Source organism: Embleya sp. NPDC025285 (assembly GCF_055558835.1).
In genome coordinates, this window is record NZ_JBVHLU010000059.1 from 10818 (window position 1) to 68488 (window position 57671).

The following is a 57671-nucleotide window of genomic DNA, read 5'->3' on the forward strand; positions in this document are numbered from 1 at the left end:
CGCCCCGGCGCGGAGCACGCCGATGACCCGAAGGCCGCATGGGCGCCGGGTCGGGGGGTGGATGTGGTGGTGGGTCAGGGGGAGGAGGGGTGGTCGAACAAGACCCGTGCAATCCACGCCCCTGACCGAACCCGGCGACAAGAAGCCACCCACCCCTGCGCCCCGGCGCGGAGCACGCCGATGACCCGAAGGCCGCATGGGCGCCGGGTCGGGGGGTGGATGTGGTGGTGGGTCAGGGGGAGGAGGGGTGGTCGAAGGTGGGGGTGGGGGCGGCGGGGGTGTGGTTGAGGACCAGGACGCCGATGACGGTGGCCAGGGTGAAGACGACGAGGATCAGGGTGGCCAGGATCAGGCGGCGGCGGCGTTCGCGGCGTTGCCAGTCCTGGTGGGCGGTGTGGTAGGCGTCGGGGGCCGGGTGTACGCCGGCGGCGAGGGTTTCCAGGGCCTCGCGCAGGTGTCGCTCGGTGTCGGGCGAGGTGGGAGGGGTGGGAGGGTTGTTCATCGCCGTACCTCCAGCGCGTGCGTGAGAGCGGCGATCCCACGAGCGGTGTGCGTTTTGACGGAGCCGACCGAGATGCCCATGGTCGACGCGATCTCCTTCTCCTTGAGCCCGAGCCAGTGGCGCAGTACGAGTGCCTCGCGCTGGCGCGCGGGCAACTCGCGCAGCGCGCGGATCAGCGCCTGCTGGTCGTCGCGCAGCAGGGCCGAGGTCTCGGCGGAGGCCACCGTGTCGACGGAATCCTCGACGTGTCGGCGGGCGACCTGGAGATGGCGTATTCGCATCCGGGTCTGGTTGCACACGACCGAACGCAGATAGGCGGCGGCGGCGTCGGGCGTGCGCAGTTTGCGGAATTTGCGGTAGATCTCGTAGTACGCCTCGGCCACGATGTTCTCCGGGTCGTCGGCGCCCAGGAGGGTGGCGAGTCGGAGCATCGAGGGGTAGTGCAGGTCGAACAGGCGCGCGATCTGCACCTCGCGATCCGATTCGTCCGCGGCCGGCGGCGGTTGCATCCCGCCCGGGAGCGAGGCATCCGGAACGCGGGCGGCCTGGGGGAGCAGTGGCTCAGGGACCAGTGCCCCGGGAACCAGCGCCTCGGGGACCGACGCCTCGGGAACCCGCGACTCCACGATCGGCGCCTCCGGGACCGGCGCGCCGCGCGACGGCGCGGGCGCGGGTGCCGGTGCGGGCTCGATGTCCCGGCGCAGGCGTTTCACGAGCCGCTCGCCTCCTTCCCCGGGCCACGCCGGCCGAGCAGGCGGGCCGGCAGCGCCGTGGTGTCCGCACCCCGCGCGGCGCCCATCCGGTCGAACACCTCGGTGAGGACCAGGGTGACCGCGAGGTTGAGCAGCAGTGCGGCGAGCCCCGCGTACATCTGCACTCCCCGACCTCCCAGCTCGATCCGGATCAGCGAGACGAAGCCCTCCCGCACGACCGCGACGGTACCGGTCAGCATGCCCACCGCCCAGCCCGCCAGCAGTGCCCGGTGGTGCAGACGCCGGGTGAACAGCCCGATCACCACGGCCGGGAAGATCTGCAGGATCCACACCCCGCCGAGCAGTTGCAGATTGATCGCGGCCTGGTCGCGCAGCCCGAAGACGAACGCCACCGCGCCCACCTTCGCGGTCAGCGACACCCACTGCGCGACGCGCATCTGCCGCTTGGGCGTGGCCGTCGGCTGAAAGTAGGCGACGTAGACGTTGCGCACGAAGGAGGTAGCGGCGGCGATCGACATCACCGCCGCCGGCACCAACGCGCCGACGATGATCGCGCCGAACACCAGACCGGCCGGAAAGGCAGGCAGCAGCCGGTCGACCAGCATCGGTACCGCCGCCTCGGCCGTACCCGAGGGCGCGTCGACGTCCATCGCCACCGCCGCGATGCCCAGCACGCCGAACATCGCCAGCACCGAGGTCCAGGCGGGCAGCGCGACGCAGACCCGACGCAGCGTGTCGGGACCGGACGCGGCGAACCCGGCGGTCAGCACATGCGGGTACATCAACAGCGCCAGCGCCGAACCGAACGCCAGCGTGGCGAACCCGGCCTGCTGATGCGGCCCCAGGACCAGCGAGGCGTCCACCGGACCGTGCGCGGCCAGCCGCCGATCCGCGGCCTCGAACATCGGCCCCGGCCCGCCGAACCGGCGGAGTACGAACGCCACCGCCACCGCGGCCGAGCCGAAGATCGCCACACCCTTGAGCGCCGAGATCACCGTGGGCGCGCGCAGCCCGTGCCGATACGTGGCGATCGCCAACCCGGCGAACAGGGCGACCATGGTCAGGTCGCCGGTCAGGCCGCGCGGATGCAGCCCCGCGGCGGCGAGCACGGCGCGGATGCCCAGCACCTGGAGCGCCAGGTACGGCATCGTGGCCAGGATCCCGGTCAACGCGACCACCAGCGCCAGCGCCGGCGAGCCGTAGCGACCCCGGACGAAGTCGCCCACGGTCAGGTAGCCGTGCAGGCGGGCCACCGCCCACAGCCGGGGCAGCAGGACGAAGGCCATCGGGCACACAATCACCGTGTACGGCAGCGCGAAGAACGCCGACGCGCCCCGGCCGTACACCTGGCCCGGCACGGCGGTGAAGGTGTACGCGGTGAAGATCGTGCCGCCGAGCAGGAACCAGGTCCACACCGGGCCGAGACCGCGGTCGGCCAGCGACCAGTTCTCCAGCGACGGCAGATCCGCGGTGCGGCGCAGGCGCGGTGCGGTCACCGCCAGTAGCGAGGCACCGCCGACGACGATCAGGAGGGCCGCGATCATGGCCCCGTCGGTCATCCGTCACCGTCCGGATCGACGTGTGAGCGCGCTCGCCCACGGGTTGCGCGAGCGTACCCGAGCGGGCCCGGGCCACCTCACGGAAATCCGCCGGACATCGGCTGTCAACCAAAAAGCGCGCACGCGCAACTCTTCCACAGGGCCGGCGCACGGTCGGCCCCGTGGCCACCGACAGCAGGAGGCGCGATGACCGGGAATCGACCCCCGACCGCCGCCGGACACGCCCGCGCGCGCCGCCGGATCGCGGCCGGGATCTGCCTTGCCGCGCCGGTCGCGGCGCTGCTGTGGGTGCCCTCGTACGCCCGTCGAGGGCCGGAAATGGCCGGTGTCCCGTTCTTCTACTGGTACCAGCTCGCCTGGGTGCCGGGGTGCGCCGCCGCCATGCTCGTCGCCTACCTGCTGCTGCGCCGCCCCGACCGGCGCGAGCCCTGACCGACCCGGATCGGCCGCCGCTCCCGGCCGCTCCCGCCGTACCCGTCCGTCGCTCTTCCGTCCCCCTGCCCGATGAGGAGTACGCGTGCCCCCCACCAACACCGGTACCAGCACCGGCACCCGCAGCCCCCGTTCGTACAATCCGAGGTCGATCCTGATCTGGACCGTCGTCGCCCTGATCGGCGCGGCCGGCTGGGGCGTGGTCGCCCTGGCCCGCGGCGAGGAGATCTCGGCCGTCTGGCTGATCTTCGCGGCGGTCGCCTCGTACGCGATCGCCTACCGCTTCTACTCGCGCTTCATCGCGGTACGAGTCCTGGAGCCGGACGACACCCGGGCCACCCCGGCCGAACGCCTGGACGACGGCGTCGACTACCAACCGACGGACCGCCGGGTGCTGTTCGGGCACCACTTCGCCGCGATCGCCGGCGCCGGACCGCTGGTGGGCCCGGTGCTGGCCGCGCAGATGGGCTACCTGCCGGGCACGATCTGGATCGTGGTGGGGGTGATCTTCGCCGGGGCCGTGCAGGACATGGTGATCCTCTTCCTCTCCATGCGCCGGGACGGCAAGAGCCTGGGGCAGATGGCCCGCGACGAGATCGGCCGGGTCGGCGGCGTCGCGGCGCTGATCGCGGTGTTCGTGATCATGATCATCCTGCTCGCGGTGCTCGCCCTGGTCGTGGTCAACGCGCTGGCGAACTCGCCGTGGGGGACCTTCTCGGTCACGCTGACCATCCCGATCGCCCTGTTCATGGGCGTCTACCTGCGCTTCCTGCGCCCGGGTCGGGTGCTGGAGACCAGCGTGATCGGCGTCGTACTGCTGCTGGCCGCGATCATCGGCGGCGGGCAGATCGAGGACACCGCGCTGGGCGACGCGTTCACGTGGAGCCCGACCACGCTGGTGTTCTGTCTGGTCGGGTACGGCTTCGTCGCCTCGGTGTTGCCGGTGTGGCTGCTGCTGGCCCCGCGCGACTACCTGTCCACCTTCATGAAGGTCGGCACGATCGTGCTCCTGGCCATCGGGGTGCTGGTGGCCGCGCCGAACCTGAAGACCGACGCGGTCAGCTCGTTCGCGAGCTCGGGTTCCGGGCCGGTGTTCGCCGGGTCGATGTTCCCGTTCCTGTTCATCACCATCGCGTGCGGGGCGTTGTCCGGTTTCCACGCCCTGGTCGCCTCCGGTACCACGCCGAAGCTGATCAGGAAGGAGTCGCAGGTCCGGATGATCGGCTACGGCGCCATGCTGATGGAGTCGTTCGTGGCGGTGATGGCGCTGATCGCGGCGTGTGTGATCGATCCCGGTCTGTACTACGCGATGAACGCCCCGGCCGGAGTGCTCGGTGCCACGGCCGAGAGCGCCTCACACGCGGTGGCCGGTCTCGGGTTCACGATCAGCCCCGAGGACCTGCGCTCGGCGGCGACCGCGGTCGAGGAGAAGACCCTGATCGCCCGGTCCGGCGGAGCGCCCACGCTGGCCGTGGGCATGTCGGAGATATTCGCCGAAGTCTTCGGCGGCGCGGGGATGAAGGCGTTCTGGTATCACTTCGCGATCATGTTCGAGGCGCTGTTCATCCTGACCACGGTGGATGCCGGCACCCGGGTGGGCCGCTTCATGCTCCAGGACATGCTGGGCAACGTCTGGAAGCCGATCGGCCGGGTCAACTGGAAGCCCGGCATCTGGATCACCAGCGCCGTGGTGGTGGGCCTGTGGGGCTACTTCCTGTACGCCGGGGCCACCGATCCGCTGGGCGGGATCAACCAGCTCTTCCCGCTGTTCGGCATCGCGAACCAACTGCTCGCCGCCGTCGCGCTGACCGTGGCCACCACCGTGCTGATCAAGTCGGGCAAGCTGCGCTGGGCCTGGGTCACCGGCATCCCGCTGGCCTGGGACGTGGCGGTGACCTACACCGCCGGGGTGCAGAAGATCTTCTCCGACGACCCCCGGGTCGGCTTCTTCGCGCAACGGGACCGCTACGCCGACGCGATCGACGCGGGCAAGGTGCTGGGCCCGGCGAAGAACATGGACGACATGCACACCGTGGTGCTCAACTCCACCGTGGACGGCGTGCTGATCTCGCTGTTCCTGGTACTGATCGCGCTGGTGATGGGCAACGCGGCGATCGTGTGCGTGCGGGCGATCCGGGCCGGGGGGACGCTGCCCACCACGGAGACCCCATACGTCGAGTCGAAGCTGACGGACGAACCCGTCGACGCACCGCGCGTGCGCGAACTCGCCGGAGCGGGAGCGGGAGCGAATACGGGCACGGGCGCGGCTTCGGGCTCCGGCGACGAGGCGGCTCGGTTGTGACGCGAACCGACACCGAAGCGAACCCGGACCCCGACGTGGGGGGCGGGCCGGGCCCGAAGCGGCTGTTGCAATGGATCCGGTGGTACCTGCGGGAGATCTCCGGCGACGCGGAGTACGACCGGCACTGTCGGCGGCACCTGCGCGAGCATCCGGATCGGCCGGTGCCGTCCCGACGGGCCTACGAGTCCTGGCGGGCCAGGCGGCGCGAGGAGAACCCGCAGACCCGCTGCTGCTGAGCCGCGCCACCGGCGGGGATCCGACATCAGACGACCGGCACGCGCCGCGCCGGCCGGGTCCGCCCGACCCGGTCGCGCGGCCCGTGCGCGGCACGCGGGTACCGCGCACCACCACGTGGTGAGGGCGGGCGGTCGCACATGCTCATGCCGGGCCGGTGCCGCCGCTCGGGTCCGCGCCGGCCAGGCCCGCCAGGACGACGTCGGCCCGGTGGCGCCACGTGTAGCGGTCGAGGACCTGGCGGCGGGCCTCGTCGCCGAGCGAGCGGCGCAGGCCCGGGTCGTCGATCAGTTCCAGAACGGCGTGCGCCCACGCTTTCGGGTCGGCGGGCGGCCGGATCAGGCAGTTCACCCGGTCCGTCAGAACCTCGTGCAGGACCGGCAGGTCGGAGGCGATGAGGGCGCGCCCGTAGGACATGTACTCGAAGAGCTTCATCGGCGAGGTCCAGCGGCCGGTCTCGCCGAGTCTGCCGGTGAGGTACACCTTCTCCTCGTACGGAGCCAGCACGACGTCGAACAACGGGTAATACCCGGGCAGCTCGGCGGGCGGTCGGTGGCCGTGGAAGTACACGTTGGCGAGTCGGCAGGGCCCCTCCCAGCGATCCCGGTCCTCGGGCGTACCGCCGACCAGGTGGAAGTCCGCGCCCGGGATGCGCTCGGCGACGTCGAGGATCAGGTCGATGCCGCGACCGTCGTACAGGTGTCCGACGTAGCCGATCCGAGGCAGCCCCTCGCGACCGGGCAACCGCACGCTCTCGACGTCGAGTCGGGGCGGGTCGGCGCAGTCGGGCACGATCAGGACGCGGGCCGGATCCAGGTCCGGGTAGGTCGCGCGCAGGTCGCGGGCGAGCGCGTGGGTGATCACCACGAGACGGGCGAGGCGCGGATCGGCGAGCAGGCGGTGATCGGTCTCGGGTGGGGTCAGGTCCTCGCGGATCTGGTGGACCTCGTACACGAACGGCGCGACGTCCGCCGCGGCGACGAGGCTGTACGGATCGCGGCCGTAGATCAGGTCCGGTGCGCCCGCTTCGAGCAGCAACTCGCGCACCCGCTGGGCGCGTTGCCGGTAGCCGGCGGGGGAGTAGCCGTCGGGGACCGGGACGGTGCGGATGGGGAAACGATGGCGGACGCCGTAGTAGGCGTACGGGTCGTCGGCCTCGTGGGTGCCGGGCGCCGCGTAGAGGGTGATGTCGTGTCCGGCGGAGGCGAACGCGTCGCACATGCGCATGACATGGACGCTGTTGGCCCACACGGATGGGATGCTGCCGCCGTGCAGGTAGGCGATGCGCATACCGGCCCCGTCTCAGCCCTGGATCGAGAACGCCGCGAGCGGGCATGGGCGGGCGTCGGCGGTCGATTGCCGCGGTGCGATGCGTACGGGGTCCATCGGCGTCTCCTCGTCCTGGGCGGCGGGTGTCGCGAGCCGGGGCTCGGGTGCGCTCGGGGCCGGCGGCGCCGGGTCATCATCACCGGTGATCGGCCCGTTGCCAAGGGTGACGCGCGGGCGGGAGCGAGAACCGGTCGGCCCGCGCGCGGGACGCGATGTGTCGTTGTTTCACTGTTTTCGGCCATTGTTCGGCCGACCTACCGAAATCCGCCGGTCCGGATGCATCGTTGACAGCCCGCGAGCGCAGTGGCCGCCCTCCGGCGCCGCCGCCATAACGGCTGATCACTCGACCCGGTCGACCCCGAGGCGAGTGTCCCGCACCGAATACAAGGCGGTTTCCGGCTGTACGGACTTGACCCGCCACGGAGCGCCACCGCCGCGTACTCCTTGTATTCATCGTCGTCGCCCGCACACCATGGCGCTTCCGGTCGTCCCCGTCGACGGCGGGGGAGCCGGCGAGCGGAAGGGAGTCCGATATGCAGGACGACATCGAACTTGTCCCGGAAGAAGAACTGCCCGAGTTGGCCTTGATGATCGACTTGCCCAGCTGAGGCAACGTCACCGGGTGCGGCGGGTCGCACGATCCGGTCCGCCGCACCCACCCCACCGGGAGCCCGGAGGCACTCGCGATGCGCGTGGAACCAGACGCAGGTCAGGGCGCCGAGGAACGCGCGGTCCTGGCGCGGATGACGCAAACGATCCTGGCCCGAGCCGAACTGACGGCCACACCACGGGAATCGACCCACCCGGCGGTCATCGAAACGGCACACATCGCGCAACGAGTCCTGCGCGCCGACGTCCCCGACCCACAACGGCTCGAAGCGCTCGGGCGCATGTTCGCGCGAGCCAGGGCCGACATCGCCGCCCCGCCCTGCGAACTGCCCTGGCCCGTCGACCTCGTCGCGCCCCGCGCACACCTGGAACGCAGTGTGGCCCGGGCACTCAAGACCATCCCCAGGCGGGACGACGACAACGCGCCCGCGCCGGTGTCGGCCGTGGTCGCGTGGCGGGACACCGATACCGAGATCATCCACGAGAGCACCGCGCTGCTTGCCCGGGTGTGGCCCGAGGCGAGCGCGGAACTGCAAGAAATCCTGGTGCAGATCGCGCTGTTGCACGGTGCGGCCATCGACGGCTTCACCGATTTCGGGGTGCACGGCGCGGTGTTCATCCGGCGCGACCGGTTGCGGCGAGGCGTGGACGGCCTGCCCGGCGCGATCCGACTGGCCGAGGCCCTCGTGCACGAGGGAACGCACACGCGCTGCAACGCGGCGGCGGTCGCCGCCGAGCCCTTCCTGTGCCCGGTCGAGGGCGACGGCCCCCTCGTGGCGACCCCGCTGCGGGCCGATCCGAGGCCGCTCACCGGGCTGTTCCAGCAGGCCGTCGTGTTGGCCCGAAGCCTGCTGCTCTACCGTCGCCTGCTCGACGCCGACGTGGCGCCACCCACGCCCGAGGCCGCGGCCGCCGTGCGCTCGCGACACGACCGGCTGGCCCGCTCGGCGATCGACGCCGTGAACACCCTGCTCGAACATCGCGACGCGCTCACCGACCACGGGACGTCCGTCCTGGACGAGGCCGCCGACATCGCCCGGGCCCGCGGGTGACGCCCGCTCCGGCATGGGAGCCACAGGTGTTCACGCCCTACGGCCACACGCCCGACGTCGTGATCGCGCGGATCGCGGCCCGCTCGCCGCAGTTCGACGCGGTCTGCGCGTCCGGCGATCGGCCCGTCCTGGTCGGCAGCGCCGCGGGCCATCGCCGCGAACAGGTGGTGCTCAGCGCACGCGGGGAACTCCTGGAGCGGGTCGGCAACATCCTGGCCGGCCGGGCGGCCGAGGCGGATGCCGCCACGGTGGCGTCCTACGCCGAATTGCGGCGCAAGGGTGTTCCCGCGCTGGATCCCGCCGAGTCGACCCCGGACGGCTCCGCACCGCCGGACACGGCCCGAACCACCCGACGGTTGTGGGTCCTCGGGCACCTGGCCGACTCCGGCGAGGAGATCCACGTCCCCGCCGGCGCCGCCTTCCTTCAGCACCGCCCGCCGGCCGGCTGCGACCCGGGTCCGGGCGTCGGCTCCACCGGCGTCGCCGCACACCCCGACCCGGACGCCGCCGCCGACCACGCGGCCTGGGAGGTCCTCGAACGCGACCTGATCCGGCGAAGCTGGTACGGCCTCGCCGCTGCCCCCACGCCGCTCCCGACCGGCGAACTCCCGGGCCCACTGGGCGAACTCCTGCGCGTACTCGACCTGACCGCTACCGGCTTGGACCTCCCCGCCCCGAGCGGAACGCGCTGCGTCGTGGTGTGCCTGCACGCCGCCGACGGCGCCGGCCAGACGTTCGGCGCCCGCTGCGGCCCGGACTCCGCCGTGCCGACCCTGATCGAGAAGGCGGCCTACGAGGCGCTCATGGTGCGCTGGAGCATGGGCAGCGCGGTGGCCGTGGACACGTGGGACCGGTGGCGGGGGAGCGGGCCTCCGGAGACGGCGGTGCAGCATGCCCTGTGGGCCTATCACCGCCAGGACAGCCTGCGGCTGTGGACGGATGGGGCGGCAACCCGGACGTCGGGAGGAGCCGCCTCGATGTCGGGGCGGCTCGCGTCGGGCTCGGAGTGGCCGGCCTCGGTGCCGGATCCGGGCTCGCCCTCGGACTCGGGCTCACGCTCGGGCTGTGGCGCGGCGGCTGCGAGTACCCCGGCGGAGCAGCCGGCTCGTACTCCGGTCGGTGCGTTCGCCTCCCGACCCGGTCTCGCCGCGTTGTCCGCCCACACCGCGCGGGACGTCGTGATCGTGGAAACCACGGCGGGGCCGGCGCGCACCCGGGGTACGACCGTGATCCGGGTCGTGGCCCCGGGCGCCCGAGCACTGCCCAACGGCCCGAGCGCCGAACGTCACTTCCAGACCGTTCGCGGGCCGCATCCTTTCGGATGACCGCAGCCCGGATCACTCGGGGTGCCCGAATCACCCGGACCGCCGGACCACCCGGACCACCGTGACGCGAGGAGCCACATGCCGAAGACGGACAGCCCGACCACCACGAGCCCCCGCCCGCCGGTCGCGTCGCCCGACGTCGACACCGCGCATTCTCGACCGCCGGCCGCCCAACCGGCGCAGACCGGCGCGCACTACGCCGACACCCACGCGGCCGACTACGACCGCTGGTTCGGCAAACCGGGCATCACCGGCGCGACCGTGGACCGCCTTGCCGATCTCGCCGCCGTCGCCGGCCCCGGCCCCGTGCTCGAACTGGGCATCGGCACCGGCCGAGTCGCCCTCCCCCTGGCCGAACGCGGCCTGCGCGTGCACGGCATCGACGCCTCCGAGGCGATGATCCGGCACCTTCGCGGCAAACCCGGCGGCGCGAAAATCCCGGTCACCATAGGTGACTTCGCCGACGTGCCGACCTCCGGCTCGTTCTCGCTGATCTACCTCGCGGGCGGCACCTTCTTCGAACTCCCGGACAGCCGGAGCATGCAGCGTTGCCTCACCGCCGCCCGGGCACGACTGCGCCCCGGCGGCCTCCTCGCCTTCGACGCCCACCTGCCCGAGGCACTCGCGGTCGCCGCCGCGTCCGGCATTCCCGAGGTCGTCGTCGAGACCGACGAACTCCTCATCCTGTGCCACCGCCGCATCGACCCGTCCACGCAGACGTACCACTCCCACTACCTCGTGCACGAGGCCGACCGCACGCGTCATCTCCGCGTCTCCTTCCACTACGCGTCACCGGGCGAACTCGATCTGCTGGCACAGCGGTCGGGCCTGCGCCTCAAGCAACGCCTGGGCTCCTGGGCGGGTGCGCCCTTCACCCGGGACAGCGCCTACCACGTCTGTGTCTACGCACCCGACACCTCGGAGGCGTCGTGACCGGGCCGACCCCCGATCCCGCATCCGAGACCCGAACGTCCGTTCCCACCGCCGTTTTTCCGCTCCCGCACCGCGACGGACTGGACCCCCTACCGGAGTTCGCCACCCTGCGCCGCGACGCCCCATGCGCCCGCATTCGGCTGCCCAGCGGCGACCCGGCCTGGCTGGTCACCCGCTACGCGGACGTACGTCTCGTCCTGGGTGACCCCCGCTTCAGCCGCACCCGCGCGACCCGGGGAACCGGCCCACGGATGGCCGCCGTACCCACCCTGGCCGACTCGATCCTGGCCGCCGACCCGCCGGTGCACACCCGCCTGCGCAAACTCGTCGCCGCCGCCTTCACCGCCCGCCGCGCCGAGGCCATGCGTGCCGACATCGCCCGCCTGGTCGCCGACCTCCTGGACACCGTCACCGCCCACGACCGCCCCGCGGACCTGGTCACCCTGTTCACCCGCCCCCTCCCGCTGGCCGTCATCTGCGACCTCCTGGGCACCCCGCGCGACGACGGCGACCGCCTCGACGCGTGGTGCGACGCGCTGCGCAGCCTCACCGCGATCCCGGACGCCGCCGTCACCCACGCGGTCGGCGAGATGACCGGCTACATGGGCACCCTGATCGCCGACAAACGCCGCCACCCGGCGAACGACATGCTCAGCGTCCTGATCGCCGCCCGTGACGACGAGGACCGCCTCACCGAGGAGGAACTGCTCTCCTTCTGCGTCGTGCTCCTGGCCGGCGGCTACGGCACCACCGCCGACCGGCTGTCCGGCATGATCCACCTCCTCCTGGACGTGCCCGACCGCTACCGGCACCTCGTCGACCACCCGGACCGGATTCCGACGGCCACCGAGGAACTGCTGCGCTATGCCCAGACCAACGTGCAGGCCAATCTCCGGGTGGCCACCGAGGCGATGACCCTCGCGGGCGTCGACATCGCCGAGGGCGACGCGGTGATGGCCGTCAACTCCGCGGCCAACCACGACGAATCCGTCTTCGACACCCCCGACCACCTCGACCTGGCCCGGACCCCCAACCCGCATCTGAGCTTCGGGCACGGCGTACACCACTGCGTGGGCGCCCAACTGGCCCGAGTGCAACTCCAGGAAGCCCTGACCGCCTTGACCCGGCGCTTCCCGACACTGCGCCCCGCGGCCCCGCCGACCTGGAAAACCGGCCTGAAGACCCGAGCCCCCGGCACTCTCCCCGTGACGTGGTGACCACCGATGTCCGAAGACCCACCCCGCCCGCTCGTCGACCGCGCCCTGTGCATTTCCTCCGGCATCTGCGCGGCCACCGCACCCGCCCACTTCACCCGAAGCGCGGACGGCCGAGCCGCGATCCGCCCGGACGCCCCACCCGTCGACGCGCACGCAGAGGACGCCGCGTACCTGTGCCCGGTCGAGGCCATCACGTTCACCCGAGACCGGGGCTGAGCACGCCGACCACCGGGCCGGCAGACTCACCACCTCTCGTCGGTCTCGACCGGCTCGGGCACACCCTCGGCGCGGGCCGGCGGGTGTGCGGTGCGCGGTAGGTCGGTCGGGGTGTCCGGATCAGCCGATTCGCGTGGTCGGCGTCGCGCAATCCGGCCTATCGATCGAGTCGGGCGGTTTCTACACTTCCCATGGGTTCCGTTGCCCGATCCGCTGCGGTCACCGGCGATGGATCGCGCCCGGTCGCCACCGACCCGCCCCGGCGGCGGTGGGGCCTTCCTGTGGAACCGACAAGAGCCCGGGACGAGGGTGATGGACACCGGTCGCGAAGCTCCGGGTGAGCTCGCCCGATCCGGGGCCCGGGGTATGGAGCGAGGAAAGCGGCGTGACCTACACCCGACCCGGGTTGACCCCGCCGGCCTGGTGGCCGGCGGAGATCGATCTCGATGCGCCCGGGTCGCCCGTTCGCGCCGCCGCCCCCGTGTCCGTGCCGAGTCCGGCGACCCGGACTGTCCCGGTGCCGGCCACGACGCCGATCGCCGCGGTGAACCCCGCGACCCCGGTACGGAACACCGTCGAGGAACGATCGGTGGCCGGACCGCCGACGCCCGCCCGGGGGACGCCCCGACGGGTGGCCGGACCTCCTCCGATCCCGCTCGCGCCCGGTATGGCGCCCGGGGACGACGAACATTTCGGCGGGGGATTCGAGGCGCCGGCGGCGCCCGCGTGGTCGGGTTCGCCGGCCGGTTACGGATGGGACTTCGAATCGGACGAACGGGGCCATCGGGGACGGGGCTTCGAGGGGCAGGAAGGCCGCTCCCGGACCCGCCTGGTGCTCGCGGGGCTGCTCCTGGTCACGGGGATCACCGTCGCGGCGGTCCTGTTGACCGGAGGCGACGAGCCCGCCGCCTCGACCGCCGCGCCGCCGCCGCCGACGGAGCCGACGGAGCCGCCGCCCCCGGTCGCGTCGTCCTCCGCAGCGCCGGGCACCGCGACTCAGGTCGCTCCCGAGCTGCTCGCCGAATACCAGCCGCGACAGGTGAGCCGACGTGTCGTGGACGGACGGGTCGAGGTGTCCTGGCTGCCGCCGACGCACACCGACGGAGTCGCCGGATACATGGCCGTCGCGCAGAGTCCGGCCGGCGTGTTCCAGAAGACCGAACTCCCGCGCCCGGGCGAGATGGGTGTCGTCTTCGCCGGAGCACCGGTGAGCGCCGATTCGTGCGTGGTCGTGGTGACCTTGATCCGCGGAGCGCCCACGATGAAGATTGCTCCCGGCGGGCCGGTGTGCGCACCGCCGGCGACCGGGACACCCCCCTCCGGGGCGTCCGGCTCGCGCCCGCCGCCCGCCAAGCCGGCATCGACGCCGCGTGGGTAGTGCCGCGGCGGGACCACCCCGCCGCCTCGTCCGACCGCATTCCGCTCGACCGAAGGAGCCCTCGTGCCCGACAACTCCGCAGTGCCGGCGTGGCCCGTCGTCACGATCGAGCTGTTGATCGACGACACGGTCCGGGTGGACGGCGTGTCGATTCCGGTGCCGTCCGGGGTACATCCGCGTGCCGCCGCGCTGGAGGCGGCGGCGGTGACCGCGCGCGTCCTGGGCCGCCCGGTGCGCGCGGAGGCGGTGGAGCCGGACGGTACGGTCTTCCCCCTGATCGTCGCGCAGGACGGCGGGGTGACCGCGGCGGACGATCCGATCACCCCGAACACGAAGCGACGCTCGCTGCTGGGTCGGCGCAAGAGCACGCCGCGTCCGGTGTTCGAACCGGGTCGCGATGCCGGGGATCCATCGGATACGCGGTCCGGCGACGGAGCCAAGCGCGGTCGGCGGACGCTCCCGACCGGTGCCGCGACGCCGACCCCACCGGTCGCGCCGCAGCCCGAGGCGCGCCCGGAGGCGCCGTTCGAGGCGTCGCCCGCAGGACCGGAGGGGATGTACGCACCACCGGCCCCGGAGGCGCCCCGGGAGCCGGACCGGGACCTACCCCGTGCCTCCGGGCGGCCGTCCCAGGCCGAGGACGACTACGTGGAAGCGCCGTTCGCCCCCCGCAACGAGCCCGGGCGGACACCGACGTACGAGCCGCCCGCCGCGTCCGCGCCCGAACCCTCCGTCGAGTCCGCGCACTCCTCGACGCCGATGACGCAGGCGCCGACGCCTGCTCCGACTCCGACTCCGACTCCGACTCCGACGCCTGCTCCGACTCCGACTCCGACGAGCGTGACCGGGTCGGCCGTGCCGGCGGCATCCGTCGCGCCGGTGGAGGCCGCCCCCGCCACGCCGGCGGTCGAGCGCTCGACACCCGCGCCCGAGCCGGCCGCCGAACCGGCTCCCGCTCAGACCCTCTTCGCGCCGCGCGTGACGGTAATCCCGCCCGTCGCACCCGTCGATCCGGTCGAGCCCACACCCTCGTGGCACGCTCCGCAGCGCCAGGTCGCGCAGGTACCGATCGACGAGGAGCCCGCCGCCTTCCCCGCCGCCCCGGTGCCGGCCGATCCGCCCATACCGGCCCCGAGTTCGGCTCGGGCCGAGGCTCCGGCCCCGAAGCCGGCGTCGGCCCGGACCCCGGCGGCCGTTCGGGTCGAGCCCACCGAGGAACAGGCCCTCAAGGTGGCCGAGATCGCGCGGTTCGTCCGTGCCGGCGACGACGAGCGCGCGTTGGCCCTTGCCGCGTCCCTGGACGCGGCCACCAGCGCGGGCGGCGACGAGGGGGCGATGCCCGCGGCGCGTGAGGTGCACGCGTACGTCGCGGTGCTGACCGGTCGCCCGGAACTGGCCCTGGAGTTGTACGCGGACGCCGCCCTGGCCCAAGGGACGCACCCGAAGGAGGCGGCCCGGATGACCTCGAACGCGCACTACTGCTGGTTGCGGATCGACGACATGGAGTCCGCGTACGATCTCGGCCGGGTCCTGTTGCGGGCCTACTCGGCGGTCCCGACCGACCCGGGGCAGGCGGCCGTTCGCGATCGCATGCGCTCCCTGCGGGCCGGCCTGTCCGGGTGACCCGACCGGTCGGCGTCGCGGCGGGTCGCCGGGGTCGGGGATCCGAGGAAGCGGTGCGCGGGCCGAACCCGGCTCAGCCGGGGCGGGTACCGGAGGTGCGTCGGCGGATCAGCCAGGTCGCCAGTCCGGCGCCCAGGAGCAGCGCGAGCGGCAGGCCCAGCCACACGGCGGGGCCGCCGAACGCCGCATTCGCGCCCGTGGACTTCTCGGCGCCGGTCGGTTGCCCGCCGGCCTGGGCCGGGGCCCCGCCCGCAGTGGCCGCGCCGTTCGTGGGCGTCCACCCGGGGGGTGTGGCGGATGCCCCCGAGTCCGGCGCGTATCCGGGACCGGGCTCCTTGGTACCGCCGACGGACACGTCGACGGCGAGCGAGCGTTGCTCGCCCTCGCCCTGTACCGCGACCGCGAGGTAGTACCACCCGGGCAGCATGTCGGCGAGCTCCTGCTGCCGTTCGCTGCGGTTGAGGTAGCGCACGGGCCGGGTCGCGAACGGGTCCGAACGGCCGGCGAAGATGTGCTCCGTGTCGAACACGGCCGCCGACTCCTGGGCGAGTTCCTCGCGTACGGGGTTGTACAGGCGCACCTCGGTCGGGGCGTACCCCCGCCCGCCACCGACCCGGACCTGGAGGGCCAGGCTCCGGCCCCAGTCCAGGCGGACGCGGTAGAAGGCCCATTCGCCGAACGCGATGTCGTCGGTGAAGTGGCCGGAGCCGGGGAGCGGGGCGGCATCGGCGAACGAGCCGCCGCCGACCACCGGTACGGGCGCGCCGCCCGGTTCGGTGTAGCGCGCGATCACGGATTCGGCCGGGCCCTTGTCGAGCACGGCCGGCTCCAGGAAGATCCGCAGTTCCAGCGGGACCGGCGGACCGGTGCCCCGGCGGGTCACCGAGAACACCTGCCGGCCGGGCCGAACACAACTGTTGTTGCGGCCGGTGGAGGTCGCTCCCCAGTTCAACGACGCCGTGACGACCTTCGACAACGACTGGGAGAGTCCGGTGTCCGTCCGGCACGAGCCGCTGCGGTCGTCGATCTGCTTGAGGTCGAGCGCCTCCAGGCCCTTCACCGTGCTGACGGTCGTCCCCGACACGTATACGGTGTGGCCCAAGGGCACGTCCACGGCGTAGTACTTGACCTCTTTGTCCGCCATCCGGTCCAGATAGTCGCCGGGGGCCAGCGACACCGCGCGGGCGCCGTCGGGCGCGCCGGAGACGGGTGTTCCGGTGGGCGAGTAGGTACGGGGCGCATGATGGTTCAGCGAGGCGGACGCGGGTTCCGGCGAGGACCGGTGAGGGGCGAGTGTGTGCGCCTCGGCGGCGAAGGCGTGCGGAGCCGCGCCGGGTACCGACACCATACCCAAGGTGAGCGCCGCCGCACCGGCCAGGAACGCTGGCAGTCTCATGCCCGGGAATGTAGATCAGGATTGCACTTGCAAACAATAGATTACCGGAGAGTAATGGGCCCGCTGGGTGCCCGAACCCCTGCGCTAGGGTGACGGCGTGCCCACACCGCTCGCCGGCCGCTTCACCCTCGTCGATCCCGTCGGAACCGGAATGTCCGGCACCGTATGGCGGGCGTTCGACCACCGGTTGGGCGGCTACTGCGCCGCCAAGCTGGTGCGCCCGGCCGACGCGGGGTTGCTGCTGCGGGTGGTGCGCGAGCAGGGGTTCCGACTGGAACACCCGCACGTCTCGTCGCCCTACACGTGGGTCGCCGACGGCGACGTGCTGATCGCGATGGAGTTGTACGCGGGCGGGTCGCTGGCCTCGCTGATCCGGGATCACGGCGCCCTGCCCGAGCCGTACGTCGCGGCGATTCTCGGCCAACTCCTGGACGCCTTGGAGCATGTGCACGACGTCGGCCTCGTGCACCGCGACGTCAAGCCCGCGAACGTCCTGCTCGAGGTGACGGGACAGGGCCGGCCGCACTGCCTGCTCGGCGACTTCGGCCTGGCGCTGCCCCGCGAGGGTCCGCGGCTGACCGAGGCCGGTCACGTGGTGGGCACTTGGGGCTATCTGCCGCCGGAGGCCGCCACCGGCGCGCCGCCGGACGTACGCCGTGACCTGTACGCGCTGGGCGTCCTGGCGTGGCAACTGCTGTCGGGCAGCGAGGATCCGCCCGACGGGCCGCCGAGCATCCCCCTCGCCGCCGGTGCGTTGTGGGACCTGGTGGGCGCGCTGACCGAGGCCGAACCGCAAGCGCGACCGCAGGACGCCGCGTGGGCGTCGGCCCGGCTTCGCGAGATCGCGCCCGGATTGGGGCCGGTGACCCCCGCGTCGACCGTGGACGGCGAGCCGATCGAGGTCTTCGACGTGGTGGGCCCGCTGCCCGGCGAGGCGCCGGAAGGCCCGGTGCTGCGCGGGGTGTCGCGGACCACGGTGACCTGGCCGGACGGTCGGGTCCCGGCGGCGCGCGGTGCCTCGTCGGGGAGCCGGGTGGTCACGGTGTCGTCGTCGGCGCCCGTGTCGCCGCCGGGGCCGACCGCGCCGCCCGTGCCGGCGGGCGTCCCGGCGCCGCCCGTCGTCGCCACACCGCCCGCCCGCCCCGTCGCGCCGCCGCCCGCGCCGCCGTCGGCACCGGCCGCGTTGTCGGGGCTCGCGGTTCCGGCCGAGGCGCCGTCGGTCTCGCTGTGGCTGCGGGCGGCGGAACGGAACGCGGCCGACCCGGCTCCCCGGGCACCCGCGCCGGTCGGGGCGCCGGCCGGAAATCGCCGTGGTCGGCGCCGAGTCGGATCCCCCGGGACGTGGGCGTTCGTGGGCGGCGTGGTCGCCGTCGCGGCGGTGACGACCGCGTTGATCACGAGCGGCGACGAGGAGGAACCGGCCGACCCCGGTCCGACGCAACCGAGCGCGCCCGCGCTCACCCGCCCCTCGGACCGGCCGTCCGGCACCGCGGGGGCGCAGCCGTCGGCCTCGCCCCCGGCGCCGGCGCCGCTCCCGAGGGACGTGGCGGCCGGCACCCCGTGTGACTGGTACGACGTGTCGGCGGAAGTTCGCACACCCGACGGAAAACGCATGCGCTGCACCTATCGGGACGACGGGACGTATCGGTGGATGGCGCTCCCGACGCCCTGAGGCGGCCTCGAACCGGCGGGCCCGACCTCGCGCGCCGGGTCGGGAACGATCCGGCGCATTGCAATTGCAAACACGCCGTTCGCAGTGCATGATGCGACGGTGACCAAGTCGCAGGAGGATCAGGAGGCCGTCGCGCGCAACCGGGCGCGCCAGACGGAGTGGTACGGCGAGCCGTTGAACGACCGCTTCCGTCGGCTCCTGAAACGGCTGGGCACCTCGCAGATGGAACTGGCCAACATGCTGGGCCTGTCCGCGCCGATGCTCTCGCAACTGATGTCCGGTCAGCGGGCCAAGATCGGCAACCCCGCCGTGCTGGCCCGACTCCAAGAGGTCGAGGCACTCGTCGCCTCCACCGACTTCGACCGCCTGGCGGTCGCCGATCGGGAGGCCGCGCTGGAGCGGGTGCGTTCGCACCAGCCCAGCACGCGCACGGCCCTGCGGCTGAACGGTCCCGAGGTGCTGACCGGTCCGCGAGCGGACCCGGCCGCGGCGGTGCACGCGGTGTTGCGTGCGGTGGCGTCGGCCGCCGAGATCGAGTCCGCGGCCGAACTGCTCGCCCAGCGCTATCCGGGCCTGGCGGAGGTCCTGCGGGTGTACGGCAACGGACGCACATCGGACGCCCGCGAACACTTCCGCGCCACCGTGGGACTCTCGGCGCTGTAGGCGGTCGCGGATCATCGTGCGCCCGACGGCGTGTCCGCCCACCGCGCCCGCCGCGCCCACCGCATGCGGCGGGCACAACAGGCGCGGTGGGCACAGCGGATGCGACGGACACGGTGCCCCGGCCGATGCGGCCGGGCCACCGATTCCATCGATCATCGACCCGACGCGGTGCCCCCGATCAGCCCGCGGCGCGCGAGATCTCCGGGTCCGCCGCTCCGCTGCGCAAGGTCCGCGAGGGCAACTGCCCGTATGTCTCGCGGTACATGGAACCGAAACGACCCAGGTGACCGAAGCCCCAACGCAGCGCGATGTCGGTCACCGTCTCCCGGGACCTTCCCTCGGCCACGTTGAGCAGATCCGCGTGCGCGCCGGCCAGGCGCACTCGGCGGAGGTGGCCCACGGGAGTCACGCCCAGGTGGATGCGGAACTTCTCCTGAAGTGTGCGCACACTCATGCCGGCTGCGGCGGCAACGGCCTTGACCGAGATCGGTTCACCGGCGTGTTCGGCGCAATAGGCCAGGGCCCGGCGCAGGCCGTTCGGCTCGGTCGAGCCCGCGTCGGGCCGCGAACCGGCGCCGTAGGCGGGCGCGCAGGAGAGCAACCCGTGCACCAGCACCTGTTCGAAATGGCGCGCGGCCAACTGCGAACCGGCCAGATGTCCGGCCGAATCGACCATCGCGCTGAAGTCGCGGGCCAGCGAGAGCCATTGCCGGACGCCGAGGTCGGCGCCGTCCAGGTACGGGCCCAACGCGCCGACCCTCGACGACTCGCCGGCGCGCTCCATCGCCCGCTCCATCGTCGCGCCCGGGATCCGGACGATCACCACGGAGGTGTCGGGTTCCCAGCTCAGCCGCGCCGGGCGATCGGGGCCCAGGACACACGGGGAGAGAGCGCTCTCCACGTCGTCGATGACGACTCGGCCCCACCCCCGGTGGCGGATGGGGATCAGGTAATCCGGGGTGTTGCCGTCGAGGTACATGTCGACGCGGGCGCCGTAGGCGAGTTCGTGGATCGAAATGTCGCCCTCGTGCAGCACCCGGAAGCTCGCCTTGATCCGCGCCGCGGGGATGTGCAGCCGGTGCGGCCCCAGCCGGGAGGCCACGGCCGCGTGCACCGCGGCGGGATCGGCCCCTTGGTAGAGCACACGCCGATGGGCGGTGGTCTCGGTCGTGGGAACGCGGGCGGCCTCGGCGATGGGTTGCCTCCGCTCGACCAATACGGGACGAAAGGGGGTGGACGCGGACATGATCTCCTGGGTCTTCGCCTCGATGGGACGGTTCACGCCGGGCGCCTTGCGGACGTGACCGCGGCGCAGCGGGACAGGCGCGCCGATCGGTCGCGGACGACCCGGACATGGGCGATTTCGCGGTGGTCGGTGTCACACACGCGAGCGGGCCACGAGAACGGGCGATATATGCCCGCCGGCCCCATTTGCCCGTACCGCATTTGTGCCTGCCCGCCCGCTTCGGAATTGGATGTCACGGACCGCGTTCGAATGAACGCGCTTTCGTTCGAGTATGGATCCGTGAAGAGTCCCGCATAAGGTCGAGTCCGTTACCCGGCGCTGGTAAATTCGTCAGTAACAACGTGGGCCGCTCCCGGGTGGCCCCGTCACGGGGAGCTCAATATGCCGAAAATCGGTGACCGAACGCCGCTGACTACCGAATTGTTGGCCACTCCGGCCATGATCAGGGCCTGTGCAGACCGCGATCTGGGGGCCATATTCCGGCTTGCGCAAGATGATCTCGGATTTACTCTGAGCAAATTGGCGCGGCTGTGCGAGATGACACCGAGCAGGGTGGGGGATTACGTCAAGGGAAGGGCCCAGGTCCGCCAGCAGCACGTTATCGAGCGGGTTTCCCAGGGGCTGCGCATTCCCGGCGAAATGTTGGGCCTTGCCCCCCAGCCGTGGGAGGACGACCGGCCCCTGGACGCCCCGGCCCCGGTCGGGGAGCCGACCCGCGCCGCCGCCGCCGACCACTGGGAACCGGTGCCGTGGGACACGTCGAGCGAGCAGTCGATGCCGTTCGGCGACGCGGTGGAACTCTCGCTACAGGTGAACATCGAGGTGGACGCCCGGGGGGACGTGCGGTTGACCTATCGCCAGGTCGTACTGAACCTGACCGGCCGACCGCTCACCCGGATGGTGCGGGAGATGTGGTTCGAGCGCACCCGCGGCCGATTGACCATCACGCCCACCGACGCGTGCGACCGGCAGATCGCCATCCAGCGGCTGTACGAAACCACCGGCTTGAGCAAGTTCGCGTGCCAGATTTCACCGCCCGTCCCGCACGGGGAGACTACGGTCATCGAATACGTGTGTGAGGGAGGGATGTTCGTGGACGCGACGTACTGGCGTCAGGCCATCGCGCGGCCTACGCGACAATTCTCCCTGAGCGTGACCCAACACGGGGTCACCGAGTTCCGCGGGTGCGGTGCGATCGAGCAGTATCCGGACGGCTCGGAGAGCTCGGTCACCCAGCACACCCGATGGAGTCTCGACGAGGATCGACTGCACGTGACGTTGTCCAGGCAAGACCTGCACGCCAATCAGTACGTGACCTTGCGTTGGGATGTGGTCCATGACAGTGCGTAACGAGATCGAAGCGGCGATTCGCGCCTGGCACCACCTCGAGATCGAGCGAGGTGGTGCCCCGATCATCGACTTCGACTTCTTTCCCGAGGCCGCGCCGGTGCCCGCCGCGGGTGATCGACTGGCCGTACACGCGCGGCTGAGCGAACTCGCGGCGGCCCCGGAACTGGCGGACGCACCCCGCCTGGCCACCCGGCTGAACGCCGATCTGGCTTATCTGGGCGCCCAGTTGGGGCAACGTCTCGACCTCGACGAGTACATCCGAGCCACCCAGGGCTGCGCCGCGGTGGGCTGGTCGGCGGACTACGTCGCCGAACGAGCGGAACTGGCACGGGAGTTGCTCGAAGGGTTGGGCATCGGCTGGCACGACGCCACCGATCGGGAACTGCGGATCGCCGAAGAGCCCCTGGACGCGGACCTGGTGCCGACCGAGATCCGGGTGGCGGCGGCCGAATACGAACCGGCGGTCCGCAAGGTGACCGAATCCGTGGCGTCCTACGAGCTGACCATCGAATGCGTCGAGGTCGACGCCTACTGGGCGTACTGGTTGGACGGCGTGGGACGGCACGTTCGACTACGGCTCAATCCGCGCAACGCGCGTTTCACCCGGGTCGGCGCACGGCAGTTCGCACTGCACGAGGTGCTGGGCCACGGTCTCCAGGCGGCGAGCTTCGCGCACCGGTGCTCCGGCGAGGACGTGCCGTGGGTGCGGGTGTTGTCGGTACACGGACCCACCCAGGTGGTGCTGGAGGGACTGGCCCAGGCGCTCCCGCTGTTCGTGACGCCCGACGACGCCGTGCTGATCGCCCGGGTGCGACTGGACCACTACCTGCAACTGGTGCGCAGCGAACTGCACTTGGCCATCAACCGCGGAGTGGGTGTGGCGGCGTGCGCGGCCCATGCCCGGGCCCGGGTGCCGTTCTGGACCGACGAGCAGATCGCCGATCTGATCTGCGACCGCGGCGCCAACCCGCTGCTGCGCTCGTACCTGTGGGCCTATCCGGCCGGCTTCGACTGGTTCGTCCGGCTCGCGGAGGAAGGGGGACCGGTAGCCGCCGACGTGCTGCGCGCGGCATACCACACCCCCCTGGCCCCCGACGACCTGCACCGCCTGTGGGCGGCCGGCCCCCAGGTGGGCGGGAGTGGAAACCCGCTTCCGCCACGCGCGCTCGCGCACCATTGACCAACCCACGCGGCCCCGCCGGGCGGGGCCGCAGGATCGGACCCGGCCGGCGTGCTCAGGTTCGCGCCATCCGCCTGCGGGCCGCTCGCGCCCCCGCGGAATCCGCCGCCCCGCCGGCCGCGTAGGCGTCCAGCACCAACGGGCCCACGGCCTGCGCGACGACCGGGTCGGTGACCCGCAACCAGCAGAAGTGCGCGTTCGCGGCCATCCGCGCCGGCCACTCCCCGGGCTCGGCCAATCCGTCGCCGAAGGTGACCGCCTCGGCGTACAACCGCACGGCCAACTCGGGTCGCCCCGTGGCCAGTGCCACGTAGCCGTGCACCTCGCGCGCGGCCAACCGCCGGGCCGGATCCGCGGTGGAGATCGCGTCCAGATCGGCCGCGATCGCCAACGCGTGAGCCCCGTTCCCGGCGTGCATCGCACCGCGAATCAGGTCCAAAACCAGGCGCTCCTCCTCCTCGGGAGGCGGCAGGTCGTCGGGCGTGCGCACCCTCGGGGCCGACGGCGCCGAAACCGCGGGCGCGGATCCCGGCGGGGCCCAGGTCGGCGCCGGCAGGACCGGGTCGGCACCGATCACCGGGCTCGCCGCCGACCCCACGGCAGGCGCCGCCGCGAACTCGGGCGTCACCGGCGGCCGGGCCGGGACGGACCCGGCGACCTCCTCGGACGAAGACCGTCGCAGGCCGAACCTGCCGCGCCGCCGCTCCGGTCGCGCCGGCTCGACCCGCCGCGCCGGCAGCACCGGCGGGCCCGCCTCGGCGATGGAGCGGTCCGCGTACACGTTCAACGGAAACATGGTCCCGTCCGGCTCCACGGCGTGCACCCGAACCGGATGCCCGAGCAGCCGAGCCTGTTCGGCGACGACCGAGAGGGCAATTGCGCGTGGATCGCCCCCGGGCGGCACCGGCACGGTTTGACCGGCCACCCGCACGGCGTGATCCGCCGAAATCTCCACGACGATGACGGGCCCGTCGGGGACGATGCCAGTTGTCACGAGGGCTCCTCGATATCAGGAATCGGCGCACCGGCGACACGGTGGTGACGCGCAGTGGAAATGCGCTCACGGAATCGACCCGAGGAGGTCGCGATCGAATGTCACCCGGCCATCGGCTCGATCCGGGCGCCGGCCGGAATGAATGTGGGGGGGAGCGGAACTGTTTTGCAGCATACATTCGACGGTGCAGCCGGCGCAGCGGCGGGGGTATCGACCGGTGCAACATTTCGAGGATAAAGTCGTCGTCGGGCGCCCCGCCATTCGATGCGGCATCGGGTGTCGATGTTTCCGGGCAATTGCGGGGAGCCGGCGGGCGGTCGCCCCGGGCGGGTCCGGGAAGCCCCGGATGGCCATTCCCTGCGGTTACCTTCGGGTTTACCGAGTTCGGGTAACCGATACGGCCTTTGCGCGCGCGCCCGATGGGGGCACGCTGGCGGCAGGTAAGGCACGATCTCGCATCGGCGGAGAGATAACGCATGAAACTCCCGAACAAGGTCGACGTCCTCGAAGAGCCCGGGGGCGCGGTCGAGTTCCTGTCCCCGGCTCGGACGACGGCGGCCGTCCGGCGTCTGGCGGCGGTGTATCCGCACACCGCACTGCCGACGTTCCACGACGAGTTGGTCGCCGTCCGCCGGCGCGCCACCGCGGTGGAGTCGGAGCACGGAGACCCGGACGGTGCGCGCGTCGACCCGCTGACCAAGGCGCTTGTGCGCGGCATCTCCGGCTGGGCCCGGCACGACCTGGGAGACACCCGCGAAGCGTTGGCGGCGACCCAGGCCGGACTGGTGAACGCGGTCGCGGACGCGCGCAACCCCAGCGCCGAAGTGTGGCTGCGCGGTGTGCAGTCGTTGATCGCCTACCGGGCCGGCTGGGTGCACGAGGCACTGCGCTACGCCCGACTGGGCGCTTCGGTACAGGACTCCGGGGTGGGCACCGCCGCCGTGTGGCTGCACTCCCTGGTCGCGCTGACCCAGGCCTCGCTGGGCGACGCGCTCGCGGCGTCGGCCGCGCTGCGCGCCGCCGCCGACGCCCGCGAGCTGTCCCGGCGCGATGAACTCGACGAGATCGGCGGCCTGCTGAACTTCGACCCGGCTCGGCAAAGTGCCTACGAGGCGCTGACCCGGGTCTTCATCCCCGGTGCGGAACGCAGGGCGATCGAAGCCGCGGAGATCGCGCTGAGCCGGTACGCGGCGGTCGCCCCCGAGGGCTACTCGTTCGCCGACGAGATGCAGGCCCGGGTCGCCATCGCGCTGGCCTACGCGAGCCTGGACGAGATCGAGGCGACCACCGAGGCGCTGCGCCCGGTGCTGCGACTCGAACCGGCCTGGCGCGTGCACGGATTGTTGTCCCTGGTCATGCAGGTGCACATGCGGCTGCGTCGTCCGCTGCGGGCGCGCGAGACGCGAGTGCGCGAACTCCAGGAGGAGATCGAGACCTTCTGCCAGATGCCGCTGTCCCTGGACACGCACGCCTGAGCCGGGTCGAACATCGCCATGCGCCGGGTCAGGTGCCGTGCGAAGGCCGGCCGCAGGTCGACGGTCGGACACGATGCCGACCCCCGAACCCCGAGCCGGCGGTCAACGCGCCACCCTGCCCTTCAGCCGCATCGCGGCCAATACCCGCTCCTGGGCCAGCGAGCGCGCGGCCTCGTGCGAGGTGATCCCTCGACGAGCGCCCTCCTCGTGGACCAGTACGGCGTTCTCGCGCAGCTTCGTGGACACGGTCGCCCGGATCACCTCCGGGTCCGGGCGAAACGCCGAGTAGCGTGCGTCCATGGCGAATCCGGCGGCCACCACACCGCCGGCGTTCGCGATGAAGTCGGGCACCACCACGATGCCCCGGTCCGCGAGCACGCGTTGGGCGGCGGGCGAGGTGGGCAGATTGGCGCCCTCCACGACCAGCCGGGCGGTGATCCCGTCGGCCACTCGCTCGTCGATCACGTCCTGGATCGCCGCCGGCACCAACACCTCGGTGGGTACCGTCAGTTCGAATCCGAGCGGATGCACGGTCCCACCCGAGTACTCCTTGACCGCGAGGTCGCCGCTGTCCGCGTGCGAGCGCAACAACCGTTCCACCTCCAGGCCGTGCGGGTCGTACAACGTCCCGTGCACGGAGGAGACCGCGACCACCGTCGCACCGAGCTCCGCGAAGCGGCGCACGGCGGCCGAGCCGACCGCGCCGAACCCCTGGACCACCACCCGGGCGCCCCGAAGGGGCAGATTGATGTGCGCCAACATCGCGTCGGCCACCTCGGCCACCCCGAACCCGGTCACCCCGAGCCGGTCGTAGGGGACCCCGCCCAACACGGCGTCGGTGCCCACGGCCGCACCGCGATCGCCCAGTTCGTCCTGGATGATCGCGGCGTCGTCCTCGGTCAATCCCATGTCCAGACCGAACACGTACTCGCTGGGCACCTCGTTCCACAGGGCTCGCGCGAACGCCCGCAGTATCGCCTCTTTGTCCGATCCGGCCGGATCGCCCACGATTCCGGCCTTGGCGCCGCCGTAGAACAGGTCGACCGCCGCCCACTTCCACGTCATGACCCGGGCCAAGCGGGCCACCTCGGTGGTGGTTACCGTCGGGGACATCCGGGTGCCGCCCTTACCCATGCCACGGGCGGTGTTGTCGATGACCAGCACGCCCTTCATTCCGGTGCGGGTGTGTGACACGGAGACGACCTTCTCCGGCCCCCACTGATCCATCAGCGACAGGACATCCGACATGTCGAAGCACTCCTCGAGACCCAACGATCGATACGGTTACCGTGCTCCAACAGAGTCGTGGCCCGGATTCCGAGTGCCAAGATGCGCCAGCCCGCGACCTCGTTCGAGCGAGGCCAAGGAATACTGATGCTCAACCCCTTGCACCTGCAGACGCTCATCGAGGTCGTGCTCACCGGCTCGTTCGCGCGCGCCGCGCGCCGCACCGGATACACCGCGTCGGCGGTATCCCAGCAAATCGCCGCGCTGGAACGAGCGGTGGGAACGCCGCTGTTCGAGCGCGAGGCACACGGCATCCGGCCGACCGGGATGGCGTTCACGATCGCCGATCGAGCCCGCGACGCGATCGCCGTACTGGACAGCCTGGAGCGCGACATCCGCGATGTGGTGCAAGGCCGCAGCGGCAGGCTGGCGTTGGGCACGTTCCCCACCGCCGGTGAACGCCTGGTCCCGCACGCCGTGGCCGAGCTGACCCGACTGCACCCCACCGCCGAGATCCTGCTGGACGAGGCCGAGCCGGACGACCTGGTACCGCAGGTACAGAAGGGCGACCTGGATCTGGCCCTGGTCTTCGCCTACGACCTGGTGCCGCGCGTGTGGCCGGAAGAACTCACGGTCTTCCCGCTCGTCGAGGAGACACTGGCACTCCTGGTGCCGGAGGGCCACCCCGCGCTGCGCGAGGACGGCGTCGACATCGCCGATCTGGCCGACGAGCGGTGGGTGGCCAGCCGGCCCGGAACGGCGGGCTCCACGAGCCTGTCCAGGGTGTGCGCCGCGCACCGCTTCGCGCCCAAGGTGGCCTTCCGCAGCAACGACTACGACGTCGTGCAGGGCCTGGTCGCCGCGGGGGCGGGTGTGGCCATCGTCCCCGGCCTGGCCTACCAGGCCCGGGAGGGGGTGGTGGGCGTACCGCTGGCGCACACCCCCTCGTATCGTCGGGTGTCCGCGCTGTACCGCACCGCCAACCACAATCCGCTGATGAAGGCGGCGTTGGAGGCGTTCGTGTTGGCCGGGCAGCGGCTCCAGGGCCGGTTCGTCCGGGCCGACGAGTCGCTCGGGCCGCTGGGAGCCCCGGCCGCCGCCGAGCACGTGGAGCGGGGGACGAAGCCGAGCTGATCGCGTTCCCGAAATCCGCGGCGAAGTCCGGGAGTCGCCGCTTTCCGCCCCGTGGATATCGAGCGTTGGCTCGCCCACAGCGAGCCATCGAGTCTCTCGCGACACGGGGCGGAAAACGGCCGGCCATTCCCGCGCCGGCGACGAACCGCGGCCAGGAGAGCGGATGAACCCGCGGACACGGAAAAGGCCGGATTCGCGGTGCGTACATCGGCGGGTCGCCGAATCGACATCCCGAGAGGGCGAATTCGGCGACGCGTGCGGCGGGTCAGGCGGTCGCGGACCGTTCGAGGTCGGCCATTCGTCGGGCAACCGCCTTGGCGGCGGGGGAATCCACGGCGGAAATGGTGGTGTACGCGTCCCGGACGAGCCGGCCCAACGCGAGCGCGGATTTCGGATCCTTCACCCGGAGCCAACAATAGTGCGCGTTCTCCGCCATGCGCGGCGGCCAATCCCCGTCCGCGCCCAGGCGCAGACCGATCGAGACGGCTCCGGCGTACAACTCCACCGCGGGCTCGACCCGACCCGACAACAGGGCCACGTAGGCATGGACTTCGCGGCCGGCCAGGATCTGTGCGGGATCGCCGGTCGCGGCGCTGGTCGCGTCCAGGGCGGCGGCCAGCTCCAACGCGCGTGCCGTGTCCCGCTCGTCGATCGAACGTCGAATCAGGCCGAGGGTGTGTGCCTGCTCGCGCGAGGGCGCAGGTGCGGCGGCCCCTCCGGGCGCCGTCGAGGAGACCCGCGCCGGGCCCTTCGCGTCGCCGGAAACCGCCTCGGCCGGTCGGCTCTCGCCCGGCGCGGCAGCGGGTGCGGCAGTCGAGGGAGGTCGCCACGCGGGGCTCGGATCAGGCGTTTCGTCGAAACCGGGAGTCGGCGAGCCGAGCTCCGAGGCAGCCGGCGCGGAGGCGGATTCGGCGCTGGGAGACCCAGGACGTGCGAGATCCGCCGACGGGGTGGACGGCGTCGGGTCCACGGCCGGACGAGGGTCCGACGGCGGTGTGTCGCGGGATTCGCGGAACTCGGGAGCGGGGCTCGGCGCGACCCGGGGATCGGGTGCCGACACGGGCGGCGGTCCGCTCGGCTCGGCCTTCTTGCGGCGGCCGAACAGGCCGCGGCGGGCCTGTGGGGCGGCCGCGGCCGGGCCCGCTTCGGTCGCCGAGCCGTCCGTGGACACCACGAGCGGGAACGTCGTACCGTCCGGTTCGATGGCATCGACCCGCACCGGGCGGCCGAGCAGCCGCGCCGTCTCGGCCGCGACGGCAAGGGCCGCCGCCCGGGGATCGCCATTCAATTCGACCGGTATCACATTGCCGTCGACGCGAACGGAGTCGTCCCACGCGATCTCGATGGTGACAACCGGCCAAGCGGGTATGGCGTTACCGGTCACGAGAGCTCCTCGATTTCGGGAATCGATGTACGACCGCACCGATTGTGACGTGCTGTGATAACCCCTTCACGGAGACTTCCATGCGGGCGTCGTCACCCGAAGCGGGTGGCCGGTGCTGCGGTCCGGCCCTATTCGCCCGGCCGCGTGAAACCGAGCTCCGATGTCGAAGTCGCGGATGGGAAGCATACATTCACCGGCGAGCTGCCGCGCGGAACACCGACCCGGGGCGCCCGTGTATCGAAGGTGGCGCGCATCACGAGTACGATGCCGACGACCGTCCCGGGTGGCTCATTCGATGGGTATACCGGGTCATTCCTTTGGCTGCGCCCGGATTTCGCCGGCCCGTACCGCGGACCGCCCGGAACCCTCCCGAGCCCGGGCGCGTCCTCGGTGGGACCGGGGACCGCGTGGCCGTCCGCCGATGGTCTTAGGGTGGGTTCCCACGATGCGCGCGGACTCGCTTGGCACAGTCGTGATCGCGCACGGTGGGAGGTCTCGGTCGAGACCGGACGACGCGTTCGAGACGCTCGTCGAGGATCCAGGGGGAGCCGTACATGATCGACCCTGCTTCGGTGCCGGCCGTACCGGTGATCGTGATCGAGATGACCGTCCACGGGGAGACGGCGGTGGACGGGGTACTCGTGCCCTTGGCGCCCGACGAGGACGCGCGGGCCGAGGCGATTCGGTGGGTCTCCGTCAAGGCCCTGGCCCTGGGGCGGCCGGTGCGGGCCGTCGCGGTCGAGGCGGACGGTACCCGCTGGCCGTTGATCGTCGGCGTCGACGGCGCCGTGGTCGCGACGGACGCGCATCCCGAGCCCGCCCGGTCGTGGGCACCGGCCGCGCGAACGGCGCCGGTCGGGGAGACGCACACCGCTCCGGTCGAGTTCGAGACGGTCGAGGCGCGGCCGGCGCCTGCCGCGGCTTCGGCGCCCCCCGCGGCTTCGGCGCCTGCCGCTCCGAGCCCCGCCACGCCCGAGCCGGCCGTCGCCGAAGCCTCCGTCCCCGTGGCCTCCGCCGCCGCCCCCGAGTCCTCGGCTTCCCTCGCGCGGCAGCGGCACGAGTTGCTGGTGCGGATCCGCGCGGCGGCCGACGCCGGGAACCTGGACGAGGCCCGCGAACTGTCGGAGCGACTCGTCGCGGACGGCGGGACCCCGCCGAGGGGGGCACGCGAAGTGCGCGCGTATGTCGCCGCCCTCGCCGGGGAACCCGAGCTGGCGGCGCGCATCTACGCCGAATTGGCCCTCGAGTCGGGCGTGGACGTCGCGTCGGACCCGGCGGCACAACGCTATGCGGCCAACGCGTACACCAGTTGGCGACGGGTGACCCGGCTCCGGGCAAGCCTGGAAGTCGGTCCCCTCGTGGTCGAGGCTCAAATGCGGGTGCGCGGCGCCGACGATCCGACGACGGGCGTCGCGACGCGCTGGCTCGAGGAACTCCGTTCGTTGGGTTGAGCGGTTTGGCAGGTCCTGTCTCGTTCGGCCCCGACGGGCGACGGCCTCGTCACCGGTCCCGCGGCCGACGACTCATCGAGACTCATCGAGGGGAGACGATCCAGTGGAAGAGCGTCGGGAAGGTGCCGACGAAGGCGCCACGACACAACGCGACCGAGTCGTTCCCGAGGTGGGCGCGGGCGACGGGGCGAGCAGACCGGAGGCCGCGTTGCTCCCGCCGGACGAGGAGTGGTGGCCGGTCGCGACGCCGCGCTCCGCCGTTGATCCGGGTGGGCAGGAGGCGTTCGTTGATCCGCGTGGGCAGGAGGCGTTGCTTCCGCCGGACGAGGAGTGGTGGCTCGACGAGCCGCCGCGTCCCGCCGCCGCTCGGAACGGGCAGGAGTCGCTGCTCGCGCCGGACGGGGAGTGGTGGCCCGCGACGGTCGGCGTACCTTCCGTCTCCGCCGGCACCGCGGCCGAGCAGGACCCGGCCGATACCGACGCCGGGCAGACCTGGACGCCGCCGCGGCAGTTGTCCGCCCCCGCGTGGTGGCCAGCCGAGGGCGACGAGCGGGAGAACGTGCCGGCGGCGGAAGTCCCGGTCTCGGCCGCGCCGCTGCCGGTGCAGGCGGCGCCGGCTGCACCGGCGCCGGAGCCGGAGCCCACGCCCACGTTCCAGCCCGCGCCCGAACCCAAGCCCAAGCCGGCGCCGGCACCCGAGCCGGAGTCGGACTTCGAGCCCGCCGAACTGCCGCCGTACGTCTCGCCGTACGCCGGATTCGAGGAACTGGACCAGGACCCGCCGCGCCAGGCCGCGGCAATGCCCTCGGTGCCCTCGGGCGGTTCCGGCGCCGACGAGCCGCTGCCGTACGTCTCGCCGTACGCCGGCTACGAGGAACTGGACCAGGACCCGCCGCGCCAGGCAGCCGCGACGCCTTCGGTGCCCTCGGCGTCCTCGACAGGTTCCGACCCCGACGAGCCGCCGCCCTATGTCTCGCCGTACGCGGGTTACGAGGACGAGCCGGACGAAGGCAATTCGCACACCTTTGCGGATGCGAATGCGGAACCGGAAGCGCTACCCATCGGCGCGCCGGGCGCGGGTCCCACCGGCTACTTCCCCCGCCCCCACGACTGGGAGTTGGCGGAGGAGAAGGCGGATCGCAAGCGGATCAAGCCGATGTTCCTGGTTGCGGCGGGTGCCGCGGGTCTGCTGGTGATCACCATCGGGGTGGTCCTGGTGTCGGGCGGCGACGACAAGCCCACGGCGGCGCCGGAACCCTCCCTCCCGAGCACGCTCGCGCCCGGACCGGCCGATCGGCAGGTGCCGGTCCAGCCGGGCAAGCCGTCCGGGTCCGCGGCCGCGTGGTCGACACAGACGGCGCGGCCGGTCGAGCAGGCGCAACTCGCCTCCCGGGTGCCGCGATCCGTCGCGGTGAGCGGGTTCGAGAAGGCGCTCAAGGTCGGTTGGGAGGCGCCGACGAACGTGCAGAACGTGAGTGGGTATGTGGCCATCGCGCAGACGCCCGCGGGCAGTCTGGTCGAGCGGGTCCTGGTCGGCGCCGACGAGCGAACCGCGGTGTTCTCGCAGGCGCCGCGCAGCTCCTGCTTCGTGGTGAGCACGCTGATCGGAGAGCCCACCGGCGTGCTCGTCGCCCGCGGGGAACCGGTGTGTCCGGACGCGAACAAGACCCCGCCGGCGGCGCAGAATTGACCGATTCGTCGGGTCGGGACCGACCGCGCGGCGCGGTCCTCGGCGGTCATCCGATTGGCGCGATCGGTCCCACGCAATCTGGATAGTGGGGTTCCCACGGGGTGGCTAATGTCGGCGTGCGCCTTGCATCAATCGGCATCATCACGTCTTACGGAGCACCATCTCGTGGCAGACCCCACAATCGGCCGGTTTCCGCCGATGGCACGGCGACGTGGAGGTCTGCCCGGCGCGGAGAGAGCGCGCGCTGGTGACTTCCGTCCTCCCATTTTTTTCGCGCGCGCGCGGAAATACGGCACTACGGCCGATGTTTCGGGTTTTCACCGAGGCATGAGGCTCGGATCGGCGGGGCGGGGCGGTGCCGACTGCCGAACGCCTGGAGATACACATGGTGCTGTTCGATCTGCTGCCGATGGACGATCCGCCGGACGGACCGGCGCCGCCCACCTACATCGTGCCACCGAATACGGTGAAGCAACTGCCTCCCGATCCCGGGGGGAGCGCGCCTTTCGCCGGGCCGCTGAACGAAATCATCAGCATCGGCATGTATTTGACGATTGCCGCGTGTGTGGTGGGATTCCTGTTGTCCGCAGCGAAGCTGGCCATGACGTATCGCGACGGGGACGCCGAGGGCACGATCTTCGGCATGGGTTGGGTGATGGTCGCCTGTGCCCTGGCCGGAAGTTCGGTGTCGATCGCGAAGGCGGTCGTCTTCTGATGCCGCGCTCCCGGAATCCGGTCATGGCTCCTGCCGCCACGCTGCGACGACCGTCGTAGCGCGGGAGGTGATCTCGTGTCACGTCGACCTGAAGAGCCGAAGGACAATCCGTGGCTACCGCGTGCCACGGTGACCGTCGAGGCCGAACCCGTAGTGGAGACTCCCACCTACGTCAGCCTCGGGCCGCAATCGCCGCAACGCGGGTTGGTGCAGCCGGGAACGGGCGGTCTGGGCACCTGGACTCCCCCCGGCTCCGCTCGTCCGCCCTGGTGGTGGGTGAGTTGCCACGGGGGAGCGGGGGAAAGCACCCTCGCACTGGCGATCCCGCAGGGCGCCGAATCCGGGGGCCGGGGATGGCCAGTCTCCTCGACGTCGGGACGAAGCGGTGTGGTCCTGGTCGCCCGGACCCACGCCGGCGGTCTGCACGCGGCCCAGAACGCCGGGAGGCAATGGGCTTCCGGGGCACTGGAAGGAGTCGACCTCCTGGGTCTGGTGGCCGTCGCCGACGCCCCCGGACCCTTGCCGAAGAGCCTTCAGCAATGGCTGAAGCTCGTCGCGGGAGGAGTGCCTCGTTTGTGGCGAATCTCCTGGAACGAGGCGTGGCGACTGGGTGAGTGGCCCGACGCCCGGAACTCCGCCAAGGACGTTCGGAAGTTGGCTTCCGAACTGGCCGGCCTCACCAACAACCGATACAGCGGGGAGTAGTAATGGCTTTGATCGCAGCGACGCTTGCACGGGTCGAGGGCTTCACGACGGACATCAAGGACCCCAAGCCGAAGGCGCCCGGCAAGCTCGGCAGCGGCATCAACGAGTTGCTCGGTTACGGTGCCTGGGTCGTCACGGTGGTCTGTGTCATCGCGGTCCTGGCCTGCGCGGGACGAATGGCGATGTCGCACAAGAGCGGTGGCAGCGGCGAGCACATCATGAGCCTCGGTTGGATCATGGTCGCCGCCATCCTGGTGGGCAGCTGCGCGACGCTCGCACAGCTGCTGCTGAAGTAGGCGGATCTCCCCGGGGGAACGACTGTGGCCTTCCTACGGCGCAACAAATCGGCCGACAACGACCGCTCCGGGGATGATGGGAACCCCTTCACCCAGCGGGGGTTCATCGTCGCCACGGCGGGCTTCGGCATCCTGTGTCTGGCCGCGGTCACGGTGATCGTGTTCGAGCCGGACGGGCTGCCCTCGACACCGCAGGCCGGCGCGGCTTCCGCCGCGGCGACCACCGTGGCCTCGTCGACGGCGGTTCCGTCCGGCACGGGCGGCGAGAAGAGTTCGACCGCCGCGGCGAAACAGTGCCCGGAGTTGTCCGACCGGGATCAGACCATTCCCACGGTGCAGCCGGCGGGCGTGGTCTGGGAGCCGTACCACGGTGTGGGACTGCCGGTCTCGCGCACGGCCGGCCCGGGGCTCGCCGATTCCGGAACGGTCCGGTGCTACGCGCGCACGCCGGCCGGGGCGTTGATCGCCGCGGCGCAAATCAGTGAGCGCTACGAGACGGCGGAGTCGCCGATCCTGGTGGCGGGCACGATGTTGGCGCAGGGTCCCGGCAAGGAGAGCTTCCTGGCCCGCAGTCGTTCGGCGGCGCCGACGCGGACCGCGGATCAGGGCCAATCCGTGCAGGACAAGCCCCAGTTCGTCGGCTTTCGGGTCGACAGTTACTCTCCACAGGCATCGACCGTGACCCTGGTGCGGATGCGCGAGCGGGCGGGCACGTTCGATGCCACGACGTGGACCGTGGTCTGGGACGAAGGCTGGCGTCTGCAACTTCCACCCGACGGCTCCCGGCCTCCGGCCCGATCGGTGTCGTCGAGTGCCGGATACGTGGCGTGGACCCCCTGACGGTCCCTGAACCGCCGGGCACTTCCGACCGCAACCGCGGATCCGAGCGGTCGCGGCCACCGAGGAGACGAACGTGACAGCACCCGAGATTCGTACCTACGGCAATTGGCGCAAGCCGACCTCGCCGGGCATCCTCGGCCTGGGGATGGCCGGAACAATGATCCTGCTGGGCGGCATGGTCACGATCATCGTCAGCATGATGATCTCGTTGGTCTTCGCGATCTTCCTCACGGTGTTGCTCGCGGTCGTCCTGGCTCCCTTGCTGTACCGAGATCGACAAGGACGTACGGGGTTGCAGTGGTTGGTCGCCCGAGGCGCGTGGTCGCGGGGCAAAGCGAAGGGTCAACACCTCTACCGATCCGGCCCCCTGGGTCGTATACCGCTGGGCACCTGCAAGCTGCCAGGCCTGGCCGCCGGGTCGAAGCTCTATGAAGCCCAGGACGCCTATCAGCGCCCGTTCGCGCTGTTGACGGTGCCTTCCACCAACGACCACACCGTCGTGATCGAGTGCGACGCCGACGGCGGATCGCTGGTGGACACCGAACAGGTGGACACCTGGGTCGCCTACTGGGGACAGTGGCTGGCCGCGTTGGGCAACGAGCCCGGCATCGTGGCCGCCTCGGTCACGGTGGAGACCGCGGTCGACACCGGTGAACGCCTGCGTCGTGAGGTCTTCGACCATCTGCGGCCGGACGCGCCCAACCTTTCCAAGCACGTGCTCAACGAGGTCGTGGAGTTCTACCCGGTGGGTTCGGCACGGGTGTCCACCCGGGTCGCGTTGACCTTCTCCGGCGCTCCTCGCCCCGGCGTGCCCAAGCGCACTCCGGAGGAGATGGCCACCGAGTTGGGCACCCGGCTGCCCGGACTGTGCGCCGGTCTGCAGATGACCGGAGCAGGACAGGCGCGCCCGATGAGCGGCACCGAACTCGCCGAAGCGGTAAGGGTCGCCTACGACCCCAGCGTGGCCGCATTGATCGACCAGGCCCGCTCCGAGGGTGGCGCGGGCATCACCTGGGACGACGCCGGGCCCAGCGCCACCCAGGAGGCGTGGGACCACTACCGGCACGACGGCGCACTGTCGGTGACCTGGGCGATGTCCGACGCGCCTCGTGGCGAGGTCTTCTCCAATGTTCTGGCGCGACTGTTGGGGCCGCACCCCGACATCGACCGCAAGCGGGTCACGCTGCTGTACCGCCCGCACGACTCGTCGACCGCCGCGAGCATCGTCGAACGGGACGTGAAGGACGCGATGTTCAAGGCGAAGCAGGCCAAGGTCGGCAACGCCCGCGACTCGATCGCGGTGCGCGCCGCACAGCAGAGTGCTCAGGAGGAGGCCACGGGAGCCGGACTGGTCAAGTTCGGCATGCTCGTCACCGCGACCGTCGAGGACAGCGACGGTCTGGACCTGGCCGCGTCGGCGATGGACAACCTGTCGGCCTCCGCCCGGATCGCGATCCGCCGCGTGTACGGCTCCCAGGCGTCGGCCTTCGCCGCCGCGCTGCCCCTGGGTCTGGTTCTGCCGAAGCACCTCAAGGTGCCACAGACCGTCCGGGACGCGATGTGACCGGCCACCGGACATCGACCGCGTACTCGCCGGGCGTTCGCGCACGCGGCTAGAAGGGCAGGACGAAATGTCGGTGCACAACCCCACAGGGGTCATGCCCGCGGAGGAGTCCGAGCAGACGGACGTCGGACGAAAGCGGGGGCGACGGTCGAAGCCGGCTCCTCTTCCGCATGGGCCGCAGGGCACGACGGCCAAGTCGAAGGCCGAGCAGAAGAAGAAGGCCCAGACCCCAAAGCCGAGAACGGCCGGCTGGCGAGGCTGGACCGGGTACGGCGCGGGCTCGGTGGGATATGTGGAGGCGCCACCAGAGTGGCGTGGCACCACCGTCCAGGTCTGTGGGCTTTGGCCGTTCGCGGCCGGATCCGGCACGCCCGCGGTCGGTGTACCGCTGGGGCGTTCGCTGACCGGTGGCGGCACGCTGTGCTGTGACCCGATCAGTTGGTTCCAGCGGGCCAAACTCATTCTCAACCCGAGTGAGTTCGTGCTCGGCAAGCCGGGTCTGGGCAAGTCGACCATCGTGCGCCGCCAGGCACTGGGGCTGGCGGGGTACGGGGTCAACCCGGTGGTGTTCGGCGACCTCAAGCCCGACTACGCCGACCTGATCCGCGCACTCGGCGGACAGGTCATCGAACTCGGCCGCGGGCGTGGCTATCTCAACGTCCTGGACCCGGGCGAGTCGAAGGCCGCCGCCGCTCGTCTGCCGGAGGCCGCGCGCCGGTCGCTGTTGGCCGACGCGCACGGCCGGCGGCTGAACGCCGTCGCCTCCCTGATCACGGTGCTTCGCGGCGCTCCCCCCGCGGACCGTGAGGAAACGATCCTCAACGCGGCGTTGAAGCTGCTCGACGAACGCTTCGTCGGGGTACCGGTGCTCGCCGACCTGCTGAAGGTCATTCAGGAGGCGCCCGACGAACTGCGGGCGGTGGCCCTGGACCGGGGCGACGTGGCTCGCTACCGGGAGATCACCGAAACCCTGGAGTCGTCGCTGATCGGCCTGTTGGGCGACGGCCGGCTGGGCGAGATGTTCTCTCGGCCGACCTCGGAGCCGATGCGCCGGGACAGTCCGGTCTGCTTCGACGTCAGCGCCATCGACGACGGCGAAAGCTCGCTCCAGGCGGCGGCGTTGCTGGCGTGCTGGAGCTACGGCTTCGGTGCGATCTCGGTAGCCCAGGCATTGGCGGACGCGGGGCTGGAGCCCAGGCGCAACTACTTCGTCATCCTCGACGAACTGTGGCGTGTGCTCCGCGCCGGCCGGGGCCTGGTCGACCGCGTGGACGCCCTGACCCGACTCAACCGTCAGCGCGGTGTGGGCATGGCGATGATCACCCACACGATGTCCGACCTGCTCGCGCTGCCGGCCGAGGAGGACCGGATGAAGGCCAAGGGCTTCGTGGAACGCGCGGGAATGGTGATCACCGGTGGTCTGCCCGCGGCGGAGATGCCGCAACTGAACTCGGTCGTCCCGATGACGATGGCCGAACAGCGCATGATCGAGGACTGGTCGACGCCACCCTCGTGGGACTCCACCCGCGGCGAGGAGGCCCCGCCTCCCGGACTCGGAAACTTCATGATCAAGGTTGGTGGCCGCCCCGGAATTCCGGTTCACGTCGACCTCACACCGGCCGAACTCGACGTGAACAACACGAACAGGCGGTGGTGACGTGTGTGACTTCGCGCCGGTCAATCCGTACGGCCCCAACATCGAAGACAAGCTCAAGGACAACCAGTACGACTCCGAGGAACTCGTCCGCGGCGACTTCGCCTGGACCGACACCTATGCGATCGGCAAGATCGGCTGTCACGAGTACCATCCGGACGAGAACTTCAGCTGGCACAGCGCCTGCACACTGACCGACGAGGAATGGCAGTGGGCGGTCAAGAAATGGGCCACCGACAAGACCAACAACCCCTACGGCTTCCTCGGTCAGCCGATCGAGTGGATCCGTTTCGAGATGAGCCAGCTCGCCACGGAAGTGCTGAGTTGGTGGCTCAAGGTCGACGCCCCGTTCACCGGTGGGCAGGATCGCGGTGCCACAGGCATCACGAACATGCTGCGCAGCCACACGATCTTCATCACGACGGTTGTCGCCGTGCTGTCGTTGTTGTGGGTTGCCGGGAAGATGGCGCTGTCGCGTAACCCGATGGCGGTCGGGTCGATGGCCAAGGCGATGTTCACCCTCGTCGTGGTCACCACGTCGAGCATCGCGTTCTTCGGTCTACTACTCACCGCAGGACATACGTTCACCCAATGGTTCCTGATTCGAGGTCTGTCCGGCAAGAGCGGCACGGCGATCAACGAGGCCGAGGTCTGCAACGCCGTCCAGAAGTATCTCGAAGTCACGCCCATGGGCAGCACGGACCGCCCGATCAACTTCGCGCTCTTCCTGCTGTCGGCGATTCTGCTCATCATCGCCGGTGTCATGTTGTATCTATACATGCTGGCGAGACTCGTCGGCTTGACACTACTCCTGGGCATCATGCCCGTCTTCGCGGCCGGCTCGGGTACCGAAACCGGTAAGGCCGCGCTCAAGAAATGCTTCAGCTTCGCCATCGGATTCGCGCTGCTTGAACCGACGGCTGCGTTCGTCATCGTCCCGGTGTTCCGCATGTGGGCCAATCCGGAGGACGGCAGCACGGCCGAGGGTTTGGCCAGCGTCATCATCCTCGCGGCGGGAACGCTGTCACTCCCGGCCACGATGCGCATGGTCAACCCCCTGGTCGGCCTCGTGGCGGAGGACGGCAAGGGCGCCCACGGCGCGGTGATGGGGGGCCTGGCGATGGGCGCCAAGGGGGTGGCCACGCTCGGTGCGGTCGTCGCCACGGGCGGGGCCGGAGCCGCTGCGGCGATGGCCAAGGGTGCGGGCGGAGGGGGCGGCGGCCGACGCCGACCTCCGGGTCCACCGCAGAACCCACAGCAAAGGCGGCAACAACAGCAACAACAGCAGCAGCAGCAGCAACAACAACAGTCGAACAATCCACCTCCTCCGCCTCCGCCGTCGGCACCGGTGTCGCTGGTCAAGCAACCCGCACCCGCCGCTCAGGCTCCGCCACGGGCTCCTACCGTGCCGGTGCCACCGCCCGCTCCTCCGTCCGCGCCGGTCAACGCCGCTGCGAAGTTCGTGGCCTCGAACGTGCTGGGCGGCGCCACGGGTCTGCCGCCGGGCAGCGGCACGCTCGCCAAGATGGCGATTCCCGCCCTGGGAGCGATGGGCGAGTACCAGATGAACAAGAGCGGAGGCGGCGTCGACGAGATTCCGTTCATGAGGGAACGCAAGTACGACGCGCCCCGACACCCGCAGCGTCAGGTGATTCCCGTCTCCGCCGGGAGCGGCCCCGTAGGAGGAGCGCCGGCGCCGCAGCGTTGGTGAGCAGTATTCGGCCCGGGGCCGTGCGCCCCGGGCCGTGCGTACGAAAGACAAGGGGGTAACGCATGAGCGCCACTCAGAAGCGCAGAGGGCCCAACGTCGAACTCGAGGCGTTGGTATTCCTGTTCGGCATCGTCGCACTGGTGGCGCTGCATGTGATGACGTGGCTCTCCGCGTCCTTGGCGGCCGAAGGGCCGACGGAGGAACCCGGGCCCAATCCGCTCGTGCTGTGGGTGCGCCTGGCCATCGGCGACTACCAATGGCCGGGCGCGATCGCGACGGTGTACCTGTGCCTGCAACTGGTCGTCGTACTCGTCCTGGTCGGCCTCGGGTGGAAGGTCTGGACGAAGGCTCGGGGCAAGCGCGAGCGGATCGACATGGCCATCCGCTACCTGGCCTCGCCCAAGGAACTGGCGCCGTCCATGACCCACCAAGTCACCCGCACGGCCAGCAAGTTCGGCCTCGCGAAGGGGACCACGCCCGGCGTCTTCATCGGTCGCACCGTGCGCGGTGACAACGAACTGTGGGGTTCCTGGGAGGACATGCACGTCGACATCTGGGGTCCTCGTACCGGTAAGACGGCGACCAGGGCGATCCCGAACATCGTCAGCGCCCCGGGCGCGGTCGTGGTCACCTCCAACAAGCGCGACGTGGTGGACGCCACCCGGGCCATTCGCGAGGCCAAGGGCACGGTCTACATCTTCGACCCGCAGAACCAGGCCGGTGGAAAGCCGGTCTTCTGGTGGAATCCGCTGACCTACGTCGGCGACAGCATCGTCAAGGCGGTCAAGCTCGCCGCCCGCTTCGTCTCGGTCAACCGCCAGGACCACGCGCGCAGCGACGCCTACTTCGAACCCGCCGCCCAGGACCTGTTCGCCAACCTGCTGTTGGCGGCCTCGATCGACAAGCGTCCGATCACCCAGGTCTACGTGTGGCTGACCCGCCCGACCGACGACACTCCCGTACGCATCCTGCGCGACGGCGGCCATCACATGCCCGCCGAGGCCGTGGAGTCGGTGATCGGTCAACCCGACCGGCAGCGGGCCGGTGTGTACGGCACGGCGATCCAGATGGCCTCGTTCCTGGTGGCCGAGAACATCAACGAATGGGTAACGCCGGGAAGCGACCCCAGCCGACCCGAGTTCGACTACATGGCGTTCGTGCGCTCGCCTTCGGACACCCTGTACCTGCTGTCCGAGGAGACCAACAAGATCGCCGCTCCGCTGGTGATGGCGCTGACCACGATCCTGGCCGAGGAGGCGGAGAACTACTCGCGTGACTCGCCCAACGGGCGGCTGCCCATCCCGGCGCTCTTCGTCCTGGACGAGGCCGCGAACGTCTGCCCCTGGAAGGCGCTTCCCGACAAGTACACCCACTTCGGTTCGCGTGGCGTCATCGTGATGGTGATTCTCCAGTCCTGGGCCCAGGGGGTCTCGGTGTGGGGCGACAACGGCATGCAGAAGTTGTGGGGTTCGGCGAACATCCGGGTGTACGGAGGCGGCGTCTCCGACGTGTCGTTCCTGGAGAATCTGGCCAAGTCCGCGGGCATGTTCGAACCTCGCACCACGTCCACCAGCCACAAGTTCGGTGACCATCGCGGGATCAGCCGGGCCAGCCGAGCGGAGGCGGTGCTGGACGCGTCGGACCTGATGTCGATGCCGCGCGGCCGGGCGTTCGTGCAGATCAGTGGTTCGCGCCCGACCCTGGTGCGCACCGTGCCGTGGTGGGAGACGGAGTACGCCGACCGGATCCAGGAATCGATCAACACCTACGACCCGTCCCAGGTGATGAACGCCGCCCAGATCAACATGGCCAAGGCGGTGAAATGAGCGGCGAACTCCCGGACGACGACGTCTGGGGACAGGGCGACGCGCCGGAGCGATTCCGGTCGATGACCGAAGCCGCCGCCCGGCAGGCACGAGAGACCGTGCCCGAAGTCGAGGATTTCGACGAAGAGCTCGAGCCGGAGCCGGAGTTCGTCTTCGAATCGGTCGACCGCTTCGTCGTCGACTACATGGTCAAGGTGATCGAACGCCGGTTGAACCGCTCGTCGATCATGTGGTGCCCCGCGTGGTGGAAACACCCCGAGGCGATCATTCGCTTCACCGCGATCTGGCGCGCGTTCGAATACCTGCGTCACGACGCGGCGTTGGGCATGTCGACCTGGTGGCTCCAACACGCGGATCCGCATCTGCGCATGCTGATGGATCCCGAACTGGGCCCCTTCGTCGCCTGTGACCCGCGCGAGGGTCACTCGGATCGCCCCCTCGCGGAACTGCCCATCGAACCCTCGCCGCCGGAGATGTGGGACGACCCGGCGTTCCGGGTGTCCCCGCGCGATCCCGACGCTTCATGGGATGATGGCGACGTCACTTTCGCGATCGAGGATGACTTTGAAACGCCGGGTCAACCGGAACGGCCGAAGGAACAGTACGACCTCCAGAAGGCCAAGCTGAACCGCCCGGGCTGGCCGTGATGTTCGCCGGAGGGATCAACCGGCACGGAAGGGATGAGCGATGAGCCAAGCCGTCGAGTTCGGCCCCAATGGTGGTCCACATTCAATCGGGGACGCGGCCGATTTGGCCCAGCCCATTCTCTCCTGGGCGAGCACAAGGCTTGATAGAGCCCGCAAGTATTTGAAGCAAAAGCGAAAGGGAAAATTCAAGACCGCCGGTGCGGCCGTGGCGGGCCGTCTGACCAAGGGCGTGACCAACGTCGCGGCCAGATGGCAGTCGACGAAGTTCTACGCTCAGAACTCTGGGATGCGCGCGGGAGCGCGGGCATATCGCAAGTACGAGGATCAGGCCGTCAAAGCGGCCGACAATCGGGCCAAGGTGCAGTTCTTCGCGGACCGCAGCCGGGCGCAGGGGATGTTGTTGAATCAGATCGCGGCCGGAAACGGTCGCCGGATCGCACCCGGTATCCAGCAGCGCTCGGCACAGCGGCGCAGGGTGAGCGCGCAGCGCGCTGCTGCCAGGATGGGCACGCGGGCGGTTCGTGCGCAGCGCAGGGCGTTGGGATTCGCCGCGCAGGCGCAGCCCGCCCGGGACCGGGCGCAAGTGCTGCATCGCAGCGGCCAGGTTCCCCAGCGTGCCCGCGAGATGTTCAACCTTTGATCGACAGGTAACGAGATCCGAGTCATCCAGGCCGGGAGGCGACGTGAGTGAGCAAGCGGGTCCCTCGCGACCGCAACTGCCGGCGGCCGAGAATCTCTGGACCGCCGTCGGCCAGGCGCCTCCGGCCGCGGGACCGAGCCGGCCGACTCACGCGTGGGCGCTTGGTTTCGGTGACCTGGGCATGCAGGCCGCGCCGCAGCCCGCGCCGGGTGTCGGCCCGACCGGTCCCGGAGCCCTGGCCGGGCGAGGGTTCGACGCCCTCGCCCAGCCGGAGCACGCGCTGGGCACGTTCCGCGATCAATTGACGCGGGACGGACTGGCGGCGCCGAGTAGTAGGTCAGTGGAGAGCGGCCGCGAAGCGAACCCGACACGTGAGGCGGCTCGGCTCGGCATGACGCCCGCCGGCAGGTGACCGGCGGGCGGGTCGCCTCCTACTTGAGCCCCTTCAAACGACGCGGCTCGTACGGCCCCGATCCCTTGAAGTAGAGGTAAGGGATCTTGCGGTAGATCGCGCCCGTGCTGCCGGCTTCCTCGTATCCCCAGTACTCGGTCTGGCCTCCGTCGGCCCACTTCTCGAACAGTACGACGTGCCCGGAATTGCCGCCGTCGTCGTCGAGGATGATGTCACCGGCCGTCAGTTCGCTCTTCTTGATCGGCTCGGTCATGCCGGTCATCGCCGTGGTGTTCGCCCCGGCCTCCACGCCCCACGCCATGGTGACAAAGCCCGAGCAGTCGGTGCGGTATCTCTGCTTCGTCTTGCCGTCGGCCATCAGGCCGTCCTTGTAGTTGCTCTGGCTGTAGGGGACGCGGGCATCGGTCCACACCTTCGCCCGACTGATGATGGCCTGCCGATCCTGGCCCACGATCGCGGGGAGATTGCCGCCAACTCCCTTGATCGAATACTTCTCCTTGGCGAGCTTGATGATTCCGTTCGCGTATTCCCGGGGTGTCTTGTTCTTCGGGTCGTCGATTTGCGGCATGCCATCGGAGGCGTACGTCACGCCCGAGGGCGGGTTGGTCCAGATGTAGGGACCGCGGAGGTAGCCCGCCAACATCAGGTCCGGCATCTTGAGCTGCTCGCCGGGCCGAACATTGGGGATCTTGCCCTCTTCGTGGAACTCGTGGACCTTCTTGGCGATCGAGCACAGGTAGTCGCCGATCGCGATGATCGCGTCGGCCGGGTTGCCGATGTCCTTCACATTGTCGTTGTCTCCGTCGCGACCCGCCCCATCATCGGTCTTTCTGGGGTCGCCATTCCAGGTGCCCGGCATGAACTGGCCGAGGCCCTGGGCGCGCCCGGCATCACTGTTGACCGGGGGCGGATCCCAACTCGACTCGGTCTCGATGAGTCCCGCGATCAACGGCGCGGTGACGTCGGTGCAGGCTGCCCCGGCCTTCTCCAGTTGGGGCACGTATTTCCGGTATTTCTCCGGAATGGCGTTCACGTCCAGCAGGTCGGATGTCGCCCCACCGCCTCTGGAAAGGAATATCTCGCGATCCTGGGATTGCACCAGCATGTTCGGCACCTGGCTACAACCGGCAAGGGAGGCGCCAGCGGCGACGACCGCGGTGAGCCGCGCCAGTCTCGCTCTCGTGCCGGCTCGAATCCCCGAAGCTCCCCCGCTGCTCATTGCCCCCACTCCCGCCGTCCCTTCGACAACCCGAATACCCCGATGACCCTGCGCGGCCGCCAGCGCGCGAGCACGCGCTGCCGGCGTGACGTCGTGGACGACTCGCGGCGCAACACCCCTTCCAGGGCGGCGCACAGACTCCACGCGTCGTCGGCTTCCTGCTGCGTGGCGACCCGTTCGCCGTACGCGCAGTCGTTGACCAGGTCCGCCAACGCGGGCAGCCGTGCCCCGACCTCGGCGGGCAGCAGCGCGCCGCCGTACACCGCGACCTCCTGCGCCGTGGCCGCGCTCCCGGCCGGCAGACCGGCTCGGGTGAGCGCCGCGCCGATCAACTGCCAGGCGCCCAACACCCGTTCGTTCGGCGTGCCGCCGCGACGTCGTCGCCGCTCCACGCGCGGCGCGATGAAGACCAGCACCGCGTAGCCCAGCAGTACGGCGGCGGCGATGACCGCGGCCACCAGCCACCACGGAATACCGGAGTCCTTGTCCTCGCCGTCGTGGGGGTCCGGCGCCACACCGCTGCGATCGGTGCCCTCGATGCCCGCGTCGACCTGGTCGCGGGTGAGCTGCGGAGGCGGCGGCGAGGCCACCGTGCCCGGCTGGGCCACGTCCTGGCCGGGCGCCTTGTTCCGGTCACCCGGTTCGTTCTGGCGTCCCGGGGTGGGGAAGAAGGGCACCCATCCGGCGCCGGCGAACTCGATCTCGGGCCACGCGACCACGTCCCCGGCCCGCACCTCGCGCACCCCGCCGCCGATGTCGGTCCCCGAGGAGAAGCCGACCACCACCCGGCTCGGGAGGTTCAGCGTGCGCGCCATCACCGCGAACGCGGTCGCGAACTGCTCCGAGGTGCCGATCTTGCCCGACTCGAGGAAGAACTGGAGGTTGCGGTACGAGTGTCCCGGCGTGGCCGTGATGTCGTATCGGTAGTTGGTGCGCAACCACGACGCGAGCCGCAGCGCCTGCTGGTAGGGGAAGCTGGCGCCGGTGGTCGCCTCCTCGGCGAGTCGCCGAAACACCGGCAGCGCCTCGAACGGCTCGCCCGTGACGTCCTTGTCCGGCATGGTGATGAAGGCGGGATCCGTACCGACCGGCAGGAACTGCAGGCGGTTGGGATCCAGGACCGGGACGCGCGAGTCGACCTCGTAGCGGGTCCCCGCAGGCAGCCGCCGGTGCGCGGCCACCGTGCCGCTGTGCTGCTCCACCGAGATCTCGAGTCCGGCAGGGGGACGGATCTCGCGCGGTCGGTCCGCCGCGGGCAGCCAGATCCCGCCGAGTTCCTTGATGGTCACCAGATGCGACTCGGCCGTCTTGGACACCACGGAGGTGTCCTCACGGTCGGGAACGCGCCCGGTCGTGGTGCGCAGGTCGTCGGCCGGAGCCCAGCGCACCCCGTTGTAGGAGTCGAACACCGCCAGCCGCCAGTTGCGTTCCGCGGGGGCCGGGCCGGAGACGGTGAACAGTGGACGTTCGGGGGTCTGCAACCACGCGGAGATGCGATCCAACGGGCTGGCCCCGCCCAGGCGCACATCGGTCGGCGGTTCGACGAGCGTGTGCAGGTCCGGCGCCTCGCGTGCGGTCGCCCCGGGCAGCGCGGGACCGATCGCGCCCGCGAACACCGACGAGGCCACCACCAACGGCAGGCCGATCGACAGGTTGCGCAGCCCCGATCCGCGTCCCGGACGCCGCGCGACGAGCAACAGGCCGACGGAGCCCGCCAACGCCACCGACGCCGCGACATTGCTTCCCGGCCCACCCGTCCCCAGCACGGCCGGTACCGCGAACAACAACACCGAGGGCACCGCGGGTGCGACGACCGTGCGGGTACGCAGTGCCAACTCGGCGCCGCCGAGGGCGGCAAGCCACACACACGTCGCGGGCAGCACGAGCATCTCGGCATCACCGGGCACCGGCGCCACCACACTCAACACCGCGTGCGGCGCGTCCAACAGCGCCGACCAGATCTCCCGGATCAGCCCGATGCTCGGCAGGAAACCACCCGCGGCCCGGTCCCGGAAAAGCGTCGCGGACAACACCAGCGACCAGCACACCACGGTGATGATCAACGACGGCCACAACGGCCGTACGGCCGGCCCGCGTCGGGCCGCCCCGGTCCAGGCGGCGGTGCCCGACGGCGCGGGGGACCGCACCGGTCGCGAGCAGGCGACCGACAACAACACCGGCACGATCGCGGACGGGAGGATCACCGGCACCAGGTCGCGCGTCTCGAAGGTGCGGCCGAACGCCCAGCCCACCGACAACGCGGCGAGCGTCACGGGAATCAGCGACCACAGGGAGCGATGGTCGGCATCCGGCCGATCGAGCCGACCACGTGGGTGATTCGGGCGCGCGGGCGGCGCGGACGCCGCTCCGCCCGGCCGGGAATCGCCGGTGGGCTCGGACTCCACCGGGCGATCGTCGAGAGTGGTGCTCACCGGGAAATCTCCTTGCGCCACGCCACGGCCATCTCCTCCAGGCTGGACACCCGGATCTGCGACACGTGCATCGCGGTCGGCCGGGCGGTCGAGCGCCGGCCGGGGTCGGTGGTCGAGGGTGGGGCGACGCGAATCAGCAACGCACGATCGAACCGGCCCTGGACCCGGTCCATCCGCGGCAACCCGGGGGTGTCGGTGCTGCCGGTGACCACGATCAACGTGTCGCCGGCCCGGGTACGTTCGACCACGTCGAAGGCGTCCGACAACGAGTGGTCCTCGTGTGCCGAGACCTCGGCGAGCAGGTCGAGCCAGTGCTCGGCACTGCGGTGATCGCCCAGCGGAGCGGGCAACGCCCCGCGCCCGGTCACCACCTTCAGCGGGAAGTTGTTGCTCGCGGCGGCCAGCGCCACCGACGCCGTGACGTCGACGGCGACCTCGAACGCCTCGTCGCGCTCGTCGGCGTTCACCCCCTCGGCGAACGCGGCGAGGTTGGTGTCCAGGACCAGCGTGGTCTGCGGCAGGCTCACGTCGATCAGCTTGCGGACCATCATCGTTCCGGTGCGCGCGGTGGAACGCCAGTGCACCCGACGCAGGTCGTCACCCATGACGTACTCGCGCAGCGAATGGAAGGTGAGCGTCCCGTCGTCCGCAGTATCGGAGTTCGGGCCCTCGAGGTGGTGAGTGCGGCCGGCCGGCAGCGACTGGAGCGCGATCGTGCGCGGTCGCACGAGCAGGGTCTCCAACTCGCCGTGCCGACGCGAACGTCGGGTCAGCCCCAGCGGATCGCTGCGCACGAGGTGCATCGGGCCGATCTCCACCCGGCCGCGGCGGTGGGTGGGCAGCGTGTACCGGGCCCGGATCTCGGCACCGGCGGCAACGGGCGGCAGGTCGACGGGAGGAACCATCAGGCCCGCCACGTGGTCCTCGGCCCGCAGTCCGCGCAGCGCCCGCCGCCCGGTGTTCACCAGGGTGACCCGGCCCTGGGCGATGTCGCCGCGGGCGACCTTCGCGGGCACCACTTCGCGTTTCGCGGCCACGGAGGAGCGGCGCAGGGTCCAGGTCACGGCGACGGTCACGGAGACCAGGCACGCGACCCCCAGGACCACGCCCTCGCGATACCCCAACCCCCAGCCGAGCCCGCACAGGACCAGGCCGAAGACGAGCACACCGCGCCCGCTGGAGGAGAGCATCAAGCGTTCGCCTTCAGTGCCGTCGCGCTCGGGACGCTGACCTGGGAGAGCACCTCGGTGAGCACGTCGGCGGCGGTGACGCCGCTCAACTCCGCTTCGGGGGTGAGCAGCAGACGGTGCGTCAGGACCGGTCCGGCGAGCGCCTTGATGTCCTCGGGCAGGATGTGCGCGCGGCGCTGCGCCGCGGCCCGGACCCGGGCGGCCCGGATCAACGACACGCTGCCGCGCGGCCCGGCGCCCAGTCGGGTGTGTGTCGACTCGCGGGTCGCGTGGCCGATCCGCACGGCGTACTCGACAACCGATTCGACCGCCTTGACCCGGCTGCGGGTGATCTGGACGAACTCCTGGATGTGTTGCGCCGTCGCGATGGTGGGGAGCGTCTCGATCGAGGGGGCGCCGTTCGCCCCGGCCGCGACCGCCACCTCCGAGCGCAGGTCCGGATAGCCCAGGGACATCCGCATCAGGAAGCGGTCCAACTGCGCTTCGGGCAGCGGATAGGTGCCGGACATGTCCACCGGGTTCTGGGTGGCGATCACCATGAACGGGCGGGGTACCGGGTGCGCCACGCCGTCCACGGTGACCCGGGCCTCCTCCATCACCTCAAGGAGCGCCGACTGGGTCTTCGGCGAGGCCCGGTTGATCTCGTCGCCGATCACGATGTTCGCGAAGATCGGTCCGGGCAGGAACTCGAACGTGTTGGTCGTCTGGCGGAACATCGACACGCCGGTGATGTCGGACGGCAACAGGTCGGGGGTGAACTGCACGCGCTGCCACGCGGCGTCGAGCGAGGCCGCGAGCGCGCGGGCGAGGGTGGTCTTGCCGGTTCCGGGCACGTCCTCGACCAGCAGATGACCCTCGGCGAACAGGCAGGTCAGCGCCAGTTCGATCTGCTCCCGCTTGCCGACGACGACCCGCTCGATGTTGTCGGCGAGGGCGCTGAAGCACTCGCCGAACAACGCCAGCGCGTCGGGGGCATGGAACGGCAGGGAGTTCTGACGATCGTCGTTCGTCGTCGATGGCATCGTGTTCACGGCGCTCCAGGTCGATCGCCCACCGTCACTCCGTGCCGTGGACGGTCGGGGAAGGCGGGAGGGCTTGCCGCGTCTTGACGGGTGTGTGGTCGCGGACGGGCTGGGGTGACTCGGTGGTGCGCCCCGATCGGGAAAGGGGGCGCACCACCGGGGAATGCTTGTCGCGTCAGGCGGGCTGCCCGGTCGCGATCACTCGCACTGCCACAACTCCGATGACGAGAATGTGCCGCTGTTGGAGTTGGGCGTGCGGATGTAGAGGTCGCTGGTCCAGCCGTTGCCGGGGTCGCCCGGTCCGCTGTACTCGACCTTGTCCCAGATCGAACCGGTCACGTTGGTTCCCTGGCGGACCTGGTGCTCGCCCTTGACCTGGCAGATCACGGTGATGTTGCCGGTGTAGTCGGCCGCGATGTAGCCGTTGCGCACGGTGCCGGCGACGGAGGGACCCGAGCGGATGCCGATCGTGACGTTGTTGTCGATGTTCGGGCCGACCTTGTAGGTGCGCTTCGGCGGGGTCAGGTTCAGGCTCCCCGTGGCCTTGGGGCTGGTGCCGGCCTCGTTGGTCGCGGTGATGGTGATCGGGTATGTCTTGCTGTTCTTGAGGTTGCTCACCGCGAACTTGGCGGTGGTGGACTTCGTGGTCTTGTCCTGGAAGTCGATCGAGTACGTGAGGCCGGCGACGTCGGTCCACGTGAACGTGCCGCCGTGGCCGCCCGCGGCGGGCTTCGCGGTGAGGCCCTTGGGCGCGGCCGGGAGTGTGCAGGGACGCACCGCCGTAGAGGGCTTCGACGTCTTCTCCACGCCGTCGGCGAAGACCGCAGTCACGGTGAAGCTGTATTCCGTCTTGCACTGGCCCCCGGTGACCTTGAACGACGATGTGGCCTTGGGGCCCAAGGAAGTGGGCTCGGCCTTCATGCCGTCCTTGAGACCGTCGATGCGGTAGCTCTGGGGTGTCGCTCCACTGGACTTGGCGAACGTGACGGTGATGAAGCCCGCGCCGGATGTTGCCTTAAGCGTTGTGGGAGCCGTCTGCTTCGGGGGATCGGGTGTCGGCGTCGTCTGCGTGGGGCTCGCCGTTGTGGTGCCACCGGGTTTCGTCGGCGTGCTGGACGCCGTGGGGCTCTTGGACGCGGACGCCGACGGGGACGCGGATGCCGACGGCGTACTGCTCGCCGTCGGTGTCGTCGTGGCCGTCGGCGTCGAGCTGCCCGTCGGGACGGGCGGGGCGGTGACCGTGATGGTGGTGGTGGGCTGCGGCTTCGGGTCGTTGCCGGGATCGGGGGTGGACGTGTTGCCGCCGCCCTGGGTCGGACGATCCGTGGGCTTGTCCCGGCCCGGGTCGTCGTTGCCGCGGTCGTTGTCGCCGTCCCCTTCGTTGTCCTTCGGGTTCGGCGGAACGTCGGCGTTGCCCGGGTTGTTCGGCCGCTGCTGATCGTCGGCGGGCGGCGTCGTGGGCGGAAGCGTCGGGGGCAGCTCGTCACCCGGGACCGGGTTGCCGCCCTTCTCGTCGTACTTCTGCACCTTGTGCAGCTTGCCGTCGCCGTCGACGACCACCGCGGTGGCGTTCTTCTCGTCGTTGACCCACAGCAGACCGTCGCGGACGAAGGTCTCCAGTTCGCCGGCGACGCCGGTGACCTTGACCTGCTCCTCGAGCTTGGCCTGCTCGGTGTTGTACACGATCAGCGAACCGCTGGTGCGGTCGGCGATGTAGACCTTCTTGCCCAGGACCTGAGGTTCGCCCAGGACATTCCCCCCGGTGCCCAGCGGAACCGCGGACACCTTGCCCGCCGCGATGTCCACCAGGACGAGGGTGCCGTCGGCGGTGCTCAGGACGGGCAGTACCTGTCCTTCGCTCTTGCCGGGTACGACGGTCTTGTCGAGGCCGCCCTTGAACAGATCGGACGGCAGCGTGATGGTCGTCTGCACGCCGGTGTCGGTGAGAATCTTCGCGGCGCCGGCTGCGGCGTCGACGATGACCGCGCGATCCGCGACGAGGGCGAGCGTGATCGGGCTGTTCGGCTCGGACACCTTGATCGGCGTGCCCAACACGGCGCCGCGGACCGGAATCACCTCACCCTTGGAGGGGATCGGGATCCACAGCGTGCCCTTGGCGTCCGCCTGGGCGCGACCGATCGGCTTGGCGCCGAGGGCGATCGGCGGTCCCAGCGGCGCGAGGGTGCCCGGATCGATCGGCCGCACCACGGCCGTCGTGGCGCCCGGCGCCGTACCGGATTCCACCAACCACGCGCGCTCGCCACCGGTGACCAACTGCATGCCGGCGTCGCCGAGGTCGACCGACAACGGAGCGGTCAACTGGGCGGGGTCGATCCGGGTGACCTGGCCGGTCGATTCGTCCATCACCAGGACGGTGTCGCCGTCCTCGCTCACCTGGTAGTTGGAGCCGGGAGCCCCGGGCAGCCGTACTCGGCCGGTGATGTCGCCGGAGAGGCCGTTGACATGAACCATGCTGCCGTTCGCGCTGGGCAGCCAGGCGCCCACGTCGGCCAGGTCGGCGTCGGCTCCGGCCACGCCGATTCCGACGACGACCGAGGTCGCGAAGAGTGAGCCGACGGCGACCACGGCTACGACGGTGGTCGAGCGTTCGCGACCACGTCGGATCGAGGCGACGGCCTGGGCGACCTGGCGGCGGGTCGACTCGATCGACAGGGAGGCGGCGATCGTTCGACCCGGCTGCGCGGCAGGCTCGGAGTGTTGGGACATGGATCCTCTTCCCGAAACAGGGAACGATTGTCAATCTTTACGTTCGGCCCGTCGGCGAACTATCCGCCGAGCGCGATGCGTTCCGCGCGATCGGGATAGTGGCCGGGCCGGCGCCACCGATGTGGTAATCGCGCTTCGGCCGGCTCAACTCTTCTTCTTGGTGGGGACGGGTACGGCGGGCGGCGGCGGATACATCGTCAGGGTCGTGTCGACCGGCTCCCGGCCCTCGGTGTTGCGGGTCACGAACACACCGACACTGGAGGAGGTGAGGATCGAAGGGGGACGAACTCCGGCGGGCAGGGCCTCGATGCCCTTCGTGGTGATGTTCAGCGCGGCGCGCCCGGCGTTGAGCTTGTCGCTGCCGTCGGAGCTTTGGATCGTTCCGTACGCGATGCCGGCATTGGAGACGGTTTCCAGCTCGACCGCGTTGTTGCGGTCGTTCTGGGCGAAACACACGGCCGTGCCGCGCATGTCCACGGCCAGCGGGCCGACGACGAGGTAGCGGGTGTCGGGGGAGTGCCGGGCGGGGAGCAGCTGATGGTATTCGTCCGGGTTGTCGTCGCGCGGGGTGTGGCAGGGGATCTGCGTCAACACCGCCCCGGTGACCAGGTCGTGCACGACGTACAGGACCTCCTGCGGCTGGTTCTCCTCGGCGGGTGTCCACCACGCCGCCACCACGGCGGTCTTGGTGACACTCACCGGCACCCCGAGCGCGCGCCCGGGCGGCGCCACCGATCCGCTGTTCCAACGCCCGGCGACCTCGAAACCGCGCCCACATGCCTCGTTTCGGGAACTGCGGGTGCGGCACGTGTCCGGCAGGCCGTTCTCGTCCTTGGAATCGGTCGTCTGCCAGGTCTCGTTGAGCATTCCGGCCGCCGTCGGCAACATCGGATACGACAACATCGCGCAGGTGCTGCCCAGCAGGCAGCGACGCGGAGTCGGTCCGGTCGGCGTGGTGGGCGTGACCTCGCCCGTCTCGGGATTCCACACCGAACCCCTTTCGAACGGGGCCTCGTCGCGGCGGTCGATGTCGTCGCGGAACAACACCCCGCCGTCCCCGACCCGGGCCGGAAGCTCGGTCAGCCCCTCGGGCACGTCCCGGACCAGGTGCTGCCGCGGAATCACGCTCCGGCCACTGCTGGCGGCGACGAAGCTGTCCACCACCACGACGCGTCGGGCCCGGCTGAGCCCGTCCTCCGGGATCGTGCCCAACCGCATCAGCACGATCATCTCGGTGTCGCGAACGGTGATCAGCGACAGGACCGGTCGTTCCTGATCCTGCAGCGGGGTCACCGGCTGGGACCACCACCAGACCTTGCCGTCGGTGGCGCTGCGGGCGACGACGGCGGTCTTGGTTCGCGTCGTGGACTCACTGCCCGCCGACGGGATGTCGCTGCGGATGTCGATGCTGACCAGCGCGCCGACCTTGGGGGCGACCACGTAGGCCCGGCTGCGGACGTCGGCCTGCCAGCCGTTGTTCACGTCGAAGCCGGCGGGAACCACCAGCTTGGGTGCCTTGACCGGCTCGTCGACCGGATTGCGCACCAGGGGAACGCTCCCGCTCCCGGCAGCCGAGCAACCGCTCAGCGCCAGCGCGGCGGCGATCAGCAGGGATATCAGAGGCAAGCGTGGGCGAATCACGGATTTCCGTTCCGCTCGGCGGGGCGACTCCGCTCCGGAGTCCGCGACTCGCCGCATGGACAGGTCAGGGCTCGTGCCGGCGCGACAGGAGCCTAGAGGCGCGGATCGGAACGCGATAGGTCACAAAACGCGGAATCAGGCATGGCTTTCGCGCATTCCGGCCTTCGCCGGATCGTGTTTCGAGGCCCTGCCGGAGCCGGCCGGCCCTTGGCGTGTGGACCTTCGACGACGCGTCGGCCAGGACTTAACCCGACTTCGTGGTGCGGACCTTCGAGATCGCGCCCGAGACGGGAAGCAGGCCGATCCTGGCGAGTGCGGCGACGCGATCGGCGTCGGGCTCCTGGGCGGGTTGCGTTTCCGAGAGGTGGCGGGTCGAGGGGCCGGACAGGGTGCGTACGGACGACACCCGACGGGTGGGCGACGGGGGCGCGGCCGCCGCGGGGGCAGGGGCGGGGGTCGAGACCTGGGCGGGGGCCGGAGCCGGAGTCGGGGGCGTCGTCGGCGCGGGCCTGGTCTTGGTCTTGGTCGCTGTGCCGCCCGATCGTGTCGCCGGGTTCGGCCTAGCCGGCGGTGCCGCTGCCGGTGCCGTTGCCGGTATTGCCGCACTCGGGTTCCTGCGGGCGGGCGTGGGCGGATCGACGGCCGGGCGCACCGGACGCGGGCGCACCGTCGGCGGGGCGGCGGCCGTCGACTCCGCCGCGACGGCGGAGCGCAGCGACGGGAGGCCGCGGGCTTCGAGATCGATCCCGCCGGTGGGCAACGTCGGTGCCGGCGAGTTCGCTGCGCGACGGCTCACGTGGTCCGCCCACAACGCGAGCAGTCGCGTCAGGATCCGGCTGAGCAGCTCGGTCACCGCCGGGACGAGCGACGCGGATACCCGCTCGGTCAGCCGGGACCACAGCGCGCGCAACCACGACCACCACGCGGTCGACACGGTGGGCGTGATCCCGGCGGCCGGGACCCCGTTCGCCCCCTGCAGCAACCAGGGGTTGGCGCCGGAATCCTCCGGTACCCACAACGTGCCGGCGGACGGTGCCGAGGCGGGATCGTCCCACGCGATCGCCCCTTCGGCGATGCGTTCGCGCAAGGCCTGTACGCCGGCTCCGCCGGACAACGGCGCGACGTTGCGATCGCGGGTGGCCGGCAACAACAGGTCCAGCCGGCGCAGGAGTGCGTCGGCGTCCGGCGCCCGTCGCAGCACGGCGCGGCATGTCGTGGTCCACAACTCGTCCAGCGCGCCCAGGGGTTCGGCAACCCGACCCTGCCAGATCGAGGGGATGCCGAGCCAGTCGTCACCGGCGCTGCGCTTGGGCGCGGTCCAGGTCGGTACGAGACCGCCCGAGGATGTCTCCTCGTTCGCGGCGACGGACAACATGCCGCGCAGTTCGTCCTCGACAGCGGCTTGCAGCGCGACGAAGTGCAGGATCGAACGGGAGGCCCAATCGGGCGTGGTACACGCCGACAGGACCTGGGGCGTGGGCACGTCGAGCAGACCATGCCGGGCCCCGACGATCACACCGTGATCGGCGAACCGTTCCCGAAGCGAATCGAGTTCGCTCTCGGGGCGAGTCCGTACCGGATCGTCGGCCAGCGCCTGGCGGATTCGCGCGACAGCACCGTGCAGGGACACTCGTAGGGCCTCGTCGCGAGCGGCGGTTCCACGACCACGAGGCCCGCTCGGCGACGACTTGCGTGACTCGGCACTCATGTAACCGCCTGACCCATCGTCCGTCTCCCCCGAAGCATCGAACAGCTCTAGCAGTATGGGGCAGGCGTTGGCTAGCCCGTTGTACGCACCGGGACTTTCCGCGGCGATGTCGACCGCGTTCGACAAGTCCGCCACCGGGTAAGTCGTGCGCAACAGACGGATCGCGCGAATACCTGTGATCGGTCCGCGTGTTGCGACCTAGTCGTGGCGCGCCCGTGATCACTAGCGTGAAGTTTTCCGTGTGTCAGGGCAGAGGGAGATTCGGCCGGTGGCGAACCTCAATCCACTAACTCGGGAGCCCGCAGACGATCGCGGGTGGTTCCGGCGCTTCTTCTCGGCATTCCGCAGAGTGATCGTGCGTACGGCCGTCGGCCTGTGGAACTTCTTCGGTGACTTGCGCGCGTCCTTCGCCGCGCGCAACGTGCGGGCCAAGGACATCCCCATCCCCGGTCCCCTGCCCGGCGGCAACGGGGGGGCCGGCGCGGAGACCGCGGGCAATACTCCTGCCGTCGAACCGACCTCCCCGACTGCCGAGCCCGCTCCGCGACCACGGGCGCCGGAGCGGGAGGCGCCCGCGCCGGAACAGGCGGCGAGCGTCGACGCACGCCGAGAGGCGTGGCTGCGTACGGACGCTTCGGCGTTGCGTGGTGTGCCACCACTTTCGCGGGCCCATTTGAATCAGCTCCGGGCGGACGCGGGCCTGCCTCCTTTGACCAGCTTGGCGCCGGAGCGGCAACCGCTGCGTGCCCGCTTGGCGGCCCGCGCACGGCGTGCCTACCAAGCGGTTGTCGTGCGGCCCTACAGGGCTGCCCGTCAGAGGTTCACAGATCGGCAGGCGCGGCGGGCGGACGCGGCGGCGCAGCGCAACTCGAGGCCGGCCTCGCGGACCGCGCCCAACAGGACCGTGGGTCGAGCGGGTGCGGCCAACCGTGTGACGCGGCGTTTGGCGCCGGGTCGGCGACTGCTGGTGACTCAGCGCGGAGGCGCGGGTCGAGGTCGGTTCGCGCGTACTCGTGCGGTGGGTCGGGGCGTCTGGGCGGGAACTCGTGCGGTGGGTCGGGGTACATGGACGGGTCTTCGTTGGGCCGGCCGTGGCCTCCTGGCGGGTGCCCGCGGCGTGCGGAACCAAGTGCTCAGGGGCCGCGACGCCGTGCGCAACATGCGGCAGGCGAGGGCCAGTGCTCGGGGCAGGGGTCCGAGGCAGGGGTTTTTGACGAGGTTGCGGGCTGGTTTGCGGGCGCAGGCTCAGCAGGCGGATGCTCGGGCTGAGGGGCCGCGTCGGGAGCGGGCGGGGGCTCGGGAGGCTCGTCAGGCGCGGCGTCAGGCGCGGCGTCAGACCAGGGTTGCGAACCGGGCTGCGGCTCGGGAGGCGCGTCAGGCGCGTCGTCAGACCAGGGCTGCGAACAGGGTTGCGGCGCGGGAGGCGCGTCAGGCGCGGCGTCAGGCGCGGCGTCAGACCAGGGTTGCGAACCGGGTTGCGGCGCGGGAGGCGCGTCAGGCGCGGCGTCAGACCAGGGCAGCGAACAGGGTTGCGGCGCGGGAGGCGCGTCAGGCGCGGCGTCAGGCGCGGGCGAATGCTCCGGCGAACGCGGCTGAGCAGGGGTTTTTGACGAGGTTGCGGGCTGGTTTGCGGGCGCGGGCTCAGCAGGCGGATGCTCGGGCTGAGGGGCCGCGTCGGGAGCGGGCGGGGGCTCGGGAGGCTCGTCAGGCGCGGCGTCAGGCGCGGCGTCAGACCAGGGTTGCGAACCGGGTTGCGGCCCGAGAGGCGCGTCAGGCGCGGCGTCAGACCAGGACTGCGAACAGGACGGCACGCGCCCAGACGAAGAGAGCTGCCTCCGCCCTCGACGGTCTGAGTCCGGTCAGCCCCGCAGCGGTCGCCAACGCGGTGGGCATCAGCAATGGCGAACCCGCACGCCCCCAACCCTCCGTGGCCTTGCCGGTTAAGCCCGAGGCGACGGCCGGCCGCCTCAAGCCGCTGAGCCCGGAGACGGTGCGGAGTGTCACGAACCGCATCGCCCGGGCTGCCGGTCCGGCTGTTACCGCAAAGCCCGAAGCCGCTCGGACCACGCCTGGTCTGGGAGGGGCCGGTAACGGCACAGGACCCCAGAAAACCGCGACCCGCAGTCGGGACACGGGTCAAGTGCGACAACCCGGCGACTGACATCCCGGGCGCGAAGAGGGCAAGACACCGCAGCGAAATGAAAGGGCGCAAGTGCCGATCCACAAGTACGACATGGGGAAGGAAGCGATCGGCGACAACGTCGATCCGCCCCGGAAACACAATCTGGCGGTGCGTGCCATCGCGAGGATGACCCGTAACTCTCCGGACGTGGTCGCGAACAGCAAGCTCTACAAAGTCGCCGCCGCCGGAACCAAGTTCGCGGTGAGCGTGGGTGCGAAGGTCCTCGACGCACACACGGCGGGTCTCGCCTCGAC

General features: G+C 70.9%; 46 protein-coding genes (1 of these 46 only partly in view). 30 read left to right on the top strand and 16 right to left on the bottom strand.

Going from position 1 to position 57671, the window contains the following annotated elements; genetic code table 11:
• Positions 1-232: 232 nt before the first annotated feature.
• From ACZ4FV_RS32190 to ACZ4FV_RS32200, 3 genes are all read right to left on the bottom strand, one after another.
• Positions 233-502: a hypothetical protein gene (locus tag ACZ4FV_RS32190; protein WP_395867273.1), complete on the bottom strand. Its 270-nt coding sequence runs from the start codon at positions 500-502 to the stop codon at positions 233-235.
• Positions 499-1011: a sigma-70 family RNA polymerase sigma factor gene (locus ACZ4FV_RS32195; RefSeq protein WP_395867454.1), complete on the bottom strand. Its 513-nt coding sequence runs from the start codon at positions 1009-1011 to the stop codon at positions 499-501. Before ACZ4FV_RS32195 ends, ACZ4FV_RS32190 begins: the two co-directional genes overlap by 4 nt.
• Positions 1012-1211: 200 nt before the next feature.
• Positions 1212-2774 (bottom strand): sodium:solute symporter family protein, encoded by a 1563-nt coding sequence (locus ACZ4FV_RS32200; protein ID WP_465323900.1) that lies wholly within the window; start codon positions 2772-2774, stop codon positions 1212-1214.
• 186 nt (positions 2775-2960) lie between these two features.
• On the opposite strand from ACZ4FV_RS32200, the gene ACZ4FV_RS32205 reads away from it, so the two are divergent.
• The 3 genes from ACZ4FV_RS32205 (at position 2961) to ACZ4FV_RS32215 (ending at position 5744) form a co-directional block, all read left to right on the top strand.
• Complete coding sequence (locus tag ACZ4FV_RS32205) at positions 2961-3206, top strand: DUF3311 domain-containing protein (RefSeq protein WP_395867277.1); 246 nt, start codon at positions 2961-2963, stop codon at positions 3204-3206.
• Positions 3207-3291: 85 nt separating this feature from the next.
• Positions 3292-5508, top strand: a complete 2217-nt coding sequence (locus ACZ4FV_RS32210) for a carbon starvation CstA family protein (protein ID WP_395867279.1) — start codon at positions 3292-3294, stop codon at positions 5506-5508.
• The gene (locus ACZ4FV_RS32215; RefSeq protein WP_395867281.1) at positions 5505-5744 is read left to right on the top strand and encodes a YbdD/YjiX family protein; all 240 of its coding nucleotides are present in this window, start codon (positions 5505-5507) and stop codon (positions 5742-5744) included. The genes ACZ4FV_RS32210 and ACZ4FV_RS32215 overlap by 4 nt, the downstream gene beginning before the upstream one ends.
• A 142-nt stretch (positions 5745-5886) precedes the next feature.
• Here the strand turns inward: ACZ4FV_RS32215 and ACZ4FV_RS32220 are convergent, their stop codons facing one another.
• Positions 5887-7032 (bottom strand): glycosyltransferase family 4 protein, encoded by a 1146-nt coding sequence (locus ACZ4FV_RS32220; RefSeq protein ID WP_402236752.1) that lies wholly within the window; start codon positions 7030-7032, stop codon positions 5887-5889.
• A 725-nt stretch (positions 7033-7757) separates the two neighbouring features.
• Here ACZ4FV_RS32220 and ACZ4FV_RS32225 point away from each other — a divergent pair.
• The 7 genes from ACZ4FV_RS32225 to ACZ4FV_RS32255 all read left to right on the top strand — a co-directional run bounded on the left by ACZ4FV_RS32225 (position 7758) and on the right by ACZ4FV_RS32255 (position 15424).
• On the top strand, positions 7758-8732 hold the full coding sequence (locus ACZ4FV_RS32225) for an aKG-HExxH-type peptide beta-hydroxylase (RefSeq protein ID WP_395867285.1): 975 nt from the start codon (positions 7758-7760) through the stop codon (positions 8730-8732).
• A 26-nt stretch (positions 8733-8758) separates the two neighbouring features.
• Positions 8759-10057 (top strand): YcaO-like family protein, encoded by a 1299-nt coding sequence (locus ACZ4FV_RS32230; RefSeq protein ID WP_402236755.1) that lies wholly within the window; start codon positions 8759-8761, stop codon positions 10055-10057.
• Between the two features lie 78 nt (positions 10058-10135).
• Positions 10136-10990 carry a class I SAM-dependent DNA methyltransferase gene (locus ACZ4FV_RS32235; protein ID WP_402236758.1) on the top strand — a complete coding sequence of 285 codons (855 nt, stop codon included), beginning with the start codon at positions 10136-10138 and terminating at the stop codon, positions 10988-10990.
• Positions 10987-12207 (top strand): cytochrome P450, encoded by a 1221-nt coding sequence (locus ACZ4FV_RS32240; RefSeq protein WP_395867290.1) that lies wholly within the window; start codon positions 10987-10989, stop codon positions 12205-12207. The genes ACZ4FV_RS32235 and ACZ4FV_RS32240 overlap by 4 nt, the downstream gene beginning before the upstream one ends.
• 6 nt (positions 12208-12213) lie before the next feature.
• The gene (locus ACZ4FV_RS32245) at positions 12214-12423 is read left to right on the top strand and encodes a ferredoxin (RefSeq protein WP_465323901.1); all 210 of its coding nucleotides are present in this window, start codon (positions 12214-12216) and stop codon (positions 12421-12423) included.
• A 385-nt stretch (positions 12424-12808) separates the two neighbouring features.
• Positions 12809-13801: a hypothetical protein gene (locus tag ACZ4FV_RS32250; protein ID WP_465323902.1), complete on the top strand. Its 993-nt coding sequence runs from the start codon at positions 12809-12811 to the stop codon at positions 13799-13801.
• A gap of 63 nt (positions 13802-13864) precedes the next feature.
• Positions 13865-15424 (top strand): hypothetical protein, encoded by a 1560-nt coding sequence (locus ACZ4FV_RS32255; RefSeq protein ID WP_465323903.1) that lies wholly within the window; start codon positions 13865-13867, stop codon positions 15422-15424.
• Positions 15425-15497: 73 nt separating this feature from the next.
• Here ACZ4FV_RS32255 and ACZ4FV_RS32260 read toward each other — a convergent pair whose 3' ends face one another.
• Positions 15498-16820, bottom strand: coding sequence for a hypothetical protein (locus tag ACZ4FV_RS32260; protein ID WP_395867297.1), 1323 nt, complete (start codon positions 16818-16820; stop codon positions 15498-15500).
• Between the two features lie 97 nt (positions 16821-16917).
• Here ACZ4FV_RS32260 and ACZ4FV_RS32265 point away from each other — a divergent pair, with 97 nt between their 5' ends.
• Entirely contained in the window at positions 16918-18492 is a 1575-nt protein-coding gene (locus tag ACZ4FV_RS32265; protein ID WP_395867299.1) for a serine/threonine-protein kinase, read from the top strand.
• Positions 18493-18591: 99 nt separating this feature from the next.
• Entirely contained in the window at positions 18592-19155 is a 564-nt protein-coding gene (locus ACZ4FV_RS32270) for an XRE family transcriptional regulator (RefSeq protein ID WP_395867301.1), read from the top strand.
• Positions 19156-19333: 178 nt separating this feature from the next.
• On the opposite strand, the gene ACZ4FV_RS32275 is transcribed toward ACZ4FV_RS32270, so the two are convergent.
• Complete coding sequence (locus tag ACZ4FV_RS32275; protein ID WP_395867303.1) at positions 19334-20437, bottom strand: AraC family transcriptional regulator; 1104 nt, start codon at positions 20435-20437, stop codon at positions 19334-19336.
• A gap of 345 nt (positions 20438-20782) precedes the next feature.
• Here ACZ4FV_RS32275 and ACZ4FV_RS32280 point away from each other — a divergent pair, with 345 nt between their 5' ends.
• Positions 20783-21751: a helix-turn-helix domain-containing protein gene (locus tag ACZ4FV_RS32280; protein ID WP_395867305.1), complete on the top strand. Its 969-nt coding sequence runs from the start codon at positions 20783-20785 to the stop codon at positions 21749-21751.
• On the top strand, positions 21738-22931 hold the full coding sequence (locus ACZ4FV_RS32285) for a hypothetical protein (protein ID WP_465323904.1): 1194 nt from the start codon (positions 21738-21740) through the stop codon (positions 22929-22931). Before ACZ4FV_RS32280 ends, ACZ4FV_RS32285 begins: the two co-directional genes overlap by 14 nt.
• A gap of 55 nt (positions 22932-22986) precedes the next feature.
• Here ACZ4FV_RS32285 and ACZ4FV_RS32290 read toward each other — a convergent pair whose 3' ends face one another.
• The gene (locus tag ACZ4FV_RS32290; RefSeq protein WP_465323905.1) at positions 22987-23925 is read right to left on the bottom strand and encodes a hypothetical protein; all 939 of its coding nucleotides are present in this window, start codon (positions 23923-23925) and stop codon (positions 22987-22989) included.
• 476 nt (positions 23926-24401) lie between these two features.
• On the opposite strand from ACZ4FV_RS32290, the gene ACZ4FV_RS32295 reads away from it, so the two are divergent.
• Positions 24402-25400: a hypothetical protein gene (locus tag ACZ4FV_RS32295; protein ID WP_402236776.1), complete on the top strand. Its 999-nt coding sequence runs from the start codon at positions 24402-24404 to the stop codon at positions 25398-25400.
• A gap of 102 nt (positions 25401-25502) precedes the next feature.
• On the opposite strand, the gene ACZ4FV_RS32300 is transcribed toward ACZ4FV_RS32295, so the two are convergent.
• Positions 25503-26648 carry a Glu/Leu/Phe/Val family dehydrogenase gene (locus ACZ4FV_RS32300; protein ID WP_402236779.1) on the bottom strand — a complete coding sequence of 382 codons (1146 nt, stop codon included), beginning with the start codon at positions 26646-26648 and terminating at the stop codon, positions 25503-25505.
• Positions 26649-26774: 126 nt separating this feature from the next.
• On the opposite strand from ACZ4FV_RS32300, the gene ACZ4FV_RS32305 reads away from it, so the two are divergent.
• Positions 26775-27761 (top strand): LysR family transcriptional regulator, encoded by a 987-nt coding sequence (locus tag ACZ4FV_RS32305; protein WP_402236782.1) that lies wholly within the window; start codon positions 26775-26777, stop codon positions 27759-27761.
• A gap of 265 nt (positions 27762-28026) precedes the next feature.
• On the opposite strand, the gene ACZ4FV_RS32310 is transcribed toward ACZ4FV_RS32305, so the two are convergent.
• Positions 28027-29145: a hypothetical protein gene (locus ACZ4FV_RS32310; RefSeq protein ID WP_465323906.1), complete on the bottom strand. Its 1119-nt coding sequence runs from the start codon at positions 29143-29145 to the stop codon at positions 28027-28029.
• Between the two features lie 554 nt (positions 29146-29699).
• Here ACZ4FV_RS32310 and ACZ4FV_RS32315 point away from each other — a divergent pair.
• The 13 genes from ACZ4FV_RS32315 (at position 29700) to ACZ4FV_RS32375 (ending at position 43296) form a co-directional block, all read left to right on the top strand.
• Entirely contained in the window at positions 29700-30596 is an 897-nt protein-coding gene (locus ACZ4FV_RS32315; protein ID WP_465323907.1) for a hypothetical protein, read from the top strand.
• Between the two features lie 103 nt (positions 30597-30699).
• Complete coding sequence (locus tag ACZ4FV_RS32320; RefSeq protein WP_465323908.1) at positions 30700-32286, top strand: hypothetical protein; 1587 nt, start codon at positions 30700-30702, stop codon at positions 32284-32286.
• A gap of 385 nt (positions 32287-32671) precedes the next feature.
• Positions 32672-33001, top strand: coding sequence for a hypothetical protein (locus ACZ4FV_RS32325; RefSeq protein WP_395867323.1), 330 nt, complete (start codon positions 32672-32674; stop codon positions 32999-33001).
• A gap of 75 nt (positions 33002-33076) precedes the next feature.
• A complete protein-coding gene (locus tag ACZ4FV_RS32330) occupies positions 33077-33706 on the top strand; it encodes a DUF6668 family protein (RefSeq protein ID WP_395867325.1) in 630 nt (209 codons plus the stop codon).
• 2 nt (positions 33707-33708) lie between these two features.
• Positions 33709-34002: a hypothetical protein gene (locus tag ACZ4FV_RS32335; protein WP_395867327.1), complete on the top strand. Its 294-nt coding sequence runs from the start codon at positions 33709-33711 to the stop codon at positions 34000-34002.
• Between the two features lie 24 nt (positions 34003-34026).
• Positions 34027-34842, top strand: coding sequence for a DUF8175 domain-containg protein (locus ACZ4FV_RS32340; protein ID WP_395867329.1), 816 nt, complete (start codon positions 34027-34029; stop codon positions 34840-34842).
• A gap of 73 nt (positions 34843-34915) precedes the next feature.
• On the top strand, positions 34916-36406 hold the full coding sequence (locus tag ACZ4FV_RS32345) for an SCO6880 family protein (RefSeq protein WP_395867331.1): 1491 nt from the start codon (positions 34916-34918) through the stop codon (positions 36404-36406).
• A 73-nt stretch (positions 36407-36479) separates the two neighbouring features.
• Positions 36480-38063, top strand: coding sequence for an ATP/GTP-binding protein (locus ACZ4FV_RS32350; RefSeq protein ID WP_465323909.1), 1584 nt, complete (start codon positions 36480-36482; stop codon positions 38061-38063).
• A 1-nt stretch (position 38064) separates the two neighbouring features.
• On the top strand, positions 38065-39771 hold the full coding sequence (locus ACZ4FV_RS32355) for a hypothetical protein (RefSeq protein ID WP_465323910.1): 1707 nt from the start codon (positions 38065-38067) through the stop codon (positions 39769-39771).
• A gap of 62 nt (positions 39772-39833) precedes the next feature.
• Positions 39834-41597, top strand: coding sequence for a type IV secretory system conjugative DNA transfer family protein (locus ACZ4FV_RS32360; protein WP_395867338.1), 1764 nt, complete (start codon positions 39834-39836; stop codon positions 41595-41597).
• Positions 41598-41659: 62 nt separating this feature from the next.
• A complete protein-coding gene (locus ACZ4FV_RS32365; RefSeq protein ID WP_465323911.1) occupies positions 41660-42244 on the top strand; it encodes a DUF4913 domain-containing protein in 585 nt (194 codons plus the stop codon).
• A gap of 40 nt (positions 42245-42284) precedes the next feature.
• Positions 42285-42884, top strand: a complete 600-nt coding sequence (locus ACZ4FV_RS32370) for a hypothetical protein (RefSeq protein ID WP_465323912.1) — start codon at positions 42285-42287, stop codon at positions 42882-42884.
• Between the two features lie 43 nt (positions 42885-42927).
• On the top strand, positions 42928-43296 hold the full coding sequence (locus tag ACZ4FV_RS32375) for a hypothetical protein (protein ID WP_465323913.1): 369 nt from the start codon (positions 42928-42930) through the stop codon (positions 43294-43296).
• A gap of 19 nt (positions 43297-43315) precedes the next feature.
• Here the strand turns inward: ACZ4FV_RS32375 and ACZ4FV_RS32380 are convergent, their stop codons facing one another.
• The 7 genes from ACZ4FV_RS32380 to ACZ4FV_RS32410 all read right to left on the bottom strand — a co-directional run bounded on the left by ACZ4FV_RS32380 (position 43316) and on the right by ACZ4FV_RS32410 (position 55157).
• Complete coding sequence (locus ACZ4FV_RS32380; RefSeq protein ID WP_465323914.1) at positions 43316-44401, bottom strand: transglycosylase SLT domain-containing protein; 1086 nt, start codon at positions 44399-44401, stop codon at positions 43316-43318.
• Between the two features lie 110 nt (positions 44402-44511).
• Entirely contained in the window at positions 44512-46947 is a 2436-nt protein-coding gene (locus ACZ4FV_RS32385) for a transglutaminase TgpA family protein (RefSeq protein WP_465323915.1), read from the bottom strand.
• Complete coding sequence (locus tag ACZ4FV_RS32390; protein WP_402236820.1) at positions 46944-48137, bottom strand: DUF58 domain-containing protein; 1194 nt, start codon at positions 48135-48137, stop codon at positions 46944-46946. Before ACZ4FV_RS32390 ends, ACZ4FV_RS32385 begins: the two co-directional genes overlap by 4 nt.
• Positions 48137-49159: an AAA family ATPase gene (locus ACZ4FV_RS32395; protein ID WP_402236823.1), complete on the bottom strand. Its 1023-nt coding sequence runs from the start codon at positions 49157-49159 to the stop codon at positions 48137-48139. The genes ACZ4FV_RS32390 and ACZ4FV_RS32395 overlap by 1 nt, the downstream gene beginning before the upstream one ends.
• 198 nt (positions 49160-49357) lie before the next feature.
• Positions 49358-51886, bottom strand: a complete 2529-nt coding sequence (locus tag ACZ4FV_RS32400) for a hypothetical protein (RefSeq protein ID WP_465323916.1) — start codon at positions 51884-51886, stop codon at positions 49358-49360.
• Between the two features lie 144 nt (positions 51887-52030).
• On the bottom strand, positions 52031-53512 hold the full coding sequence (locus ACZ4FV_RS32405) for a hypothetical protein (RefSeq protein WP_465323917.1): 1482 nt from the start codon (positions 53510-53512) through the stop codon (positions 52031-52033).
• A gap of 259 nt (positions 53513-53771) precedes the next feature.
• Positions 53772-55157 (bottom strand): hypothetical protein, encoded by a 1386-nt coding sequence (locus ACZ4FV_RS32410; protein WP_465323918.1) that lies wholly within the window; start codon positions 55155-55157, stop codon positions 53772-53774.
• Between the two features lie 2386 nt (positions 55158-57543).
• Here ACZ4FV_RS32410 and ACZ4FV_RS32415 point away from each other — a divergent pair.
• Positions 57544-57671: the 5' end (the start) of a hypothetical protein gene (locus ACZ4FV_RS32415; RefSeq protein WP_395867358.1), read on the top strand. 151 nt of this gene lie beyond the right edge of the window; only the first 128 of its 279 coding nucleotides appear in the window; the start codon lies at positions 57544-57546; the stop codon falls past the right edge of the window.

What these genes read in the sequence shown, in the direction of transcription:
- ACZ4FV_RS32190 (WP_395867273.1), bottom strand. Translation starts at nt 502, where the DNA reads ATGAACAACCCTCCCACCCCTCCCACCTCGCCCGACACCGAGCGACAC.
- ACZ4FV_RS32260 (WP_395867297.1), bottom strand. Translation starts at nt 16,820, where the DNA reads ATGAGACTGCCAGCGTTCCTGGCCGGTGCGGCGGCGCTCACCTTGGGT.
- ACZ4FV_RS32220 (WP_402236752.1), bottom strand. Translation starts at nt 7,032, where the DNA reads ATGCGCATCGCCTACCTGCACGGCGGCAGCATCCCATCCGTGTGGGCC.
- ACZ4FV_RS32360 (WP_395867338.1), top strand. Translation starts at nt 39,834, where the DNA reads ATGAGCGCCACTCAGAAGCGCAGAGGGCCCAACGTCGAACTCGAGGCG.
- ACZ4FV_RS32365 (WP_465323911.1), top strand. Translation starts at nt 41,660, where the DNA reads ATGACCGAAGCCGCCGCCCGGCAGGCACGAGAGACCGTGCCCGAAGTC.
- ACZ4FV_RS32370 (WP_465323912.1), top strand. Translation starts at nt 42,285, where the DNA reads ATGAGCCAAGCCGTCGAGTTCGGCCCCAATGGTGGTCCACATTCAATC.
- ACZ4FV_RS32325 (WP_395867323.1), top strand. Translation starts at nt 32,672, where the DNA reads ATGGTGCTGTTCGATCTGCTGCCGATGGACGATCCGCCGGACGGACCG.
- ACZ4FV_RS32245 (WP_465323901.1), top strand. Translation starts at nt 12,214, where the DNA reads ATGTCCGAAGACCCACCCCGCCCGCTCGTCGACCGCGCCCTGTGCATT.
- ACZ4FV_RS32390 (WP_402236820.1), bottom strand. Translation starts at nt 48,137, where the DNA reads ATGCTCTCCTCCAGCGGGCGCGGTGTGCTCGTCTTCGGCCTGGTCCTG.
- ACZ4FV_RS32380 (WP_465323914.1), bottom strand. Translation starts at nt 44,401, where the DNA reads ATGCTGGTGCAATCCCAGGATCGCGAGATATTCCTTTCCAGAGGCGGT.
- ACZ4FV_RS32205 (WP_395867277.1), top strand. Translation starts at nt 2,961, where the DNA reads ATGACCGGGAATCGACCCCCGACCGCCGCCGGACACGCCCGCGCGCGC.
- ACZ4FV_RS32395 (WP_402236823.1), bottom strand. Translation starts at nt 49,159, where the DNA reads ATGCCATCGACGACGAACGACGATCGTCAGAACTCCCTGCCGTTCCAT.
- ACZ4FV_RS32300 (WP_402236779.1), bottom strand. Translation starts at nt 26,648, where the DNA reads ATGTCGGATGTCCTGTCGCTGATGGATCAGTGGGGGCCGGAGAAGGTC.
- ACZ4FV_RS32235 (WP_402236758.1), top strand. Translation starts at nt 10,136, where the DNA reads ATGCCGAAGACGGACAGCCCGACCACCACGAGCCCCCGCCCGCCGGTC.
- ACZ4FV_RS32295 (WP_402236776.1), top strand. Translation starts at nt 24,402, where the DNA reads ATGAAACTCCCGAACAAGGTCGACGTCCTCGAAGAGCCCGGGGGCGCG.
- ACZ4FV_RS32285 (WP_465323904.1), top strand. Translation starts at nt 21,738, where the DNA reads ATGACAGTGCGTAACGAGATCGAAGCGGCGATTCGCGCCTGGCACCAC.
- ACZ4FV_RS32400 (WP_465323916.1), bottom strand. Translation starts at nt 51,886, where the DNA reads ATGTCCCAACACTCCGAGCCTGCCGCGCAGCCGGGTCGAACGATCGCC.
- ACZ4FV_RS32315 (WP_465323907.1), top strand. Translation starts at nt 29,700, where the DNA reads ATGATCGACCCTGCTTCGGTGCCGGCCGTACCGGTGATCGTGATCGAG.
- ACZ4FV_RS32195 (WP_395867454.1), bottom strand. Translation starts at nt 1,011, where the DNA reads ATGCAACCGCCGCCGGCCGCGGACGAATCGGATCGCGAGGTGCAGATC.
- ACZ4FV_RS32280 (WP_395867305.1), top strand. Translation starts at nt 20,783, where the DNA reads ATGCCGAAAATCGGTGACCGAACGCCGCTGACTACCGAATTGTTGGCC.
- ACZ4FV_RS32225 (WP_395867285.1), top strand. Translation starts at nt 7,758, where the DNA reads ATGCGCGTGGAACCAGACGCAGGTCAGGGCGCCGAGGAACGCGCGGTC.
- ACZ4FV_RS32335 (WP_395867327.1), top strand. Translation starts at nt 33,709, where the DNA reads ATGGCTTTGATCGCAGCGACGCTTGCACGGGTCGAGGGCTTCACGACG.
- ACZ4FV_RS32200 (WP_465323900.1), bottom strand. Translation starts at nt 2,774, where the DNA reads ATGACCGACGGGGCCATGATCGCGGCCCTCCTGATCGTCGTCGGCGGT.
- ACZ4FV_RS32305 (WP_402236782.1), top strand. Translation starts at nt 26,775, where the DNA reads ATGCTCAACCCCTTGCACCTGCAGACGCTCATCGAGGTCGTGCTCACC.